This window comes from Burkholderia sp. Bp9031 (genome assembly GCF_003857965.1).
Classification (GTDB): domain Bacteria; phylum Pseudomonadota; class Gammaproteobacteria; order Burkholderiales; family Burkholderiaceae; genus Burkholderia; species Burkholderia ambifaria_A.
The window spans coordinates 1-56,685 of the sequence record NZ_QTPW01000035.1; the positions used below are offsets into that span (position 1 = coordinate 1).

Sequence of the window (56,685 nt, forward strand, 5' to 3'; positions counted from 1 at the left end):
CATCAAGGACCCGACGCAGAACATCGTGTGGGTCACGCCGGAAGGCGGCGGCGGGCCGAATTACCCGAACATGTAACCTGCCGGAAAACGCCGCCTCGCACGGCGTTTTCTTCGTCCGTTCGACAGCCGGCTTGCCCTGCCCGCCATCCGGCGTGCGATTCACGCAGGGCACGCCGGCCGCGTCAGCGCGCCGCGATCCGCCGACGGAAGTGCTCGGTACCGGACACGATCTTGTCGAGCACGGCGTCGAGCGCCCAGAAGCGCTCGCGCACGTCGTAGTCGATCGCGCGGCAACGAATCGACGCGAACGTGCCGATCCGCTGGTGATAGATCTTCGCAAGCGCCGGGTAGCCCAGCGCTTCCGACACCGCCGACACCACCAGGAACGTCGACAACTCATCGGCGAGTGCCGGATCCGAGCCGCCCTGCGTGCGCAACCAGCGATACAGATCCGGATGAAAGTTGGTGAACACGCCGTTGAAGCCGGCCGAGCCCGCCTTCATCGCATCCCACGCGATCGCGGCGTTCGCATTCAGGATCTTCAGCGGCGATCCCTCGGCGAGCGCAACGCGCCGCTTCACCGTCTCCAGGTCGCAACTCACGTCCTTGAGCATCACGAAGCGGCCGGTGTCGATGCACGCACGCAGTTCGTCATCGGACAGCAATCGGCGGTAAGGCGCCGGGCATTCGTACAAGCCGAGCGGCAAATCCGACGGAAGTCGCGCAAGCAGCTTGTGAAGATGGTCGAGAAACGCGGCGCTGCCCTTGCGCTGCGGGTCGAGGCGGTTGGTCACGAGCACGACGCCCTGCGCCCCCGATTCCGCCGCCGCGCACAACTCGGCGGCCTGCGCATCCAGATCTTCGCTGATGTGGCCGGACGCGACGACGGGCACGCGCCCGGCCACGCGTTCGACCACGAAACGCGCGAGCTCTGCCCGTTCGGCCAGACTCAGGAACTGCATCTCGCTCGATTGCGCGACCGCGAACAGCGCATCCGAGCCGTGCGCCAGATACCATTCGATGAGTCGCTCGAGCCCCGCGTAATCGATCGCGCCGGCGTCGTCGAACGGTGTCAGCATCACCGGTACGATCCCCTCGATGGTCGCGGTCGACTGCTGATGGTGTTGCATCTGTTTTCTCCTTGCTTCAGTAAATGCGCGATGTAGACGCGGTGCTCAGGCCGGCAGCGCGCCGGGCGCGGCACTCGAGGCCTGTTCGGGAATCGGCTTGCGAACCAGCAGCAGGTAGGCGATCGCACCGGCGAACGCGATTGCCGCCGCCGTCAGCAGCGCCGGCACGAACGACCACTTCTGCGCGATGACGCCCGTCAGGATCGGCGCGAGCGCCCCGCCGATGAAACCGCCGAAATTCTGGATCGCGCCGAGCGATGCGACGCGGCTAGGCGGCGCGGCCGCCGTCGCGAGCGCCCACGAACATGCCGATGCCGCATTGGCGAGAAAGATTACGACCGAAATGCACGCGAGCGCGACGGTGTTGCTCTGCACGAGTGCGGCCGGAATCGTGAACGCGACCATCCCGAGCATCGCGACGACCACCGCGTTGCGTCGGCTCACGACCGGCGAGCGGCTGCGGCGCGTGACCAGGTCCGACAGCCAGCCGGCGACCAGCGAGCCGACGAATCCGCACAGGAACGGCACCGACGCCGCAAATCCGGTGCGAATGAGGCTCATGTGACGCTCCATCGTCAGATACCCCGGCAGCCAGGTCAGGTAGACCCAGTTCAGATACACGGAACCGAAGAATCCGATCAGCATGCCCCAGGTCGTGCCGTGCGAGAACAGGCTGCGCCAGTCGGCGAAGGTCAGTTTCGGCGTGGCGACGGCCGGCTGCGCACCGGCATCGAGATACGCGCGTTCCGCCGCAGTCAGCTGCGCACGCGCGGGATCGCGGTACAGTGCAAACCAGATGACGGCGACGATGAGGCCGAGCGCCCCCGTCGCGACGAACGCCCAGCGCCAGTCGAGCGAGGCGACGAGCACCGACAGCAGCAACGGTGCGAGTGCGGTGCCGAGCGGCGATGCCGCGTTGAAGATCCCGGTCGGCGTCCCGCGTGCACGCAGCGGAAACCAGTTGCTCACCACCCGCGCCGCCGACGGGAACTGCGGCGCCTCGCCGATGCCCAGCACGATGCGCGCGACGATGAACCAGCCGAAGGTGGCGACGATGCCGCCCGCCGCCTGCGCAAGCGACCAGACGATCAGCCCGACGCCGAGCAGCCGGCGCGGTCCGATACGATCGACGAGTCCGCCGACCGGGAACTGGCACAGCGCATAGCTCCACGAAAATGCCGACAGCAGCAAGCCCATCTCGGAAAGCGACAGACCGAGATCGTTCCGGATGGCCGAACTCGCGACGGCCAGCGTGCCGCGGTCGAGATAGTTGACGATCCCGCTCACCATCAGCAGCGCGAGCGCGATACGTTGTCCGCGCCGGATGCGTGGCGGCGCAGTCGGAACAGCATGATTCTCGTTCATTGCGTTTGTCTCCATTGTCCTGAATGGTTGCCGGGCTCCGGCCCTTTCCGTCGTCGCGGAATCTATACGGCCGCACGCTCCACTTCTTCGCGTGTCGGAATCGAGGTCTGCGCGCCGTAGCGCGTCACGCTGATCGCGGCCGCACGCTGGCCGAACGCAATTGCGTCGTCCATCGATGCACCGCTCGCCCGCGCCGCGGCGAACCCGCCGACGAAGGTGTCGCCGGCCGCCGTCGTATCGACGGCGACCACCGCCATGGCCCGGTGGCTGCCGTGTCCTGCACTCCCGCGCCAGCAGACGCCGCGCGCGCCAAGCGTGACCAGCACGTTGCCGACGCCCTTCGCGCACAGCGCATCGGCGGCGCGTACCGCCGATGCGTCGTCAGCGACCGCGATGCCGGTCAGCGACTCCGCTTCCGTTTCATTGACGACGAGGTAGTCGATTCGGGCCAGCAATGCGTCGAACAGCGGCCGGGCAGGCGCCGGATTGAGCAGCACGGGCGTCCGATGTGCGATCGCACTGCCGATGGCGCGCGCAACGGTCTCGATCGGCACCTCGAGCTGGCACACCATCAGTGCCGCGCCGGCAATCACGTCGCGCGACGCGTCGATCAATGCGGCATCGAGGCATGCATTCGCGCCGGGCACGACGACGATGCTGTTCGCCCCGTGTGCGTCGACCGTGATCGTGGCGACCCCGGTTACCTCGCCGTCGATCCGGTGCAGGTGCGTCACGTCGATGCGCTCCGCCGCGAGCGCGTCATGCAGGCGTGCCCCGAATGCGTCGTTGCCGACGCAGCCGATCATCGCGACGGATGCACCGAGGCGCGCGGCGGCCACCGCCTGGTTCGCCCCCTTGCCGCCGTGGACGGTCTGGAACGAGCTGCCGAGCAGCGTTTCTCCCGGTACGGGCAGACGCGGCGCGCGCGTGACGAGATCGACGTTGACGCTACCGACGACGGCGATTCGGGGTGGCTTTCCGTGATTCATCATCGAATGTAACCGCTTACATTTGCAGCAAACAAAATGGCCGGAAAGGCCGACGTCGACGAAAACTTCGCAATGCGGTTGGAACCTGTGTCTGACATAATACGGATTGGCATCAAGATAGCGCTTACATTCTCACAGGCGAGACCGGGAATGCAAGCGGGACCACGATGAATCGAGGGTAAACGATGGCGTTTTTGAGAACGTGCGCAGTCTGCGCGGCAGCCGCGGCCAGGGGCAACCGATGAGCACGCCTCCATCCAGCGGCGGCACGGCACGCGCGCGGCGCGGCAGCGGCCGGTCGGTGCTTGGCGATGTCGCGAAACTCGCCGGCGTGTCGACCGCGACCGTTTCGCGCGTGTACAACGATCCCGGCAAGGTGTCGGCTGACGTACAGCAGCGCGTGCGCGATGCCGCACGCGCGCTGAACTGGATTCCGAACGCCGCCGGCCGCGCACTCGCGTCGACGCGCACCCACATCACGGGGGCGATCATCCCGACGCTCGACGACCAGGTGTTCGCGTCGCAGGTAGCGGGAATGCAGGCGATCATGGCCGAACACGGCATCACCCTCTTTCTGGGCTGCTCGAATTACGACCCGGCGCAAGCGCTGGCGCAGGTGCGCGCGATGCTGTCGCGCGGCGTGGAAGCCGTGTCGCTGGTCGGTGAAGCGTATCCGCCGGAAGTATTCGAGCTGCTCGGCCAGCACCGCGTGCCGTATGTCGTGACCTACGCGTATCGCGACGGCAGCCCGCACTGCTGCATCGGCTTCGACAACCGCGCGGCATTCGCGCAGCTCACCACGCACCTGCTCGACCTCGGTCATCGCGATTTCGCGATCATCATGCAGCCTAGCGCGGACAACGACCGCGTGCAGGCCCGCCTGCGCGGCATTCACGACACGCTTGCCGCGCGCGGGCTCGCGGTCCGTCCGGTACACCAGCACGAGGGCGCGGCCACGATCGCGTTCGGGCGGGCGAGCCTGCGCGCGATTGCCGACAGCGGAACGACGCGCCCGACGGCCGTGATTTGCGGCAACGATGCGCTCGCGCTCGGCGCGCTGCTCGAGGCGCAGGCGCTGGGCATCGAGGTGCCGTCGCAGTTGTCGATCACCGGATTCGACGACGTCGCGCTGGCTCGCGAAATCCGGCCGTCACTCACGACCATGTGGGTCGACACCGCTGCGATCGGGCGCAAAGCCGCCCACGCGCTGCTCGACGCACTCGAGAACGGCGAAGCCGGGCCCGGTTGCGCGGTACTGCCCGAACTGCGGGTGCGTGAGTCGGCCGCGCCGCCACAGCCGGCAGCCCAATGAAAACGGGGCGCCCCAGGCGCCCCGTTTCGCATCGTGTCGGTTACCGGCGAATCGCCGGCGCCGTCGTGTCAGGTCGCGCTGCCCGCGATCTTCGGCGTCGGCGTCTCGACGTCGCCGCACTGCGCGCGATGGCGCAACGCATGGTCGATCAGCACCAGTGCGAGCATCGACTCGGCGATCGGCGTCGCGCGAATGCCGACGCACGGGTCGTGGCGGCCAAAGGTTTCGACCGTCGCCTCTTCGCCGGCCTTCGTGATCGAACGGCGCGGCGTGCGGATGCTCGACGTCGGCTTGATCGCGATCGACACGGTGATGTCCTGCCCGGTCGAAATCCCGCCGAGCACGCCCCCCGCATGGTTGCCGACGAAGCCGGCCGGCGTCAGTTCATCGCCGTGCACCGAGCCGCGCTGCGCGACGCTATCGAAGCCCGCGCCGATCTCGACGCCCTTCACCGCGTTGATGCTCATCATCGCCTTCGCGATGTCCGCATCGAGACGGTCGAATACCGGCTCGCCCCAGCCGACCGGCACGCCCGATGCAACGACGTCGATGCGCGCGCCGATCGAGTCGCCGTCCTTGCGCAGCGCGTCCATGTAGGCTTCCAGTTCCGGCACGATCGCCGCGTTCGGCGAGAAGAACGGGTTCTCGCGCACATGCGACCAGTCGACGAACGGCACGTCGATTTCGCCGAGACCGCTCATGTAGCCGCGCACCTCGACGCCGAAACGCTCGCGCAGCCACTTCTTCGCGATCGCGCCCGCCCCGACGATCGGCGCGGTCAGGCGCGCGGACGAACGGCCGCCGCCGCGGTAGTCGCGAATGCCGTACTTCTGCCAGTAGGTGTAGTCGGCATGACCGGGACGGAACGTCTCGACGATGTTGCCGTAGTCCTTGCTGCGCTGGTCGGTGTTGCGGATCAGCAGCGCGATCGGCGTGCCGGTCGTCACGCCTTCGAACACGCCGGACAGGATCTCGACCTCGTCGGCCTCCTGGCGCTGCGTCACGTGCCGCGACGTGCCGGGCTTGCGGCGATCGAGCTCGACCTGGATGTCGGCTTCGGTCAGCCCCATGCCCGGCGGGCAGCCGTCGATCACGCAGCCGATCGCGGGACCGTGCGATTCGCCGAAGGTCGTGACAGTGAAAAGCGTGCCGAGGGTATTGCCGGACATGATGGAACCGCCCAAATAGAAATGGGCAAACCGATGCGCTGCCGGGGCCGCAGGCAGGCCGATCGTTTGCCGGTCGAGAAAAAGGGGTAAACCGCTATTATGCCAGCCGTCCGGGGGCCGCGGGCCGTGTGAACCGTTCAGACCACACGGGCCGGCGAGGAATGCGGCCCGGCGCGGCGGTCGTCACCCGCGCCGTTCGGCCGAACAGGCCGGTTCGCGGCGGCCATCAAGGCCGCGGCACGATGCCGTCGGGCTCGCCCCGCTTATTTGCGCGCGCCGCGCAGTTCGGTCACTGCGGCCTGCAACGCCTCGGGTGTCGCAACCGATGCCGGCATCGGCTCGCCGACCGCGAGCGTCAGCCGGCTCATCACGCCGCGCTTGATGGGCCGCGGCATCCGCGCATCGGCATGACGGGAGAAATAGCTGCCCCACAGCCCGCGCAGCGCCATCGGAATCACGGGCGCCGGCGTGCGGCCCAGGATCTCGGTGATGCCGTGGTGGAACGTGTTGATGTCGCCCGTCTTGGTCAGCTTGCCCTCGGGGAAAATGCACACGAGTTCGCCGTCCTTCAGCGCGGCCTCGCACGCGTCGTACGCACGCGCGAGCATGTCGGGATCCTCGTGGCGTGGCGCAATCGGGATCGCTTTCGCATGCCGGAACACCCAGCTCGCAAAGCGCGTCTTGAAGATCCGGTGATCCATCACGAACCGGATCGGTCGCGGGCTCGCGGCAGCCAGCACGAGCGCATCGACGTAGCTCACGTGGTTGCACACGAGCACGGCCGCGCCCTCTTCCGGGATCCGCTCCGCATGCACGAGGCGAATCCGGTAGAACGTGTGCACGAGCACCCACGCGACGAAGCGCAGCAGGAACTCGGGAACGAGCAGGTAGATGTACGTCGCGACGACGACGTTCAGCAGCGCGGTGACGAGGAACAGGCCCGGAATGTCGACACCGGCCTTGGTGAGCCCCATCGCCATCAGCGCCGACAGGATCATGAACAGCGCGTTCAGGATGTTGTTCGCGGCGATGATCCGCGCACGGTGGGTCGGCGCGCTGCGGCTCTGGATCAGCGCATACAGCGGCACGCTGTAGAAACCGCCGAACATCGCGAGCAGGAACAGGTCGGCCAGGATGCGCCAGTGGCGCGCGCCGGCCAGGAACTCGCCGACCGACAGCAGATGTCCGGGCGACGGCAGCGAGCGGCTCGCGAAATACAGCTCGATCGCGAACACGCTGATGCCGATCGAGCCGAGCGGCACGAGGCCGATCTCGACGCGCCGCTGCGACAGCCGCTCGCACAGCAGCGAGCCGAGGCCGATCCCGACCGAGAACGTCGCGAGCAGGACCGTGACGACGTCGGGGCTCGCGGACAGCACGTCCTTCGCGAAATTAAAGAACGACGTGAGGAACGTCGCGCCGACGAACCACAGCCACGAGATGCCGAGCAGGCTCAGGAACACGGTGCGGTTCTGCCGCGCGAGCCCGAGGTTGCGCCACGTCTCGCTGAACGGGTTCCAGTTGATCACGAGATCGGGCTGCGGCGCCGGCGTTGGCGGCACACGCTGCGCGACGAGCCGCCCCGCGAGCGCGATGACGACGACGCTGACGGCGAGCACGCGCTCGCCGCTGCCTTCGATGCCCGCGGCCGCGCCGCCGATGATCGTCCCGATCAGGATCGCGATGAACGTGCCCATCTCGACGAGGCCGTTGCCGCCCACCAGCTCATGGTCGCCGAGGTGCTGCGGCAGGTACGAATACTTGACGGGGCCGAACAGCGTCGAATGCATCCCCATCATGAACGTGCACAAATACAGCAACGTCGCGCTGTGCGTGACGAAACCGGCCGCGCCGACCAGCATCAGCGCGATCTCGAAGGTCTTCACGAAGCGCGTGAGCGTCGCCTTGTCGTATTTGTCGGCGATCTGGCCGGACGTGGCCGAGAACAGCACGAACGGCAAGATGAAGATCGCGGAAATCAGGAACGCGGCCGTCTTCGCATCGACGCCGGAGAAGCGCGCGGTGTGATAGGTGACGAGCGACGTGAAACCGATCTTGAACACGTTGTCGTTCAGCGCACCCAGGAACTGGGTCGTGAAGAACGGCGCGAAACGACGCTGACGCAACAGCTCGAACTGCGACGCGTGGGCGCGTCGTTCGCCGCGCGACGCGGAAGAGACTTGCGTGTGATCGCTCATGCGGAATACGCGCGCATCGTCTGGGCGAAGCTGCGCGGGCCTTGTGTTGTTGTCGAAAAAACGGCGGCGCAGGCTGAACCTGCACCGCCGTGCGCCGAATGGCAGCGCCCGCGCGTCATGGCACCGGGCGCGACGTGTTTCACGACTTGTGCGCTTCGGCTTCCGATTCGGATTCCGGCCAGTCGCGGATGTACGCCTTCAGCATCCGGTTCTCGAAGCTCTGCGCCTCGACGACCGTCTTCGCGACGTCGTAGAACGAGATGACGCCCATCAGCACCTTCTTGTCGAGCACCGGCATGTAGCGCGCATGGCGCTCGAGCATCATCCGGCGCACCTCGTTGACGTCGGTTTCCGGCGTGCACGTGAGCGGCTCGTCCATCACCTTGCGCACCTGCACGTCGCCGATCGCGCCGCCGTTGACATGCAGGCGCAGGATGATCTCGCGAAACGTCAGCATCCCGACGAGATCGCCGTACTCCATCACGACGAGCGAACCGATATCGTGTTCGGCCATCGTATCGACCGCTTCGCGCAGCGGCTTATCGGGCGTCACCGTAAACAACGTGTTGCCCTTCACTTTCAGAATATCGCTGACGCGCATCGTAGTCCCCTCATGCTTGAATGCAAAATCTCTTTCGATCCTATCGGAAAGCCTGCCAAAAGGAAAGCGCAGGCCCCGCGCGGCGCGGCCGCCCCCGCTTGCGGACACGGGCCGCCCGCCGCACAATGACTGCATGGACGGCGGCCCGAGGAGACGGCCATGGCGCATACGCATTCGGAGCAATTCGCCAGCTTCGCTGATTTCTATCCGTACTACCTGAACGAACACCAGAACCTGATGTCGCGGCGGCTGCATTTCATCGGCTCGCTCGGCGTGATCGGCTGCGTCGCGATGGCGATCGCGACGGGCTACTGGCTGTGGCTGCCGGCAGCGGTCGTGTGCGGCTACGGATTCGCGTGGGTCGGACACTTCTTCTTCGAGAAGAACCGCCCCGCCACGTTCCGGCACCCGATCTACAGCCTGATGGGCGATTGGGTGATGTTCAAGGACATCTGCACCGGCAAGATTCCGCTCTAACACCCGCCCGGCACCGCGTCACGCCGTTTTCGGCGGCCGCGCGTGCGGGTCGGGCGCCCCATCGGGCACCGGTCCGGGCTCGGTCGCCGCCGGCTGCGCCCCCGCCAGCCGGTGCGCGGCGATCAGCGACGCGAGCGATACATCGAACCGGTCGTTCGACAATACCTCGAGCAATGCCGCGCCTTCGACGTGGCTGCGGCGCCGCTGCAGCTGGTACGTCAGTTCCGTGCGGTCGATCACCAGCACGTCGAACAGTTGCGCCAGCGTCAGTTGCTCCGGGTTCGCCAGCAGGATGTAGCTCGGCGCGAGTTCGCCGCCATCCAGCCGCGCGATCCATTCCCGTTCCTCCATCGTCAGCAGCAGCCGCTGCGCGGTTTCCATGTCGCAGCGCAGCATGGTCGCGAGCCGGATTGCCGTATAGCCCGCCTTGCCGACTGCGCGCGCCTCGGCCAGCCGCGCGAGCAATTCGAGCGCGTCGAGCAGATCGCTGCCCGGATAGTGGATGCGATGGAACTGGCCGACGCGGATCGCGGGCAGCGCGGACGCCACCATCGCGCCGAGCAGCGCGACGAACCAGCTCAGGTACACCCACAGCAGGAACACCGGCAGCGCCGCGAACGCGCCGTAGACGGCCGTATAGGTCGGAATGCGCCGCACGTAATAGCCGAAGCCGCGCTTCGCGAGCTCGAACGCGATGGCGGCGAACAGCCCGCCGATCACCGCGTCGCGCCACGCGACCGTGCAGTTCGGCAGGTACACGTACAGCAGCGTGAACGCGAGCACGGTCAGCGGCAGCGACGCGAGCGCGAGCAGCCACTCGACGATCGACGTCGACGGCGCGGCGCCGGTGAACGCCAGCGATTGCGTAAACAGGTACGACGAGATCGACAGGCTCACGCCGAACAGCAGCGGACCGAGCGTGATCAGCGCCCAGTACGCGAGCACGCGCTGCGCGAACGGCCGCGGCTTGCGCACCCGCCAGATCAGGTTGAATGCGGATTCGATCGTCATCATCGTCATCACCGACGTGACGACCAGCACGATCAGGCCGGCCGTCGTCAGCCCCTTGGCCTTCGACGCGAACTGGTTCAGGTACTTGAAGATCTGGACGTTGAACTGCGCGGGCATCAGGTGATCCGCGAGGAAGCCCTGCAGCGAGATCTGGAACGACGCGAACATCGGGAACGCGGTGAACAGCGCGAACGCGACCGTCACGAGCGGCACGAGTGCCAGCATCGTCGTGAACGTGAGGCTGCCCGCCACTTGCGGGATGCGATCCTCGGCGCTGCGCCGGGCCGCGAACTGCGCGAGGCGCTTGATAGTGTCGAGATCGACGCTCAACTTCGGCAAACGGTTTCTCCTTCTCGATGCCGCGCGCCCGACGGCGCGCCGCCGCCGCGCTGCGCGACGACTTCAGCCCCTATAATAGCCGCTCGATCCAGCAGGGGCCGACTGCACCGGGCATGCGCGCGGCCGCACGCGGCCCCGTCGCCCATGAAAGACATCCTCGTCCTCTATTACAGCCGTCACGGCGCCACGCGCGATCTCGCGCTCGCGATCGCGAACGGCATCGACAGCGTGCCCGGCATGCAGGCGCGCATCCGCACCGTGCCGCCCGTCTCTACAGTCTGCGAAGCCACCGCCCCCGACATCCCCGCCGACGGCCCGCCGTATGCGGAGCTGCGCGATCTCGAGGAATGCGCCGGCCTCGCGCTCGGCTCGCCGACCCGTTTCGGCAACATGGCCGCCTCGCTCAAGTATTTCCTCGACGGCACGACCCCGCAATGGCTGTCCGGCGCGCTGACCGGCAAGCCGGCGAGCGTGTTCACGTCGACCGGCAGCCTGCACGGCGGCCAGGAATCAACGCTGCTGTCGATGATGCTGCCGCTGCTGCATCACGGGATGATGATCGTCGGGATCCCGTATACGGAATCCGCGCTCAGCACGACGCGCACCGGCGGCACGCCTTACGGCGCATCACACGTGTCGCCGCACGACCGCAGCGCGCCCGCAGGGCTGTCGGCTGACGAAAAGGCGCTCGCGGCCGCGCTCGGCGTGCGGCTCGCCCGCGCGGCGGCGGCGCTGTCCGCCGCCCACGCTACCGGGGCCGCATGAACGCGCCCGCCCGCCCCACCGTCGCCGCCCGGCCGCACTACGCGCGGGCCGCCGCCGCGTGCCTGGTCGCGCTGATCGCGCTGTCGCTCGCATGGGAGCTGTGGCTCGCGCCGCTGCGCCCGGGCGGCTCGGCGCTGATGCTCAAGGCCGTGCCGCTGGCGCTCGCGCTGCCCGGCGTCTGGCGGCGTAACATCTATACGATGCAGTGGGCGAGCATGCTGATCCTCGTCTATTTCGCCGAAGGCATCGTGCGCGGCATGTCGGACCGCGGGCTGTCCGCGACGCTCGGCTGGTGCGAGACCGCGCTCGCCGTCGGCTTCTTCGTGGCCGCGCTTGCCTACGTCGCGCCGTTCAAGCGCGCGGCGAAGAAGCAGCGCGCTGCGTCCTGACCCTTACGCGACCGAACGTGATGATTTCTCCCGACGCCTTCGTATCCGCCTGCCGCGACGCGATCGGCGCAGCCTGCGTGCTGACCGATCCGCACGACACCGAACCGTTCCTGACCGACTGGCGCCGCCGCTACAAGGGCAACGCGTGCGCGGTGCTGAAACCGGCCGATACAGCGGAAGTCGCCGCGCTCGTGCGACTTGCGAACACGCATGGCGTCTCGCTCGTGCCGCAGGGCGGCAACACGGGCCTGGCCGGCGGCGCGACGCCCGACGCGAGCGGTGCCCAGGCCGTGCTGAGCCTCGCGCGCCTGAACCGCGTGCGCGCGCTCGATCCGCACAACAACACGATCACGGTCGAAGCCGGCGTGATCCTCGCCGACGTGCAGGCGCGCGCCCGCGAAGGCGGCCGGCTGTTCGCGCTGAGCCTCGCCGCCGAAGGCAGCTGCACGATCGGCGGCAACCTGTCGACCAACGCCGGCGGCACCGCGGTGCTGCGCTACGGCAACGCACGCGAGCTGTGCCTCGGGCTCGAGGTCGTGACGCCGCAGGGCGAGATCTGGGACGGCCTGCGCGGGCTGCGCAAGGACAATACCGGCTACGACCTGCGCGACCTGTTCATCGGCGCGGAGGGCACGCTCGGGATCATCACGGCCGCCGTGATGAAGCTGCACCCGCTGCCGGCCGCGCAGGTCACCGCGCTGGCCGCGCTCGAGTCGCCGCACGCGGCGCTCGACTTCCTCGCGCTCGCGCAGCGCGCGGCCGGCCCGCTGCTGACCGGCTTCGAGCTGATGTCGGACTTCTGCATGCAGCTCGTCGGCAAGCACTATCCGCAGCTGCGCTACCCGTTCGACCGCACGCATGCACAGACGGTGCTGCTCGAGCTGTCGGACAACGAGAGCGAAACGCATGCGCGCGCGCTGTTCGAGAAGCTGATGGAAGAGGCGTTCGAGGCCGGGCTCGTGGTCGACGCGGTGGTCGCGGAAAATCTCGCGCAATCGCGCGCGTTCTGGGACCTGCGCGAACACATTCCGCTCGCGCAGGCCGACGAGGGACTCAACATCAAGCACGACATCGCGGTGCCGATCTCGTCGATCGCGCGCTTCATCGACGAAACCGACGCGGCGATCCAGCAGGCCGCGCCGGGTGCGCGGATGGTCACGTTCGGCCATCTCGGCGACGGCAACCTGCACTACAACGTGCAGACGCCCGAAGGCGGCGATCCGAAGGCGTTCCTCGCGGCATTCCAGAAGCCGATCAACCGCATCGTCTACGACAACGTGCACCGCCACCACGGCACGATCAGCGCGGAACACGGGATCGGCCAGTTGAAGATCGACGACGCGCAGCGCTACAAGTCGCCCGTCGAAACGGCGCTCATGCGCACGCTGAAAACCGCGTTCGACCCGCGCGGGCTGATGAATCCCGGCAAGGTCCTGCGCTGAAGCCCCCACCCCGGAGCGATGTCCATGAGAGTTCGCGTCCTGTCCGACCTGCATCTCGAAAGCAACCAGCCCGACACGATCGCGCATGCCGACGCGGATCTCGTCGTGCTGGCCGGTGACATCCACAATCACGCGGAAGGCCTGCGCTGGGCTGCCGAGACGTTCGATCCGGGCGTGCCGGTGGTCTACGTGCCGGGCAACCACGAGTACTACGACGGGGAATTCGGCGCGCTCGAAACCGCGATGCGCGACGCCGCGCATGCGATCGACAACGTGCATTACCTGAACAACGGCGTGTACGTCGATCCGGCACAGCGCTTTCGCGTGCTGGGCACGACACTGTGGAGCGATTTCTCGCTGTTCGGGTCGGACGATGCGAGCGTCGCGCACGCGATCGAGGCCGGCATGCGCGTGATGCTCGATTTCAAGGGATTGATCCAGGTGACGTGGCCGCACGACGCGGCACTGCATGCCGCGCAGACGCCGGAGCGGGATTTCACGCCGGCCGACGCGATCGCGCTGCACCGGCAAAGCCGCGCGTGGCTGGAGGCGCGGCTCGCGACGCCGTTCGCAGGCCGCACGATCGTCGTCACCCATCATGCGCCGCACCTGCGCTCGCTGGCGGAGCGTTATGCGGAAGACCTGGCGTCTGCGGGATTCGTCACGGACATGGCGGAACTCGTGCGGCCGCCCGTGGACCTGTGGATCCACGGCCATACGCATACTTCATTCGACTACGTGACCGACAGCGGCACGCACGTGGTGTGCAACCCGCGCGGCTATATCCACCGGCGCACCGGTGAGCTGGAAAATCCCGCGTTTGCGTGGGACAGAGTGGTCGAACTCGGCTGAACGCCGAGCCAGCAAGCCATCGGGCCGCGCGATGCGGCCCTCCCCGTTCTGAACAGCTGTCCGATCAGCGATCGGTACGGCGCGATCCGTTCGACGGCGCGCGCACCCGCACCGGCACCGGCTTCATCCGCGCCTTCATCGCGCGCAGCAGATCGCGCGTCGCCGCGGCGGCAGCGGCCGCGCCAAGCAGAATTCCAAGGCCGATCATCAGTTGCGTATCCATTACGACTCCGGGTGTGGGCAGATCCAAATCTTCTCTATGTTTCAACAGTATCAAACTGTCTGCCGTCCGTTGGTAAAAAAATGTTGCGTGAACGACAAATCTCGTCAGATTGCGCGCGGCCGCGCCGTCATGTCGCAGCCGTGAGCTGCGCGAGCGCGGCTTCGTCGGCTGCGAGCGTGGCCGGCAACTCGTCGCGCAGGAAATCGACCCAGGTGCGAATTTTCGCGTCGAGGTACTGGCGCGATGGATACAGCGCATAGATGTTCATCACGTGCGACCGGTATTCGTGCATCACGCGCACGATGTGTCCGCTGCGCAGCCCGCCGATCGCCGAATAGAGCGGCAAGCCGCCGATCCCCATCCCTTCCCGCACGGCCACCGCGAGCGCCTCGGCGACGTTCACGCGGAACGGCGGCGCCGTGATCGGAATCACCTCGTCGCCACGCGGCCCCGACAGCGACCACTCGTCGAAGTGAAAACCCGGCGCGACCATCCCGAGACAGACGTGCTGCTCGAGATCCGCGGGCGTCTGCGGCACGCCGTGCGCGTCGACATAGCCCGGCGACGCGCACACGACGCTGTAGCTCTCGCCAAGCCGCTGCGACACGAGCCCCGAATCGGGCAGGTCGCGGCCAACGACGATCGCGACGTCGTACCCCTCGTCGAGCAGGTCGGGCATCCGCTGCGCGAGCGTCAGCTCGACGTGTACGTCCGGATAGCGCTGCCGATAGCGCGCGATGGCCGGCACCAGGTAGTGCTGCCCGAGGCTCGTGAAGCAGTGGACCTTCAGCTTGCCCGACGGGCGCGCGTGCGCATCGCCCGCTTCGGCTTCGGCCTGGTCGACGTACGCGAGGATCTGCTCACAGCGCTGCAGGTAGCGCTCGCCCGCTTCGGTCAGCGCGATCCGGCGTGTCGTCCGGTTCAGGAGGCGCGTGCGCAGGTGCGACTCGAGGTCCGACACGGCGCGCGACGCATAGGCGGTCGTCGAATTCATCTGCTGGGCGGCCGCGGTAAAGCTCCCCGCGTCGACCACACGGACGAATACCCGCATGTTTTGTAACGTATCCATCCCATTACCCGTTTGAATCCGGATGGATTGTTGCACAGGGGCGAACAAATATTATCTCAGGATTCGTAAAAATGACTTGCACCGTTGTCCATTTATTCAGGAATCACTGAAAAATATAATCGCATCCGACTCATCTATATCCGAAAGGGAGAAAATCGTGCGGTCTCCGGCAACAAAAGGGACGCTGGCACTGGCGGTTCTTGCAGTCTCATTAATAATGGCCGGATGCGCGAGCATGGGCGACAACAAGCCGCAGTCCGCCCGCATCGAAGCGAACGCGCTCGACGCGGGCGCTGCCATTCGCGCGGCCGACCGCGATGCCGGCTGGCCCGCGTCCGACTGGTGGCGCGCATACCGCGATCCGCAGCTCGACGCATGGATCGCCAACGCCCAGGCCGGCAACCCGACCCTCGCGGCAGCCGAGGCCCGCGTGCGCGAAGCGCAGGCGATGGCGCGCGTGGCCCGTTCGGCGGAATTGCCGCAGATCAACGGCAACCTGTCGCTGATGCGCCAGCACTGGCCCGACAACGTGTTCTACGGTCCTGGCCCGCTCGCGAACGCCGATACCTGGAACAACACCGGCACCCTCGGCCTGTCGTACCACCTCGATTTGTGGGGCAAGGACAAGAACGCGACCGAGCGTGCGCTCGACACCGCGCATGCGACCGCGGCCGACGCCCGGGCGGCGAAGCTCGAGCTCGAGGTCAACGTCGTGCGCGCGTATGTCGGCATGTCGATGAACTACGCGCTGCTCGACCTCGCGCACGAAACGTTCGAACGCCAGCGCTCACTGGCCGATCTCGCGCACAAGCGCCTGCAGGCCGGGCTCGGCACGCAGCTCGAAGTCAGCCAGGCCGAATCGACGCTGCCCGACTACGAGCGCCAGATCGACAGCTACGAAGAAGCCATCCAGCTCGCGCGCCACCAGCTCGCCGCGCTCGCGGGCAAGGGCCCGGGCGCCGGCGACGCGATCAAGCGGCCGGGCCTGTCGCTCGACGCGCCGGCCGGCCTGCCGTCCGCGCTGCCGGCCGACCTGCTCGGCCGCCGCCCGGACGTCGTCGCGGCCCGCTGGATGGTCGATGCGCAGGCCCGCGGCATCGATGTCGCGAAAGCCGCGTTCTACCCGAACATCGACCTGCTCGCGACGGTCGGCGGCTTCGGCGTGACCGCGCCGTTCACCGACTTCCTGCGCGCGATGAACGGCGGCTGGACGGCCGGCCCCGCGCTGTCGCTGCCGATCTTCGAAGGCGGCCGCCTGCGCGCGCAACTCGGTGCGGCCGACGCCGGCTACGACCAGGCGGTCGAGCGCTACAACCAGACGGTCGTCAGTGCGCTGAAGGACATCGCCGACCAGGTCGTGCGGATCCGCTCGCTCGATACGCAGAAGAAGGACGCCGCGCGCTCGGTGGCCGCCAACGACCGCAGTTACCAGCTGTCGCGCGAAGGCTTCCGCCGCGGGCTGACCGATTACGTGAATGTGCTGGTCGCACAACAGCAGCTGCTGCGCGCCCAGGAGACGGCGGCCCGCATCGACGCGGAACGCCTCGCCGCGCACGCGCAGCTGATGGCCGCGCTCGGCGGCGGCGTCGAAACGGGCGAGGACGGACGGGGCGGCCATCCGTCGCACGACGAATCCGCCGCGGGTGCCGCCGCGCCGACCGCCGCATCGGGTGCGAAACCCGTCGCGGCCGTCGCCCGGCCCGCGCAGGTCGCGACGGCCGGTGCGACCGCCGCGCCGGCCGCACGGTAACGCGGAGCGACCGTCATGCCAGCCTCCTCCCCCGCTTCCACGCACGCCGGCGGCCCGCTCGCGGCCTGGTACGCCGCGTTCGGCGACTGGGCCCGCAGCGACGGCGCCGCGTGGCTCTATCTGTTCAAGGCCCTGCTCGCCGCATTCATCGCGACCGGCGTATCGATGCGGCTCGACCTGCCGGCGCCGAAGACGGCAATGACCACGGTGTTCATCGTGATGCAGCCGCAAAGCGGCGCCGTGCTCGCGAAGAGCTTCTACCGGGTCGCCGGCACGATCTTCGGGCTGATCGCGACGCTCACGTTCGTCGGGCTGTTCCCGCAGCAGCCGCAGCTGTTCCTGCTCGCGGTCGCGCTGTGGATCGCACTGTGCACGGCCGGCGCCGCGCGCAACCGCAACTTCCGCAGCTACGGCTTCCTGCTCGCCGGCTATACGACCGCGCTGATCGGCCTGCCCGCGTCGCAGCATCCGGACGGCGCGTTCATGAGCGCGATGACGCGCGTGTCCGAGGTCATCATCGGGATCGTGTCGGCCGGCGTCGTCAGCGCGCTCGTGTTTCCGCAGTACACGGGCGAGCAGATGCGCACGACAGTGCGCACGCGCTTCGGCAGCTTCGTCGACTACGTCGCGGCAGCCCTGTCGGGCAAGCTCGACCGCGCGCACATCGAGACGATCCATACGCGCTTCGTCGCCGACGTGGTCGGTTTCGAAGCCGCGCGCAGCATGGCCGTGTTCGAGGATCCGGACACGCGGATGCGCAGCGGCCGCCTCGCGCGGCTGAACAGCGAATTCATGAGCGTGTCGAGCCGCTTCCACGCGCTGCACCAGCTGATGAACCGGCTGCGTGCGGCCGGCGCACAGGCCGCGATCGATGCGATCGAGCCGTACTTCCGCGAGATCGCGCCGCTCCTGACCCGCAATGGCGAACCCGTGCGCACGGCGGCCGACGCGGCGCGCGCGGCCGAACAGCTGCTTGCATGGCGCGACGCGCTGCCGCGCCGCATCCGCGCGACCCGCGCGGCGCTCGAAACGCAGCCGGATTTTCCGCTGCTCGATTTCGACACGGCCGCCGAGCTGCTGTACCGCTTCATCACCGACCTGCACGAATACGCGGCGACCTACGCGTCGCTGTCGACCGCGACGCACGAGCGCGAACGCTGGATCGAGCGCTACGAGCCGCGCACCAACGCGACGGCGATGGTGATCGCGGCGATTCGCACCGCGACCGTGATCCTCGTGCTCGGCTGGTTCTGGATCGCGACCGCGTGGCCGAGCGGCGTGACGATGACGCTGACGGCGGCGGCCACCTGCGCGCTCGCGTCGTCGACGCCGCGCCCGACCGCGATGTCCGCGCAAATGGGCATGGGGACCGCGCTGGCCGTCTGCACCGGTTTCCTGCTGATGTTCGGCATCTACCCGCACATCGACGGCTTCCCGCTGCTGTGCGTGGCCCTCGCGCCGCTGCTCTCGATCGGCATCTACATGACGTTGAAGCCGAAGCTCGCGGGCTACGGGATGGGCTACCTGATCTTCTTCTGTTTCCTCGCCGGCCCGGACAGCGTCACGCACTACGACCCGACGAGCTTCATGAACGATGCGCTCGCGCTGGTGCTGTCGATGCTGGTCTCGGCGATCGCGTTCGCGGTGCTGTTCCCGCCGACCGCGCCGTGGCTGAAGAAGCGGCTGTTCGCCGACCTGCGCCACCAGGTGGTCGCGGCATGCCACGCACGGCTGGCCGGGCTGCGCACGCGCTTCGAGAGCGGCGCGCGCGACCTGATGTACCAGGCGCATACGCTGTCGACCGACCAGCCCGACGTGCAGCGCGACGCGCTGCGCTGGATGTTCGCGGTGCTGGAAACGGGCAACGCGGCGCTCGACCTGCGCGCCGAGCTGGCGACGCTGTCGTCCGACCCGCGCTATGCGCCGACGACGCCGTGGCGACGCACGATCGAGACGATGCGCACCGCGCTGTCCGCGCTGTTCAGCAAGCCGAACGCGGAGCGCTTCGACGCAACGCTCGCCGCGGTCAACGCCGCGATCGACGCGACCCGGCAGACGCTCGAGGCGTTCACGCCGTCGCGTGAGGAGCGCCACCGGCTGCAGCGCATCCTGAGCCATCTGCATTTCGTACGCACGGCGCTGCTCGATCCGGAATCGCCGCTCGAGCCGCTCAACCGCAACCGCCCCGTGCGTCCCCAACAAGGAGCCTCGTCATGATGCCGCGTGAAATCGCCATTCTCGATGCCTACATGCCCACGGTGGTCCTGATGTTCGTCCTGGGCGCGCTGGCGACCTGGGCCGTCGACCGCCTGCTCGCCTATACGGGCCTCTACCGTCTCGTCTGGCACCCGTCGCTGTTCCGCGCGTGCCTTCTCGTCTGCATTTGCGGCGGACTGAGTCTTGCCGTTTACCGTTGATTCCGAACCATCATGATTCTCAGAAAACTCTTCGGCTTCGTCGCGACCGCCGTCATCCTCCTCGTCGCGATCCTGATCGGGCGCTCGCTGTGGGTGCACTACATGGACGATCCGTGGACGCGCGACGGGCGCGTGCGGGCCGAGATCGTCAACGTCGCGCCGGACGTGTCGGGTGCGATCGTCGAGCTGCCCGTGCATGACAACCAGCTCGTGAAAAAGGGCGACCTGATCATGCAGATCGACCCGTCGCACTACCAGATTGCGGTCGAGCAGGCACAGGCGGCCGTCGCCGCCCGCCGCGCGGAACTGCAGATGCGCCGCGACGACGCGGCCCGTCGCGCCGACCTCGACGCGCTCGTCGTGTCGAAGGAAAACCGCGAGAACGCGGCGCACAGCGCGTCGAGCGCCGACGCGCAGTACCAGCAGGCGATCGCCGCGCTCGACGCCGCCAAGCTCAATCTCGAACGCACGCGCGTGGTCGCGCCGGTGGACGGCTACATCACGAACCTGCAGACGTTCAAGGGCAACTACGCGGTGGCCGGCCAGGCGAAGCTCGCGATCGTCGACAGCCATTCGTTCTGGGTCTACGGCTACTTCGAGGAAACCAAGCTGCCGCGCGTGAAGATCGGCGCACCGGCCGAGATGCGGCTGATGAGCGGCGGCGTGATGAAGGGCCACGTCGAGAGCATCTCGCGCGGCATCTACGATCGCGACAATCCGCAAAGCCGCGACCTCGTCGCGGACGTGAACCCGACCTTCAACTGGGTGCGCCTCGCACAGCGCGTGCCGGTGCGCATCAAGATCGATGAAGTGCCGGCCGACGTGGTGCTGTCGGCGGGCACGACCTGCACGGTCATCATCGACCCGGACAAGCAGAAGAAGTCGTAACCGCCAGCGGCCGGGCGCTTACGCCGCGACGCGAAAGCGTCCGACCAGCGCCTTGAGCGCCTGCGCCTGCTCGTCGAGCGCATTCGCTGCGGCGGCCGCCTGTTCGACGAGCGCCGCGTTCTGCTGGGTGCCTGCATCCATCTGCGTGACGGCGCGGCCGATCTCGTCGATCCCGGCGCTCTGCTCGTCCGATGCCGCGGAAATCTCGGCGATGATGTCGGTCACGCGCTTGACCGCCCGCACCACGTCGCCCATCGTGCGACCCGCATCGTGCGCGAGCGCCGCGCCGTTCGCGACGCGTTCGACCGATGCGCCGATCAGCGCACGGATCTCCTTCGCCGCGGTTGCCGCGCGCTGCGCGAGCAGCCGCACCTCGCCCGCGACCACCGAAAAACCGCGCCCCTGCTCGCCGGCGCGCGCCGCTTCGACCGCCGCGTTCAACGCGAGAATGTTGGTCTGGAACGCGATTCCCTCGATCGTGCCGATGATGTCGCGAATGTTCTTCGCGCTGTCGTCGATCTCGCTCATCGTCGCGACCACGCGCCCGACGACTTCGCCGCCCGCCTCCGCGACGGCCGATGCATTGGCCGCGAGCGCGCTCGCCTGCCGCGCGTTTTCGGCGTTCTGCCGCACGGTCGACGTGAGTTGCTCCATGCTGGCCGCGGTGCGCTCGAGCGCGACGGCCTGCTGCTCGGTGCGCCGCGACAGGTCGAGGTTGCCGGTCGAAATCTCGCCGGACGCGGCCGCGATCGCCTCCGCACTGACGGCGATCTCGCCGACGGTCGCCGCGAGCCCGGTCTGCATGTCGGACAGCGCACGCACCATGCTGTCGCGGTCGTGCCGGCCGAGTGGAATCGGCCGCGTGAGGTCGCCGCGCGCGATGTCGGCGGCAATCGCCTTCGCCTCCGCGGGCTCGCCGCCGAGCTGTGCCGCGAGGCGGCGCACGACCCGTTCGGCGATCATGACCGCCAGCACGATCAGCGCGGCCGTCATCGCCGCGATCATCGCGAACGACGACGAGAAGATCGTTGCGGACGCATCGAGCGTCGCCTTCGACTTCGCGCCACGCGTCTTCACGAGCATCGCGACGAGCTTCTCGAGCTTGCCGGTCTCGACCAGCAGCGACACGTCCTGCGTGCCGACCTGCCAGTTCATCTGCGACAGGTCGAGCGGCTGCGCACGCACGAGCGCGACGAAATCGCGCAGATGGCCGCTCCACGTGCCGACCGCCATCGAGAACGCGCGCAGTCGCGCGGAATCATCCGCATCGGCCGGATCCGCGTAACGCTGCAGCGTCGCGAGTGCCTGGCCGATCGACGCGAGCCCCGCGCCGACCTCGGCGCCCAGGTCGTCACGCTCCTTCGCGGTGGTTGCGGTCAGCAGCATCTTCTGCGCGCGGCTCGCGCGCAGCACCTCGGCGCGCACCTCCTCCGCCGCGCGGCTCGCGACGTGCCCCTGCTCGTAGACTGACGCGATCGACGCGTTCAGCCTGCTGATCTGCCACAGCGAAAACACGCCGATCGCAAGCGTGCCGGCCAGCAGGATCGCGAACGCTGCGCGCAACGTCGCTTTCACGGTCCACGGCCGGCGTTCGCGCCGGGCTGCGCGCGGACGTCGTGCGGCGAGTCCGGCGGCTGCGCCGGATGCGCTGGTGGCCGCGCCCGGCTGCGGATGCAATGGTGCTGCTTTCATCGATATATCCCCGTATTGATCACGCCGCCGGAAAGGTCGGTTCCGGCGGTCCCCGCGATGGCTGGCCAGGCCGCGCGTCCTGTGCCCGCCCGGCTCGTGGCCGGTGCCGGGCGCGGCGCGCCTCTGTTGTCGTTGCGTCGTTCTACGGCCGCCATCGGCCGACCTTGAGTCGGGACTAACACCGAGCCGGCCCCACGCGGCCCCGTCGACAGGCGGACGCGCCGCCTGCGTTATACCCGGCCAAAAAAAGGGGGAATGACCGAATCGTCACATCAATGTCTGAATCGCGACAAAACTTGGCCTGACATTCTCGATACGCCACATTACACTTCTTTGACGCAACAACGATTCGAACGCGCCGATCCCCATCAAAGCGCGTCCCGCCACCTCAACTCGCTCAGCTCACATGGAAACCAGCCTCGATACGGGCGCCGGCACCGCCGCCGTCCAGCCGTCTGCGCCACCCGCCGCGCGCACCGTCTATCCGGTGCTCGGCGCGATCAGCTTCTCGCACATGCTCAACGACATGATCCAGTCGTTGATCCTCGCGATCTATCCGATGCTCAAGAGCCAGTTCGCGCTGTCGTTCGCGCAGATCGGCCTGATCACGCTGACCTACCAGATCACCGCGTCGCTGCTGCAGCCGCTCGTCGGCCTGTACACGGACAAGCGGCCGAAACCATATTCGCTGCCGGTCGGGATGGGCTTCACGCTCGCGGGGCTGCTGCTGATGTCGGCCGCGCAGAACTTCCCGACGCTGCTGGTGGCCGCGGCCCTGGTCGGCTGCGGCTCGTCGGTGTTCCATCCGGAATCGTCGCGCGTCGCGCGGATGGCGTCGGGCGGCCGGCACGGGCTCGCGCAGTCGCTGTTCCAGGTCGGCGGCAACGCCGGCTCGGCACTCGGGCCGCTGCTCGCCGCGCTGGTGATCATCCCGCATGGCCAGCACAGCATCGCGTGGTTCTCGGCGGCCGCGCTCGTCGCGATGGTCGTGCTCACGCAGATCGGCCACTGGTACAAGAAGCATCCGTCGATGAAGAAGAAGGCGGCGGCGGCCGGTCATCCGACGCTGTCGCAGGGCCGCGTGCTGGCCGCGATCGGCGTGCTGGTGCTGCTGGTGTTCTCGAAGTACTTCTACCTCGCGAGCATCAACAGCTATTTCACGTTCTACCTGATCGACAAGTTCCACCTGTCGGTGCAGGCCGCGCAGATCCACCTGTTCGTGTTCCTCGCGGCCGTGGCGGCCGGTACGCTGATCGGCGGGCCGGTCGGCGACCGGATCGGCCGCAAGTACGTGATCTGGGTGTCGATCCTCGGCGTCGCGCCGTTCACGCTGCTGCTGCCGTATGCGAACCTGTTCTGGACGAGCGTGCTCTCCGTGATCATCGGCGTCGTGCTGGCGTCGGCGTTCGCCGCGATCCTCGTCTATGCGACGGAGCTGATGCCCGGCAAGGTCGGGATGGTCGCGGGCCTGTTCTTCGGCTTCGCGTTCGGCCTGGGCGGCGTGGGCGCCGCCGTGCTCGGCCAGCTCGCGGACGCGACGAGCATCACGTTCGTCTACAAGGTGTGCTCGTTCCTGCCGCTGATCGGCGTGCTGACAGTGCTCCTGCCGAACCTCGAAAGCAGCCGGCGCAAGAAGGCGTGATGAAACGGCCGCGGCATGCGTGCCGCGGCCGGTGGCTCAAGAACGTTACGATCCGTTTCGCCAAACAGCTATCGATGCCGGGACTCTCGCATGCGACGGTCGAATATTCGAGCGCCCAGCCAGACCAGCGCCAACGCGATCACGAAACTGACGCCGAGCATGGTACTGATCAGGATGTCACCCTGGCCGTGAACACCGAGCGTCTCGAACACGTTGAACAGCGGTTCAAACGCTCGCCAACCGGCGCCGCTTTGAAACCAGTCGTCCAGAGGAGAATTCGCCAGGCCGAGATAGACCGGAATCGTCAATGCGACCGCGGCGAGCAGACGAAGAAGCGCTTTCATTGGACGACCACTCGACCGTAGTGCTTCATCCCGGTGCCTGGAATCGTGCCGACGGCCTGCGACTTCAGGAACTTGCGAAGCGCATCGAACTGGGTTTTGTTCGGTAGCGTGATGCAGCCTTCGCTGATGCCCCAGTATCCGACGGGATGCAACCGGAAGTGGCCGCGCCGGATGCCGTTGATCGACGTCCAGTCGTCGATCACACCATCGTTGCGATACAACGCGAACCAATCCGCGCGATGAGTACCGGCAAGCAGATCGGAGCGAAAGTCGTTCAACCACCCCATGCGTCCACCGCTCTGGCGATCCACGATGTAATAAACACCGGCCGGCAACGGCCCGTCGTTGGGAACGGTTGTCGAATTCGGATCATTGACGTATCGACCATTGCCGCTGAACGCGGCGACTACCCCGAAACCCGTGCAATGCAGGACGGACGAGCGTTGACGGTTCAACGAGAAAGTACATTCGACAGGCATTCGGGCCCTCTCGGATCGTTATTTTTTTGATACGACCGCGTGCAACGTGCGATCGTCCTGACTGCCCCAACTTCCCGGGCAGCCGTGAGAGCTTAATCCATCATGGACCCTTCGTCATTGCAGCGCCCAAGCACGGCGCGCCTCCCTACATGATTGCCGCGCCACGCTCCGTCGCATGCAGCGTCAGAAACCGCTTGAGGATGCCGGACGAATAGCTGCTCGCGATCGCCGACAGGAAGTGCGAGAACGACTGCGTCGCGTGGTCGTCGGCCGTGTCGGAGATCGTGCGCACGAGGGCGAACGGCACGTCGTGTTCGGCGCACACCTGCGCGATCGCCGCGCCTTCCATCTCGACCGCGAGCGCGTCCGGCAGCGCGTCGCGCAACGCGACGACTTCCCGCTCGCTCGACACGAAGCGGTCGCCGCTGATGATCAGCCCGCCGTGCAGCGTCGCGCCGGCCAGCCCGAAGCGCTCGGCGAACTGCGCGCCCTCCTCGGCGACGAACAGCGCGCAGGCAGCCTTCAGGCGGGCCGTCAGTTCCGCGTCGGTCGCAAACCGCGTGATGCCGAGCAGCGGCACCTCGTAGCGCGGAAACAGCGGCGACGCATCGAGGTCGTGCTGCAGCAGCGTATCGGCGACGACGACGTCGCCGACGCGTACCGTGCGCGACACGCCGCCCGCGACCCCGGTGAACACGATGCCGGACACGCAGAACACATGGATCAGTGCGCTGACCGTCGCGGCAGCCGCGACCTTGCCGACCCGCGCGAGCGTGACGACGCAGGCCGCGCCGTGCACGGTACCGACGTGGTAATCGCGGCGGCCGAGCGTGATCGTCTTCATCACGCCCTCCGCGCGCATCGCGGCGATCAGGTCGCCGAGTTCCTCGGGCAGCGCGGCGAGAATGCCGAGCGGGCGCGTCGAAACCGTTTCAACCATGTCGATGCTCATCATTCCACCGCTTGCAGTTTCGCGACCGCCAGCGCGAGCCACTTCTCGCCGTGCCGCTTGAACTTCACCTGCGCCTTCGCATCGGCGCCGTTGCCTTCGAGCGCGGTGACCGTACCTTCGCCGAACTTGGTATGGAAGACCTGCTGGCCGACGCGAAAGCCGGTATCGGCCGCGCGCTGCTTGTTCGCGAACGCCGGCAGCGGCGCGGAGACCGCGGCATCGACGACCTGCTCGCGACTGCCGCCGCCCGGTCGCGCGAACCAGTCGCGCCCCCAGCCGGCATTGTCCGAGCGGCCACCCCAGCGCGAGCCCGCCTCGACCTTCGGCGTCAGCCACTTCAGCACGTGCTCAGGCAATTCGTCGAAGAAGCGCGAGCGCACGTTGTAGCGCGTCTGGCCGTGCAGCATCCGGCTCTGCGCGAACGACAGGTAGAGCCGCTCCTTCGCGCGCGTGATCGCGACGTACATCAGCCGGCGCTCTTCCTCGAGGCCGTCCGATTCGAGCACGCTGTTCTCGTGCGGGAACAGCCCTTCCTCGAGGCCGGTGATGAACACGGCCGAGAATTCGAGCCCCTTCGCCGCGTGCACCGTCATCAGCTGCACGGCATCCTGGCCGGCCTGCGCCTGGTTGTCGCCGGCTTCGAGCGATGCGTGCGACAGGAAGCCCGCGAGCGGCGTCATCGTGTCGGGGTTCTGCGCGGGGTCGTCGAGCGGCGCCGGATCGAGCACGTCGACCGACGGATCGTTCGCGTCCACGCCGATTTCCGGCGCCGCGATCGCACCCGCGCGCAGCGGAATCGAGCGGGCCGGCGCGTCGAGCCCGTAGCCTTCCTCGCTGACGAACGCGGTGGCCGCGTTCACGAGTTCCTGCAAGTTCTCGAGGCGATCCTGGCCTTCGCGCTCGCCCTGGTAGAAATCGGCGAGGCCGCTCGCGCGCACGACGTACTCGACCGTCTCCGGCAAGCTCATCTGCTGCGTCTCGGCGCGCATCTTCGCGATCAGCGTCGCGAACGCGCCGAGGCTCGTGCCGGCCTTGCCGGTCACGTAGGGAATCGCGGCGGCCATCGAGCAGTCGTACAGGCGTGCGGCGTCCGCGAGCTGCTCGATCGAGCGCGCGCCGATCCCGCGCGTCGGGAAGTTCACGACGCGCACGAACGCGGTGTCGTCGTTCGGGTTGTCGATCAGGCGCAGGTACGCGAGCGCATGCTTCACTTCCTGGCGCTCGAAGAAGCGCAGGCCGCCGTACACGCGATACGGGATGCCCGACGTCATCAGCGTGTGCTCGATCGCGCGCGACTGCGCGTTGCTGCGATACAGGACCGCGACTTCGCTGCGCGACATGCCGGTGTTGATCAGCGAGCGGATCTCCTCGACGATCCAGCCGGCTTCCTGCGCATCGGTGCTCGCCTCGTACACGCGCACGGGCTCGCCGTGGCCGGCGTCGGTGCGCAGGTTCTTGCCGAGGCGGTGCGCGTTGTTCGAGATCAGCTGGTTCGCCGCATCGAGGATGTTGCCGTGCGAGCGGTAGTTCTGCTCGAGCTTGATCAGGTTGCGCACGCGGAATTCGTCTTCGAAGTCGCGCATGTTGCCGACGTTCGCGCCGCGGAACGCGTAGATCGACTGGTCGTCGTCGCCGACCGCGAAGATCGCGTTCTCGCCGCCCGCGAGCATCTTGAGCCACGCGTACTGCAGCTTGTTGGTGTCCTGGAACTCGTCGACGAGGATGTGCTTGAAGCGCGCCTGGTAGTGCGCGCGCAGCGGCGCGTTGTACGCGAGCAGCTCGTAGCAGCGCAGCAGCAGCTCGGGGAAGTCGACGACGCCCTCGCGCTGGCACTGCTGGTCGTACGCCTGGTACAGCTCGACGAACTTGCGGTTGAAGTTGTCGGACGCGTCGACCTTGTCGGGGCGCAGCCCCTGCTCCTTCGCGTTGTTGATGAAGTACTGGACGTTCTTCGGCGGATATTTCTCGTCGTCGACGTTCGCCGCCTTCATCAGCCGCTTGATCGCCGACAGCTGGTCGGCCGTGTCGAGGATCTGGAAGGTCTGCGGCAGGCCGGCGTCGCGCCAGTGCGTGCGCAGCATCCGGTTGCACAGGCCGTGGAACGTGCCGATCCACATCCCGCGCGTATCGATCGGCATCATCGCCGACAGCCGCGCCATCATCTCGCGCGCGGCCTTGTTCGTGAAGGTGACGGCCAGCACGGTGGCCGGCGATGCGTAGCCCTGCTGGATCAGCCACGCGATGCGCGTGATCAGCACGCGGGTCTTGCCGCTGCCCGCCCCCGCGAGGATCAGCGCCGGTTCGTTCGGCAGCGTGACGGCGGCATATTGTTCAGGATTCAGATTGGCGAGCAGATCGGGCATGGAGCGGCAGCGGACGTGCGAGAAAAATGCGGACCCGCCATTATAAGTCGGTCGCGCGATGCCTTTCCGATCCGTTCGATCACACGCCGCCGCCGCGCTGCGAGCGCGTCGCGACGGGCCCGCGCGGGCAAGGCGATAGCTGGTCGATGTGCATCCATTTATAATTGTCGGATTCGGCATCCAATTCACGCATTTTTCGGCAGATTTCCAACCATGAGCGACAGCACGCTTGCGAAGAGTTTCGAGCCCCACACCATCGAGTCCCAATGGGGGCCGGAGTGGGAAAAACGCGGCTATGCCGCCCCGGCATTCGACCCGACCCGCCCCGATTTCGCGATCCAGCTGCCGCCGCCGAACGTCACCGGCACGCTGCACATGGGCCACGCGTTCAACCAGACGATCATGGACGGCCTCGCGCGCTACCACCGGATGCTCGGCGAGAACACGCTGTGGGTGCCCGGCACCGACCACGCGGGGATCGCGACCCAGATCGTCGTCGAGCGCCAGCTCGATGCGCAGGGCGTGTCGCGCCATGACCTCGGCCGCGAGAAGTTCGTCGAGCGCGTGTGGGAGTGGAAGCAGCAGTCCGGCTCGACGATCACGGGCCAGGTGCGCCGTCTCGGCGCGTCGACCGACTGGTCGCGCGAATATTTCACGATGGACGACAAGATGTCGGCCGCCGTGCGCGACGTGTTCGTCACGCTCTACGAACAGGGCCTGATCTACCGCGGCAAGCGGCTCGTCAACTGGGATCCGGTGCTGCTCACCGCGGTGTCGGATCTCGAGGTCGCGAGCGAGGAGGAAAACGGCCACCTGTGGCACATCCGCTACCCGCTCGTCGACGGTTCGGGCTCGCTGACCGTCGCGACCACCCGCCCCGAGACGATGCTCGGCGACGTCGCGCTGATGGTCCATCCGGAAGACGAGCGCTATGCGCACCTGATCGGCAAGCTCGTCACGCTGCCGCTGACGGGTCGCGAGATCCCGGTGATCGCCGACGACTACGTCGATCGCGAGTTCGGCACGGGCGTCGTGAAGGTCACGCCCGCGCACGACTTCAACGACTACCAGGTCGGCCTGCGCCACAACCTCGCGCCGATCGAGATCCTGACGCTCGACGCGAAGATCAACGACAACGGCCCCGCGCAGTATCGCGGCCTCGACCGCTTCGACGCGCGCAAGGCCATCGTCGCCGACCTCGACGCAGAAGGCTTCCTCGACTCGGTGAAGCCGCACAAGCTGATGGTGCCGCGCGGCGACCGCACGGGCGTCGTGATCGAGCCGATGCTGACCGACCAATGGTTCGTCGCGATGACGAAGCCGGCGCCGGAAGGCACGTTCAACCCGGGCAAGTCGATCACCGAAACGTCGCTCGACGTCGTGCGCAGCGGCCAGATCAAGTTCGTGCCGGAAAACTGGACGACCACCTACTACCAGTGGCTCGAGAACATCCAGGACTGGTGCATCTCGCGCCAGCTGTGGTGGGGCCACCAGATTCCCGCGTGGTACGGCGAGAACGGCGAGGTGTTCGTCGCGCGCAACGAGGAAGAAGCGCGCGCGCAGGCTGCCGCAAAGGGCTATGCCGGCGCGCTCAAGCGCGACGAGGACGTGCTCGACACGTGGTTCTCGTCGGCGCTCGTGCCGTTCTCGTCGCTCGGCTGGCCGAACGAAACGCCTGAACTGCAGCACTTCCTGCCGTCATCGGTGCTCGTCACGGGCTTCGACATCATCTTCTTCTGGGTCGCCCGGATGGTGATGATGACGACGCACTTCACCGGCAAGGTGCCGTTCCATACCGTCTACGTGCACGGCCTCGTGCGCGACGCGGAAGGCCAGAAGATGTCGAAGAGCAAGGGCAACACGCTCGACCCGATCGACATCGTCGACGGCATCGATCTCGAAACGCTGGTCGCGAAGCGCACGACGGGCCTGATGAACCCGAAGCAGGCCGCCACCATCGAGAAGAAGACGCGCAAGGAATTCCCGGACGGCATCGCCGCGTTCGGCACCGACGCGCTGCGCTTCACGATGGCGTCGATGGCGACGCTCGGCCGCAACGTGAACTTCGACCTCGCACGCTGCGAAGGCTATCGCAACTTCTGCAACAAGCTGTGGAACGCGACGCGCTTCGTGCTGATGAACTGCGAAGGCCACGACTGCGGCAGCGACAAGCCGGAAGTGTGCGGCGCGGGCGATTGCGGCCCCGGCGGCTACCTCGACTTCTCGGCGGCCGACCGCTGGATCGTGTCGCTGCTGCAGCGCACCGAGGCCGACATCGCCAAGGGCTTCGCCGATTACCGCTTCGACAACATCGCGACCAGCATCTATAAGTTCGTGTGGGACGAGTACTGCGACTGGTACCTCGAGCTCGCGAAGGTGCAGATCCAGAACGGCACGCCGGAACAGCAGCGCGCGACGCGCCGCACGCTGCTGCGCGTGCTCGAAACGGTGCTGCGCCTCGCGCACCCGATCATCCCGTTCATCACCGAGGCGCTCTGGCAGAAGGTCGCACCGCTCGCGGGCCGCTATCCGCAAGGCAAGGCCGAGGGCGAAGCGTCGCTGATGACGCAGGCGTATCCGGTCGCGAACCTGCAGAAGATCGACGAGGCGTCCGAGCAATGGGCGGCCGACCTGAAGGCGATCGTCGACGCGTGCCGCAACCTGCGCGGCGAGATGAACCTGTCGCCGGCGACCAAGGTGCCGCTGCTCGCAGCGGGCGACGCCGAGCGCCTGCGCTCGTTCGCACCGTACGTTCAGGCCCTCGCGCGCCTGTCCGACGTGCAGATCCTCGCGGACGAAGCGGCCCTCGACAAGGAAGCGCACGGCGCGCCGATCGCGATCGTGGGCCCGAACAAGCTGGTGCTGAAGGTGGAGATCGACGTCGCGGCCGAACGCGAGCGCCTGTCGAAGGAAATCGCGCGCCTCACGGGCGAGATCGCGAAGTGCAATGCGAAGCTCGGCAACGAGGCATTCGTCGCGAAAGCGCCGCCGGCCGTGGTCGAACAGGAGCAGAAGCGCGTCGCCGATTTCCAGAGCACGCTGGAAAAACTGCGCGCCCAGCTCGATCGCTTGCCTGCGTAACAAACCGTAAGGTCGTTTGCGTTCACTATAATCGGAACGTGAACATAGACCATCTGACAAGTCGATTACAGGAATAAAGGTTCGATCATGTTGAAAGTCACCAAGGCGGTATTTCCCGTTGCCGGTCTCGGCACGCGGTTCCTCCCGGCAACGAAGGCGAGCCCGAAGGAAATGCTGCCGGTCGTCGACAAGCCGCTGATCCAGTACGCGGTCGAGGAAGCGATCGCCGCGGGCATCACCGAGATGATCTTCGTGACCGGGCGCAGCAAGCGCGCGATCGAGGATCACTTCGACAAGTCGTACGAAGTCGAGGCCGAACTCGAGGCGCGCGGCAAGGAAAAGCTGCTCGAGCTCGTGCGCAGCATCAAGCCGAGCCATGTCGACTGCTTCTACGTGCGTCAGCCGGAAGCGCTCGGCCTCGGCCATGCGGTGCTGTGCGCGGAAAAGCTCGTGGCCGACAACCCGTTCGCGGTGATCCTCGCCGACGACCTGCTCGACGGCAACCCGCCCGTGATGAAGCAGATGGTCGACGTGTTCGACCACTATCACAGCTCGGTGATCGGCGTGGAAGAGATCCCGCCGTCGGAGACGAAGTCGTACGGGATCGTCGACGGCAAGGAGTGGGAAGAGTCGATCGTCAAGATGTCGGCGATCGTCGAGAAGCCTGAGCCGGAAGTCGCGCCGTCGAACCTTGGCGTGGTCGGCCGCTACATCCTGAAGCCGCGGATCTTCCAACACCTGCGCGCGCTGAAGCCGGGTGCGGGCGGCGAGCTGCAGCTCACCGACGCAATCCAGGCGCTGCTCGCCGACGAACAGGTGCTGGCCTACAAGTACCAGGGCACGCGCTACGACTGCGGCAGCAAGCTCGGCTACCTGAAGGCGACGGTCGAATTCGCACTGCGCCACCCGGAAGTCGGCACCGAGTTCGACGCGTACCTGCGCGCGCGCGGCAACGCGCAACCGGCCGCCTGAACGCGGCACGGGCCGGCCTCGCCTTCCCGGCGGGCCCGCCCTCACCTCACGGCCGGCGCGTCAGCGCGTAGCGGCCGACTTCACCGAGACGACGCCCGGCATTGCGCCCGCGTCGTCTTTTTTCGTCTTCACGAGCCAGCCATCGCCCTGCTCGAACGGCAGCTTCGCAAGCGCGCTCTTCACGAGCGTCGACGCGGCCTGCTGCGTGCCCGCATCGCGATCGCGCAGCGACGCCGATACGCGATAGACGTCGGCGCCCGAGCTCGCGTCGACGAAACGCAACGTCAGCACGTGGCGGTACACCTTGCCCGCGAACGGCAGCGCGAACGGCGCCGGCCCGTCGACGGTCACGCACGCGCTGCTCGCGGCGCCGCATTGGTCGGCCGTCGCCGCGACCGACGCCGGCTGCGTCGCATAGGCGATCGACAGCCGGTAGCGCGCGGCCTTCCCGGGTTGTGCGTCGAAGCCGCGGTGCGCGAGCTCGTCGCGCACGAGCGTCTCGATCTGCCGGTACTCGGCATCATCGGCCTGAGCGGCCGTGCGGACGAAATCGTAGCCGTGCGCACCGGATGCGAACGCATTCGGCTGCCCGAGCGCGCTCACGCCGGTCGTGACGCCAGCGCAACCCGTCAACAGCAACGCCGCCAGCGCGGTCGCTGCCCATTCCTTTCTCATGACTTCCCCCAAATGCCTGCCGTCGTGCCCGGCCCTGTCAGGCGGACGGCTCGTCGATCGCGGGCAGCGACACCGTCACCGCGGTGCCGATACCCACTTCGCTGTCGACCGTCACGCTGCCGCCGTGGCGCGTGACGACCGTCTTCACGAACGCCATGCCGAGCCCGGAACCCGAGATTTCGGGCCGCTCGCCGGCATGGAACCGCTTGAAACGCTCGAACAGATGCCGCTGATCTTCCGGCGCGATGCCGTACCCCTGATCGCGAATCGTACAGAACATCCGCTTCGATGCATGCTCGATCGTCAGCGTACACGCGATCACGGTGTCGGACGGACTGTATTTGACCGCATTGTTCAACAGGTTGACGAACGCACGCGTGATCAGCGAGCGGTCGGCGCGCATCCAGCCCATGTCGGTGCCGACGTCGGTGTCGATGCGGATGCGCTTCGCCTGCGCCTGCGGCCAGACTTCGTCGCTCGCGTCGATCAGCACGTCGACGAGGCTCGTCGGTTCGAGCTGGTACGTCTGCGACTCCGCGCGCGCCAGTTGCACGAACTCGTCGGCAAGCAGCAGCGCACGGTGCGCATACCGCTCGATCCGCGCAAGCAGCCCGCGCATCGCGTCGGTTTCGACGCGTTCGCGCTCGATCTCGACGAGCGCGAGAATCGACGACTGCGGCGAGCGCATGTCGTGCGACAGCAGGTGCAGCGCCTCCTCGCGCTGCCGCTCGGCCGCATGGAGCTCGGTCACGTCGACGAGGCCGGCGATCCAGCCCGTCACGCGGCCCTGCGCATTCGTACATGCCGCGTAGCGTAACAGATGGTCGAGCCCGTCGCGGTCGCGCACCTCGATGCCGCGCGCCATCGCGTCGTATTCAGCCTCGAGCGTCGGGTCGAGCGCGGCCGGCCAATGCTCGCGGATCGCGACGTCGTGTTCGACGTTGCCGTCGACGGTCTTCATGAAGGTCAGCTCGCCGAGCGCGGCGCGCAGCGGCCGCCCTTCCGGCAACGGCAGCGCGAGCCGCGACCCGTAGCGCTTCGCCGCATGGTTCGCGATCAGCACGGTCCCGGCCAGGTCGGTGACGAAGATCGGCTCCGGCATGCTGTCGAGGCTGTCCCACACGAAGCGCTTCATGTCCTGCACGCGCTGCGCGGCCTGCGCCATCAGCGCCATCTGCCGTTCGAGCGCGTCGCCGCCGACGCTGCGCGTGCGCGGCGCCTCGGGCAGCAGGTGCGGCTCGTCGGCCAGCCGCTGCAGCTCGCGGCGCAGATACGACATCGTCATTTCCAGGCGGCGCCAGTTCCAGATCGGGTACACGGCGATCAGCCCGAAGATCGCGGGCGCGGGCGACAGCCATACGCGCGCCCCGAACAGCAGCGCCAGGCTCGCGACGACGGCCAGCGCGGCCAGGCTCAGCGTCAGCAGCAGCGCGCGCCACGGCGACAGCATCAGGAAGCCGCCCAGCAGCACGGCGAGCGGCAGCAGCGACGCGGCGAAGAGCCCGACGCGCGACGCGGGCAGGATCGCGCTGCCGGTCGTCAGCATGTCCAGCACGTTCGCATGGATGTACACGCCGGCGAGCGGGCCGAAATCGCCCGACACCGGCGTCGCGAAGCGGTCGTAGAGGCCGGATGCGGTCACGCCGACGACGACGATCTTGCCGCGCAGCGCGTCCGGCTTCACGCGCCCTGCGAGCACGTCGTCGAACGACAGCGTCGGATACGCGGGCGTGTTGCGACTGAACGGAATCAGGTAGCGGCCCTCGCCCGTCGCGTCGCGCGACAGGTCGTGCGCATCCGCGCCGGGCGCACCGCCGGCCGGATGCAGCCGCCCGGCCTGGATCGCACGATAGACGGGGACCATCAGCTGCGGCCAGCGCACACGCCCGTCGCTTTCGAACAGCGCGACACTGCGCACGATGCCGTCGGGATCGACTTCGAGATTGATGTGGCCGAGCCCCATCGCACGTGCCGACAGCTCGGCCACCGGCGGATCGACGGTGCGCGTGCCGTCTGCCTGCTCGGGGCTCAGCAGGACAGGCAGGAAGGTCGGCACATGGGCCATTGCGTCCGCAAACGCGCGATCCTCGGGCGATTGCTCGGTAAACAGCACGTCGTAGACGACCGCGGCCGGCTGCGCACGCACCAGCGCGTCGAGCAGCCGCGCATGCACGCTGCGCGGCCATGGCCAGCGGCCGAGTGCGGACACGCTCTGGTTGTCGATGTCGACGACGACGATGTCGGGCGACAGCGGCAGGCTGCGCAGCATCAGCAACCGATCGTAGATCAGCCCGTCGACGCTCGTCGACAGCCGGCCGAGCGCGCACGCGAGGATCACCGCGATCCCGAGGCAGCCGATCGCGATCCACTCGATCAGGAAGCGGCGGCCGAGGCGCCGCCGCGGAGAAACGGAGTCGGTTTTCATGCGCCGCGAGTCAGCGCGACAACGTGAACGCGCTGACCGGACTCGTCTTCTGATAGAACTTGCCGCCTTCGAACTCCTCGACCGTCACCGCCCAGTAGTAGTCGCCGGGCGGCAGATGCGCAACGGTGATCTTGCGCGCCTGCAGGCCGACCTGATCGACGACGGGCGCGCTCAGGTCCTTCGAGCGCGACAGCACGAACCGATAGTGCGCATCCTTGCCCGAGCCGTTCGGCGACCAGCGGAATTCGTAGCCGCCGGCGCCGGGTGACGCGGTCGCGTCGAGCCCCATCTGGCGCCGCTCGAACGCATAGGTGCGCGGCAAGCCTTCGAGGCCGTTAGCGTCGATCGCGGCGACCCGCACGAAGTACGTGCCGTTCGGCACGTCGCGGAACACCGCACGCGGCGTATCGGTATGCGTTTCCCGGAACAGGTCGAGCATCCCCGCGTCGTGCGCGAGTTGCAGGCGGTACGCATGCGCATCGGTGAGCGGCGCGATGTCGAACGCGACGTCGGGCTCGTCCTGCACCTTGTCCGGGTGCGCGAGCGCCGGTGCGGGCAGCAGCTGGACGGGTGCGCCGACTGCGCCGGACGACGTCGCGATGCTGCCGAAGTTCGCATGCACGAGCGTCGGGTCGGCCGGCTGCCGCTTGCCCGCGACGCCGACGGTGCCGTCGAGCACTTCGACGCGCGTCGCCGCGTTGCCGGCCGCGTCGTAGTTCACGCGAAACCGCGTGCCGCGCACGCCAGCCACGACCGATGGCGAACGGATCTGGAAACGGTCGTCGCGCTTCTTCAGATGCGTGACTTCGCTGTCGACCGAGCCGCGCGTGAGTTCGAACTCGCGATCGAGCGTGCCGGTCAGCACGGTGCGGCGCAGCGTCTTCAGGTCGAGCTGGCTGTCGGGGGGCAGGCTCATGTGCGTGCCGTCGACGAGTTCGAGCGTCACGAAGCCGTTCGCGCCGGTGCGCACGCGGTCGCCCTCGCCGAGCGCCGCATCGTTCGCGAGCGGCGCGTAGGCGTCGCCGGACGCGCGCTCGGCCGTGCCCTGCACCGCGACGACGCGCGCGGTCAGTTTTTCCTTGCGCAGCCGCGCGACCGGCAGCTTCAGCGCGATACCGGGCTGCAGATGCTTCGGAGCCGGCACGCCGTTGATCTGCTGCAGCAGTTGCCAGTCGTCCGGACCCTGCAGATAGCGCGCGGCGACGTCGTACAGCGTGTCGCCGGCGTGCGTACGGTAGACGACCATCTTGCCCGCGGCAGCCGGCGGCTGCGCAGCGGCCTGCTGTGCCGCGAACGCAAATGCGACCGCGCACGCCGCGAGCAGTGCCGCCGCGGGCCGCGTGATTCGCGTGGTCACTCCGGTTCTCCCTGGCCGACCCGCTCGAGCCGGTAGCCGTAGCCGTAGATCGGCGCAAGGCGATAGCCGTTTTCCGGCCGCAGACCGAGCTTCGTGCGCAGCATCGAGACGTGCGTGTCCATCGTGCGCGACGGGATGTCCGTCGCCTGCTTCCACACGAGATCGAGAATGTGCGCACGCGACAGCGGCCGGTCGAGGTGCTGGAACAGCAGCAGCGCGAGCTCGAATTCCTTCTGCGTGAGGCTCACGGCCTTGTCGCCGACGTACGCCTGCTTCAGGTTCACGTCGAAGCGGAACTGGTCGAACTCGCGAACGGTGGCTTCGGCGTTGACCGGATAAGCACGGCGCAGTAGCGAGCCGATGCGCGCGCGCAGGATCGGGCCCGACACGGGCTTGACCACGTAATCGTCGGCGCCGGCGTTGAGGATCTGCGTGATCCCCGCCTCGTCGTCGCGGCTCGTCATGAAGATGATCGGCAGGCTGTGCTCGGTCTGGTTCGCACGCACCCACTTGAGCACTTCCTCGCCGGACATGTCAGGCACGTTCCAGTCGAGCACGAGCAGGTCGAACGTCTCGCGCTGCAGACGCTTCTTCAGGGCCTTGCCTTCCTTGAACGCATAGCACGTGTGGCCGGCGGCCGTCAGCGTTTGACTGACGAAATCCGTCTGGGCCGGATCGTCATCCAGTACAGCAATTCTCATAGCACCCCGCAAATCGAAATCGATTCGTCCAGTTCAGCTCCCCGCGCGTACCCCGCCGCGCAACACGTGCGCGGCTTTCGACACCGGCCGGCGAGCCGTCGTTTGCCGAGCGCGCAACCTGCGCGGCACGGCGCCCCGGCGAAATATCTCAAAAACGGGGCACGGACGAACCGGCGATTTCATCATAGTAGTATGAAATTCGCCAAGAAATTGCGCGGACTACGGTCCTTTGTTCGAATAATCCTTCTCTTCGCGCGATCGCGTGCCTAGTCCGCGCCCGCCATGCCGGCCACCGGCCCGGCAAAATCGTCAGTCGACATGCGCCGCAACCGCGCGACGAGCGCCCGCTCGGGCTGCCGCAGCGCGGGCTGCCTCAGCATCCGCTCCAACTGGCCGCGCACGCGCTCCCACGCCGGCGCCGCATAGTCGGGCTGACTCGCCGCCCACGCCTGTGCGAGATCGAACACGCGCTCGATCGTCGCACCGCAATACGTGAGGCCCGCGCGGTCGTCCTGCGCGGCGTCGCGCAGCCGTTCGTCGAGCGATTCGGCCAGCCACGGCATCTCGGCCGCCGCCGAATCGGCATACGCCTCCAGCGCGGCACGCGCGTGGCGATCCTGTTGCGGGTCGAGCTCGATCCGGCTCGACCCCGTCGCGCACGCGGGCGCGAAGCGTTCCGCTGCGGACGGACTTCGAATGGTCCCTGGTCTGAAGGACATGCTCTCCCCGTTTCTGCGACGGCAGCGTCAGGCAGCCCCCCGTGCCCGCCTCGCATGACGTACCGTGGCCGGCGCATCCATCCGGGACGGACGACCGGCCGGGCCAGTATAAGCAGCCGGCCGTGCGACGAGGTTTAAGAATTGTCAGAGGCGGCGGAGGCGCGGCCCGCCCGGGTGCTGCGAGAGGCGCGTGATGCGTGCCGTCAGCGGCGGCGCATCAGGAACACGAACGTCTTGTCCTGGGTCGTCACTTCGACGATCTCGTTGCCCGTCTGCTTCGCGAACGCGGCGAAATCGCGCTGCGAGCCGGGATCGGTCGCGAGCACCTTGAGGATCTGCCCGCTCTCCATATCGGCGAGCGCTTTCTTGGCGCGCAGGATCGGCAACGGGCAATTGAGCCCGCGCGCGTCCACTTCCTTGTGAATCTGCATCGGCTGTCGACCTTCGAATGACGCGCCACACGGGCGCTGGAGGAAGCGGCGATTTTACCGCAGCGCGACTGCGGCTGCCCGGGCGGCCGGCCATGCGACGCGGCACGCCCGCGCTCGTCCCGCCAAGCGCGCGTCAGGCGCCGGAGAAACCGCCCGCGAGCCGCTCGCGCAGGTGCCGCACAAGCGCGCGCACCGCGCTCGGCACGACCGGGCTGTACGGCCGGATCGCGAAGATGTGGTCGCCGAATGCGCCCGACGGCCGCCAGCCGTCGAGCAGCGCGACGAGCCGGCCGGCGTCGAGATCGCGCTGCGCGCTGAAATCCGGCAGCAGCGCGATGCCGAGCCCGCCGAGCGCGGCCTCGCGCATCGCCTCGCTGTTGTTGGCCGCGAAACTGCCGCGCACCGGCACGCTCACGCGCTGGCGGCGCCGGCCGTCCGGCTCGAAGCTCCAGGCGGCCGGCTCGTTGTCGCGCAGGTAGCACAGGCAGCTGTGGTCGACGAGTTCGCTCGGGTGGCGCGGCGCGCCGCGCGCGTCGAGGTAGTCGCGGCTCGCGACCAGCAACGAACGCGTGTCGCACAATTTCCACGCGACGTGGGTCTGCGGCGCGGTCGTCGTATGGCGGATCGCGAGGTCGAAACCCTCCTGCGTCAGCGAATGCAGCCGGTCGGACAGGTCGAGCTCGATGTGCACGCCCGGATGCTGCCGCAGGAAATCGGGCAGGTGCGGCACCACCTGCTGGCGCCCGAGCGCGACGGGCGCCGTCACGCGCAGTAGCCCGCGCGGTTCGCCGGCCAGGTCCTTCACCCGTGCGAAGTGCTGGCCGATCGACTCGAACGCGTCGCGCGTGCTGTCGACGAGCGTCTGCCCCGCATCGGTGAGCCGCACGCTGCGTGTGGTGCGCCGCACGAGCGGCACGCCGGCCGCCTTCTCGAGATCGGCGATGCGCTGGCTCATCGCGGCCTTGCTGATGCCGAGCCGCTGCGCGGCGGCCGTGAAACTGCCGGCCGCGGCCAGCACCGTCAGCGAATGGATATGCGGCCAGAGCGCCTGGACATTTTGCTGATTCATCCACTGATTATTCAGAATTCTGAACAGTGAATCAAGCTACGCGGCCTTCTCCCGCCCCGCCGCTTTGCCTAGACTAGGTTCCGTCCACCCCCATCCCCAGGAGACACGATGAACCCGGTTCCCGCCTACACGTCCGACGCCGACATCGGCCACTACATCGACGGCGCGTCCGTTGCCGGCCGCAGCGGCCGCTTCCAGGACGTCCTCAATCCCGCGCTCGGCCGCGCGGTGCGCCGCGTCGCGCTCGCCGACGGCGACGAAGTGCAGCAGGCCGTCGCCTCCGCCCACGCCGCGTTCCCGGCCTGGGCCGCGACGCCGCCGATCCGCCGCGCACGCGTGCTGCACCGCTTCCTGCAGCTGATGAACGAGCACCGCGACACGCTCGCGGCGATCATCACGGCCGAGCACGGCAAGGTGTTCTCCGACGCGCAGGGCGAAGTCGCGCGCGGCATCGACATCATCGAATTCGCATGCGGCGTGCCGCAATTGCTGAAGGGCGACTTCACCGACCAGGTCAGCACCGGCATCGACAACTGGACGATGCGCCAGCCGCTCGGCGTCGTCGCGGGCATCACGCCGTTCAACTTCCCGTGCATGGTGCCGTGCTGGATGTTCCCGGTCGCGCTCGCGACGGGCAACACGTTCGTGCTGAAGCCGAGCGAACGCGACCCATCGGCTGCGCTGTTCATCGCCGACCTGCTCACGCAGGCCGGCCTGCCCGCCGGCGTGTTCAACGTCGTGCAGGGCGACAAGGGCGCGGTCGACGCGCTGCTCGACCATCCGGACGTGCAGGCCGTCAGCTTCGTCGGCTCGACGCCGATCGCGGCCTACGTGCAGCAGCGCGCGGTGCAGTCGGGCAAGCGCGTGCAGGCGCTCGGCGGCGCGAAGAACCACCTCGTCGTGATGCCCGACGCGAACATCGAGCAGGCGGTCGATGCGCTGATCGGCGCCGCGTACGGCTCGGCCGGCGAACGCTGCATGGCGATCAGCATTGCGGTGCTGGTCGGCGACGTCGCGGACAAGATCGTGCCGGCGGTGGCCGAGCGCGCGCGCAAGCTGGTGATCGGCGACGGAATGTCACCGGAAGTCGAGATGGGCCCGATCGTCACCGGCGAGGCGCTCAAGCGCATCGAAGGCTATATCGAGCAAGGCGTCAGCGAAGGCGCGCAGCTCGTGGTGGACGGCCGCGGGCTGCGTGTGCCGGGTCGCGAGGAAGGCTTCTTCACCGGCGGCACGCTGTTCGATCACGTGAGCCCCGACATGCGCATCTACAAGGAAGAAATCTTCGGGCCGGTGCTCGGCTGCGTGCGCGTGAAGGACTTCGGCGAAGCGGTCGACCTGATCAACGCGCACGAGTTCGGCAACGGCGTCGCATGCTTCACGAGCGACGGCGGCATCGCGCGCGAATTCGCGCGGCGCATCCAGGTCGGCATGGTCGGCATCAACGTGCCGATTCCGGTGCCGATGGCATGGCACGGCTTCGGCGGCTGGAAGAAGAGCCTGTTCGGCGACATGCATGCGTACGGCGAGGAAGGCGTGCGCTTCTACACGCGTCAGAAGTCGGTGATGCAGCGCTGGTCGTCGAGCATCGGCAAGGGCGCCGAGTTCGCGATGCCGACCGCGAAGTAAGCGTCGTCGACGCGCCGCCCGCCGGTCGATTCCGCGCGCGGCGGCCAAATGCAAGGCCGGCGTCAGCCGGCCTTCGTGCCGTGCGCGCCGTCCGAGGTCGGCAGGTACGACAGCTCGAGCCGGTACGCGAGCGCGACGAACAGGCTCTGCGCGAGGCCCATCGTCGCGGTCAGCGCGCGGAACCCGAACGTCTCGCTGTCCTGCACCATCAGCGTCACCTCGGCCTCCCGCGCGAGCGGGCTCATCCGGCTGTCGGTGATCGCGATCAGGCGCGCGCCGCGCTGCACGGCCTGCTGCGCGACCTGCACCGTCTCTTCCGCATACGGCATGAACGAGATCACGATCATCACGTCGCCCTCGCGCACCGAGCGGATCTGCCCGAGATGCATGCTGCCGAGCGCGCTGAACAGGCCGATGCGCTTGTCGGTGTGCTGCAGCGCATAGTCGAGATACACGGCGATCGGAAACGCGCGCCGCGAGCCGGCGATCCAGATCGCCTGCGTGTCGGCGAGCAGGTCGACGGCCTGCGCGAGCGCCTGCGGATCGAGCGTCTGCCGCAGCTGCTGCATCCCGGCAATGCTGCCCTTGATGAATTCGTCGGCGATCTGCTCGGGTTGCAGGCTCGACGAGCCCGATTCGATCACGTCGCGCAATCGCAGGTTGTACGCGCGGCCCGGCGCGATCTGCTGGGCCAGGCCCTCGCGGAACAGACGCTGCATCTCGGAGAAGCCGGAGAAGCCGAAATGCTTCGCGAACCGCACGACGGCCGACGGCTGGACGCCGCACGCCTCCGCGAGCGACTGGATGCCTTCCAGGCCAAGCTGGTCCCGATGCGTTTCCACGTGACGCGCAATCACCTTCAGGCGATTGCTGAGGCCGTCGTATTCCTGCGTCAGATGCTGCAGGAACTGCTCGACGGTGGCGGGAGGTTTCTCGGATGAACTCATCGGATAGCGCGAAGTTGACGGCCCCGGTGCGCGCGCAGCTGACGGCCGCGGCCCGGGACTCCCCTGAATACATGCATGAAGGGCGAATTTAATCACGTTTGCGGCACGGCCCGTGCCGCATGCTCGCTCCCACGCGCTCGATCATCACCTGCACACGCTCCATGTGCTGCTGGAAACAATTTTCCAACGTGCTCGCGGCGTCGTAAAGATTAGGGCGTCTACCAAGGCCGGCGCCCGATGCGGTACGCCGGCCGGCAACGCTCAACGATAGTCGACCCACACGCCGCCCGCGTCGGCGGAACGCACGCAATTCTCGACCCACCGCACGCCTTCGACGCCCGCGTGAACGTCCGGAAAGCGGATGTCCTTCAACGCTTGTGCGTCGCCGCGATCGGCTGCGTCCATCGCGAGCGCGAAGCGCGCATACAGGTTCGACCACGCATCGAACAGCCCTTCCGGGTGCCCGGCGCCGATGCGATCCTCGCGCAATGCGTGCGAATGCAGATAGCCCATCCCGCGATCGAGCACTTGCGCGGGCTGCCCCTGGATTTCGTAGCGCAACTGATTCGGATGCTCGTCCCACCATTCGACGCTCGCCTTCGAGCCGATCACGCGCACCTTCTGCCCGTGCATCGAGCCGGCGTTCACCGCGCTCGACCACACGTAGCCGATCGCGCCCGTGTCGTATTCCATGATCGTGAACGCGTTGTCCTCGAGCGGCGCGCGGCTCTTCACGAAGCTCTGCCGCGAGCACATCAGCCGGCGGATCTTCAGCGCGGGCGCCATCACTTCCGAGATGTACAGCGGGTGCGTGCCGATGTCGCCGAGCACGTAGCTGGGGCCCGCGAACTTGGGGTCGACGCGCCAGCGTGCGGCCGCGCTGGCGGCTTCGACACCCTCGCTGTGAAAGCCGTGCGCGAACTGCATCTGCACGATGCGGATCTCGCCGAGATCGCCGCGCGCGATCATCTCGCGCGCCTGCTCGATCATCTGGTGTCCGGAATAGCCGTACGCGACGCCGACGATGCGGTTCTTCTCGACCGACAGCCGCTGCAGTGTCTCGGCCTCCTCGGTCGTGAAGCACAGCGGCTTCTCGCAGACCACGTGCAGCCCCGCGTTCAGCGCCGCGCGGCAGATCTCGAAGTGCGTATTGTTCGGCGTCGCGATCGACACCGCGCGGATGCCGTCGGCGCGCTTCGCCTCGGCGTCGAACATCGTCCGGTAGTCAGGGTAGCAGCGCTCGGCGTCGACACCGAGCTTCACGCCGAACTGCCGGCCGCGCTCGGCATCGATATCGAACGCGCCGGCAACCAGCTGGAAGCTGCCGTCGCGCACCGCGGCCGACCGGTGGCTGTAGCCGATCTGGCTGCCGAGGCCACCGCCGACCATGCCCCAGGGAATCGAATGTCCGAGCAGAATCTGTCCGTCGATCATGATTGTCGTGTTCCTGTCCGTGTTCAGGTGTTCAGAGGTTCAGAGGTTCAGAGGTTCAGAGGTTCAGAGGTTCAGAGGTTCAGAGGTTCAGGCAGTCGATCGTTCACGCGAATCCGGCCGACGCGGGACCAGCGCGCAGATCTCGCGCGTCTGGCGCAGCGGGTTCGGCAGGTTCTCCGGCGACACCAGATCGTCGAAGATCGTGCCGGCAGTGATGCCCAGGCGCTGCCGGTCGAGCTCAGCGCTCACCACGTCGAGTTCGAGCGGGAGGTAGCCGCGGGGGCCCGAGCTCGATGCCCGACGAATAGCCGGCCTGCGCGGCGTCGGCGCGCACCTGCCGCCACGGCGGCTGGTGCGGGTTGCTCATGTCATCGACGCCCCGGCAGCGAGGTGCGCGACCAATCCGCATCGTCATGTCGGTCAGTCCGGCACGAAGGCGGCACACGGCCGCGCGCGTAGCCGCATGGCCGCAGGTCAGCCGCGATAGAACGCCGGACGCTCGGCCATCGCGATCGGCTCGACCGCCCCGCTTTGCTGCGCGCGCACGCACGCGTCGGCCGCGACCGCCGCCGCGTAGCCGTCCCACGCGGACGGGCCGGTCAGCGCGCCCTGCCGCACGCCGTCGATGAATGCCTGCAGCTCGACGTCGTACGACGCAATGAAGCGCTCCTTCCAGTCGGTCATGATCTCGACCGATTGCCGCGCCGCATGCTTGAGCCCGACGGCCGGCGGGTCGGGCAGCTTCGCGATGCCGTTCTCGCCGACCACCTCGCACTGGATGTCGTAGCCATACTGGCAGTTGACGAAGATCTCGACGTCGATGCGCACGCCGCTCGCGGTTTCGAGCAGCACGATCTGCGGATCGGCGAGATGCGCGCTCGCATGGCGCGTCTTCTTCGGGTAGACGACCTGTGCGCTCGCGTAGTCCTCGCCGAGCAGCCAGCGCAGCACGTCGAGCTCGTGGATCAGCGTGTCGGTGATCGCCATGTCGGTCGTGTAGCGCTCACCGACCGACTGGTTGCGGTGTGCGCAATGCAGCATCAGCGGCGCGCCGATCTCGCCGCTGTCGATCACGCGCTTCAGCGCGCGATAGCCTTCGTCGTACGGCCGCATGAAGCCGACCTGCACGAGCCGGCGGCCGTGCGCGACCTCGGCCTCGACGATCCGCATGCAGCCTTCGGCGGTCACCGCGAGCGGCTTCTCGCAGAACACCGGCTTGCCGTGCGCGATCGCGTCAAGCACGAACGCTTCATGCGTCGGCCCCCACGACGTGACGAGCACGGCCTGCACGTCCGCGGCCGCGACCACGTCGTGGCCGTCGGCGTAGATTTCCGCGTCGAGCCCGTACGTCGTCACTGCATCGCGCGCCTGCTGCGGATCGATGTCGTTGACGGCCACCACGCGTGCACCGGACAGCGTGCGCGTGAGCCTGCGAATATGGTCCTGGCCGATCGCGCCGCAGCCGATCACGCCGATTTGCAAGGTCATCCGGATATCTCCAGTCTGTCGTTCATCAACGGCGCGGCCCGTGCCGCGCCGGTCTGCAATGGGTCAGGCAACGGGGCGACCGCGGGCCAACAGCGGGTCAGCGCGCCGCGTGCTCGAAATGGCGCTCGACGTAGCGCCGGACAGCTTGATCCGGTCGTAGCCGAGCTCGGCGAACGCGTGCGGCAGCCGGTCGAGCGGCAGGTCGCGAATCATGCAGGGATCCAGAGCAATCTTCATCTTCTTCCCGGTCGCTGTCGGCATCGATCGCAGCCGCTCAGCGGCGCGACTTCTTGTTGCGGTACTGGTCGGCGATCACGGCCGCGACGATGATGGCGCCCTTGACCATCTCCTGGTAGTACGCGTCGATCCGGATGAACGTGAAGCCGGACGTCATCACGCCGAGGATCAGCACGCCGATCACGGTGCCCGTCACGCGTCCGAGGCCGCCCGACAGCGACGTGCCGCCGATCACGACGGCCGCGATCGCGTCGAGCTCGTACATCACGCCCATGCCCGACTGGCCGGAGATCGCACGCGCGGCCGTCACGGTGCCGGCGATGCCGCTCAGGAGGCCCGCGATCGCATAGACGAACACCAGGTGGCGCGTCACGTTGATGCCCGACACGACGGCCGCATGGCGGTTCGCGCCGATCGCATACGTGTATTTGCCGAAGCGCGTGTAGCGCAGCACGACGTGGAAGATCGCGGCCACCACGACGAAGATGATCACCGGGTTCGCGCCCGCGCCGATCGCCGCGAACTGGTCGGTCAGCATCGACACCGGCATCCCGTTGGTGAACCACTTCGCGAAGCCGCGCGCGGCCACCATCGTGCCGAGCGTCGCGATGAACGGCGGGATGCCGGTCAGCGCGATCAGCGAGCCGTTCAGCAGGCCGACCAGCAGCCCGACGCATACGCCCGCCAGCACCGGCCAGATGATCGGCAGGTCGGTCAGGTGCGGGAACACCGCGCGCGGAAAATCGGACACCTGCGCAAGGCTGGCCGACACGACGGCCGCCGCGGCGACGACCGACCCCGATGACAGATCGATCCCGCTGGTGATGATCACGAGGTTCACGCCGACCGCGATGATGCCGATCACGGCCATCTGCAGCACGATGATCTCGAGCCGTTCCGCGTTGAACAGGAAGCTCTGCCCGACGACGATCCAGCCGATCACCTCGAAGAACAGGCTGATGCCCACCAGCACCAGGAAGATGCTCAGTTCGGGCGGCCACTTCGCGTGCCGCGTCTTGATCGTCAGGGACTGCGCGTCCGCGACCGGATTCAGGTTGCCCATTTCAGTTGTCTCCATGCTTGTTGCGGCTCAGCGCGAGGCCAGGTCCATGATGCGGACCTGGTCGGCGTCCTTGCGTTCGACGATGCCGGTCATCCGGCCTTCGTGCATCACCATCACGCGATCGCTCATGCCGAGCACCTCCGGCATCTCCGACGAGATCATCAGTACCGCGACGCCCTTGCCGGCGAGCGCGCTGACGAGCCGGTGGATCTCGGCCTTCGCGCCGACGTCGATCCCGCGCGTCGGCTCGTCGAGGATCAGGATGCGCGGCTGGGTCAGGAGCCAGCGGCCGATCAGCACCTTCTGCTGGTTGCCGCCCGACAGGTTCTGGATCTCCTCGTGCAGCCCGGGCGTCTTCACGCGCAGCATCCGGCTCATTTCCTCGCAGTCGCGCTTCAGCTGCGCCTGCCGCACGAAATTGAACTTCACGTAGCGGTTGCTGAGCACGGCCGCTTCCATGTTCGCGAGCAGGTCGAGATTCAGGAAGCAGCCGGTGTCCTTGCGGTCCTCGGTGAGGAAGGCCATCCCGTGCTTCATCGCCTGCGCGGGCGTCGTGATGCGCACCGGCTTGCCGTCGATCCGGATCTCGCCGGCGGTGGCCGGCACGACGCCGAACAGCGCCTCCGCGACGTTCGAGCGCCCCGAGCCGACGAGGCCGGCCACGCCGAGAATCTCGCCCGCGCGCAGCTCGAAGCTGACGTCGCGGAACACGCCGTCGACGCCGAGGTTCTTCACGGCCAGCACGACCTCGCCGATCGGCACTTCTTCCTTCGGGAACATCTGCGTGATCTCGCGGCCGACCATCATCCGGATGATGTCGTCGCGCGTGACGTCGGTCGACGCGTGCGTGCCGATGTACTTGCCGTCGCGGAACACCGAGAACTCGTCGGCGATCTCGAACAGCTCGTTCATCTTGTGCGTGATGTAGACGATGCCCTTGCCCTGCTCGCGCAGCTGGCGAATGATCCGGAACAGGTGCGTGACCTCTTTCTCGGTCAGCGCGGAAGTCGGCTCGTCCATGATCAGCACGTCGGAGTCGAACGACACGGCCTTCGCGATCTCGACCATCTGGCGGCTCGCGACCGTCAGCGTGCGCACGTCGGCTTCCGGGTCGATGTCGATCGACAGCCGCTCGAACAGCGCGGCGGTGCGGCGGCGCAGCTCGGCATGATCGATCAGGCCGAAGCGGTTCTTCGGTTCGCGGCGGATCCAGATGTTCTCCGCGACCGTCATGTACGGCATCAGGTTGAGTTCCTGGTGGATCATCGCGATCCCGCGATCGAGCGCGTCGAGCGGGCCGTTCAGCACGACGGGCTCGCCGTTGATCAGGATCTCGCCCTGGTCGGGCGTGTAGACGCCGGCGATGATCTTCATCAGCGTCGACTTGCCGGCGCCGTTCTCGCCCATCAGCGCATGCACGGTGCCGCGGCGCACGCGGAACTGCACGCCGTCGAGCGCGACGACGCCGGGAAACGACTTGCCGACGCCGCGCACCTCGAGCAGGCAATCGGCGGCGGGCGCACCGGGCGAACCGGGTGCGGCGCGCGAGGCGGCCGGCGCGCTTTCGCTGGCCATCGAGCGCGCCATCCTGGCTGTAAACATGGACGTTCCTCGAAAGTCACACGCGAGCCCGGACGCGCCGGGCTCGCGCAGTTCAGCGGTAAAACCGGTCAGTGCTTCGCGTACTGGTTCATGTTCTCCGGCGTGACGAGCTCGAACGGCACGTTCACGTAGCGGTCGACAGGCTGCTTCTTCGCGAGCTTGAGCGCGGCCGCGACGGCCTGCTGCCCCTGCCCGGCCGCGTTCTGGTAGACGGACACCTTCAGCTCGCCGCTCTTCATCGCCGCGAGCCCGTCCGGCGTCGCGTCGATGCCCGCGACAACCGTCTTCGGCGTCAGCTTGCGCGCGGCCTTCAGCGCGTTGATCGCGCCGATCGCCATTTCGTCGTTGTTCGACACGATCGCGTCGAACTTGGTCCCGGAGCTCAGCCAGTTCATCGTGATGTCCTGGCCCTGCGTGCGGCTCCACTTGCCTTCGCGCTTGTCGACGATCTTCATGCCGGAACAGTCCTTGGTCGCGATCACGTCCTCGATGTCCTTGGTACGCGCGCGCGCCGACTCGTTGGACAGCTCGCCCATCAGCACGAGGATGTCGCCCTTGCCGTCGAGCAGCTTGCACACCTGGCGCGCCTGCAGCGTGCCCGATTGCTTCTCGTCGGACGCGACGACCGCGACGCCGGCCGGCAGCTTGTCGAAGTCGACCGGCTTGCGGTTCACGTAGACGAGCGGGATCTTCGCGGCGGTCACCATCTTCGTGATCTTCGGCGTCGCGTCGGTGTCCACCGCATTCACGATGATCGCGTCGACCTTCTGCGCGATCATGTTCTGGACCTGGCTCAACTGCTTGCCGACGTCGTTGCCGCCGTCCTCGATCTGCACGGTCGCGCCGTCCTTCTTTGCCGCGTCGCCGATGCTGTTGCGCAGGATCGTCAGGAACGTGTCGTCGAACGATGCCATCGTCACGCCGATCTTCTCGGCATGCGCGAGCGGCATGGCCAGGATCGCGGCGGCCGCGGCGGCCATCAGCTTGGTCTTCATGATCACTCTGTCTCCTCTCATCTCCGGGGGCGGAAAGCGGCGCGTTGCGCGCCGTCGGGCCGAGTCCGATCCGGACTCAAGCATCCGGATGAAACTGTAGATCACTTCCTCGAAAATTTGGAAATTTATTTCTACGTTATTTCACCTAGGGAACTGGATTTCCAAAAAGTCTAGACTCCGTTCCGTAGCCCGATTCCTCGCGGCAGGTATTCCCGTGTCGTGCCGCACACGTGACGGAGCGCCGTCGCAGGATCGGTCCCCCAATCTGCCGGCAGGGTCGCACGCCGGCCGCGAGCGTGATACGTGATATGAGCCCGTTGAACTTTCCGACTGACCGCCCCATCGATCTCGCCTGCCTCGGCCGCGTCGCCGTGGATCTTTACGCGCAGCAGTACGGCAGCCGCCTGGAGGACGCACGCAGCTTCCAGATGTATCTCGGCGGCTCGTCGGGCAACGTCGCGTTCGGCGTCGCCCGGCTCGGGCTGAAAACCGCGATGATCTCGCGCGTCGGCGACGAGCAGATGGGCCGCTTCGTGCGCGAGACGCTCGAGCGCGAAGGCTGCGACACGAGCCAGCTGCAGACCGATCCGGAACGGCTGACCGCGCTGGTGCTGCTCGGGCTGAAGGATCGCGACACGTTCCCGCTGCTGTTCGTGCGCGAGAACTGCGCGGACATGGCCGTGCGCGCCGACGAGATCCGCGAGGACTTCATCGCCGGCTGCCGCGCGCTCGCGATCACCGGCACCCATCTTTCGACACCCGGCACCCGCGAAGCGTCGCTGACGGCATTGGCGTATGCGCGCCGCCACGGCGTCGTGCGGATCCTCGACATCGACTACCGGCCCGTGCTGTGGGGGCTGACCGCGCGCGGCGCCGGCGAGAACCGCTATGTGCCGGATGCGCACGTCACGCGGCAGTTGCAGCAGGTGCTCGGCGAATTCGACCTGCTGGTCGGCACCGAAGAGGAGTTCCTGATCGCGGGCGGCGTGCCGCACGACCTGATCGCATCGCTGCAGGCCGTGCGCCGCGCGAGCAGCGCGGTGCTGGTGGTCAAGCGCGGCGCGCTCGGCTGCTGCGTGATCGAGGGCGACATCCCCGCCCGCATCGACGATGCACCGACCTTCCACGGCGAACGCGTCGACGTGCTGAACGTGCTCGGCGCGGGCGACGCGTTCCTGTCGGGCCTGCTGTCCGGGCTGCTACGCGGGCGCGACTGGGCCGAATCGACGCGCATCGCGAATGCGTGCGGCGCGATCGTCGTGTCGCGCCACGCGTGCTCGGCCGCGATGCCGACGCCCGCCGAACTCGCGCACTGGTTCGGCGGCAGCCGCAACCCGCAGGTGGACGCCGATCGCACGCTGGCACACCTGCATCGCGTGACGGTGCCGCGTCGCGCATGGGACGACCTGTGCGTGATGGCGTTCGACCATCGCAGCCAGTTCTACGAACTCGCGGTGCAGGCCGGCGCGGACGAAGCGCGGATCAAGACGTTGAAGCGCCTGCTCGTGCGCGCGGCCGAACAGGTCGAGCGCGATCGTCATATCGAAGGTCATGTCGGCGTGCTGATCGACGGCGGCGCATACGGCAGCGACGCGCTCGCATCGGCCACCGGCCGCGGCTGGTGGGTCGGCCGCCCGGTCGAGCTGCCCGGCTCGCGGCCGCTGTGCTTCGACGACACGCGCTCGGTCGGCTCGTCGCTCACGCACTGGCCGACCGAACAGGTCGTGAAGTGCCTGGTCCACTACCACCCGGACGACGACGTCGACCTGCGCGTCGCGCAGGAGCAGCGCGTGCTGGAGCTGTGGGAAGCCACGCGCGCGAGCGGCAACGAACTGCTGCTGGAAATCATTCCGCCGCGCGCGGTCACGCCAGCCGGCACCGAGGACGACGCGGTGCTGCGTACGGTCGCGCGCTTCTACAACCTCGGCGTGATGCCCGAGTGGTGGAAGCTCGCGCCGATGAGCGCCGACGGCTGGGCGCGGCTCGAGGCGCTCGTGGCCGAGCGCGACCGCCATTGCCGCGGCGCGGTGATCCTCGGGCTGAACCAGCCGCTGCAATACCTCGTCGACAGCTTCCGCTCGGCGACCAACCCGATCGTCAAGGGCTTCATGGTCGGGCGCACGCTGTGGGCCGACGCGTCGCTGCACTGGCTTGCCGGCCGGATCGACGACCAGGCGCTGATCGACGAAGTGGCCGGCAATTTCGCGCAGCTGGTCGACGCGTGGCTCGGCCGCCGTGCCGCCGCGCGCGCCGCCGCAGCCGCCTGATGCCGATGCCCGTGATGACCACCCGACTCTTCATGATCGACAAACGATGACCACCACCGTGAGACTGACCGTCAGCCAGGCGCTCGTGCGCTACCTGGCCGCCCTGCGCGCCGAAGTCGTCCAGCCGGACGGCCGCACCGAGATCCTGCCGTACTGCGGCGGCGTGTTCGCGATCTTCGGCCACGGCAACGTCGCCGGGCTCGGCGAGGCGCTGCACGCCGAGAAGGACCGTCTGCCGACGCTGCGCGCGCATAACGAGCAAGGGATGGCGAATGCGGCCGTCGCGTTCGCGAAAGCGAATTTCCGCCAGCGGATGATGGCCGCGACGTCGAGCATCGGCCCCGGCGCGACCAACATGCTGACCTCCGCCGCGCTCGCGCACGTCGGCCGGCTGCCGCTGTTGCTGCTGCCCGGCGACGTGTTCGTATCGCGGCTGCCCGACCCGGTGCTGCAGCAGGTCGAGGATTTCGAGCAGGGCGACGTCAGCGCGAACGACTGCTTCCGGCCGGTGACGCGCTACTTCGACCGGATCACGTCGCCCGAGCAGTTGCTCGTCGCGCTGCCGCGCGCGATCCAGGTGATGACCGATCCCGCCCAGTGCGGGCCCGTGTGTCTCGCGCTGCCGCAGGACGTGCAGACCTTCGCATACGACTGGCCCGAGGATTTCTTCGCGCCGCCGGTGATCCGGATGCGCCGGCCGCCGGCCGACGCGCTCGAGCTCGCGGAAGCGCTCGACGTGCTGAAGGCTGCGAAGAAACCGCTGATCGTCGCCGGCGGCGGCGTGCTGTACAGCCAGGCGTGGGACGCGCTGCGCGCGTTCGCGGATACGCACGGCGTGCCGGTCACCGAATCGCAGGCCGGCAAGGGCAGCCTCGCGTGGGACCACCCGCTGAACCTCGGCTCGATCGGCGTGACGGGCTCGCCCGCCGCGAACCGTGCGGCCGCGCAGGCCGACGTGGTGCTCGCGGTCGGCACGCGCCTGCAGGACTTCACGACCGGCTCGCACGCGCTGTTCGGCCATGCGACGCTGCTGAGCCTGAACGTGCAGCCGTTCGACGCGGGCAAGAAGCGCGGCCGGCAATTGATCGCCGATGCGCGCACGGGGCTCGGCCAGTTGTCGGCCGCGCTCGCGGGCTGGCAAGCGGAGGCGGCGTGGACCGCCGCAAACCGCGACCAGGCCGCCGCGTGGCATGCGCGCGTGACCGAACTGACCACCCGCGTGCCGAAGGACACGCTGCCGTACGACGCGGAAGTGATCGGCGCGGTGCGCGACTCCGCGGCCGACGCGGGGCGCGACAGCGCGCGCGACGATCTCGTCGTGTGCGCGGCCGGCACGCTGCCGGCGGAGCTGCACAAGCTGTGGCGCAGCGGCATGCCGGGCAACTATCACATGGACTATGCGTACTCGTGCATGGGCTACGAGGTCGCGGGCGGCCTCGGCGCGAAACTCGCGCGGCCCGAGCGCGAAGTGATCGTGATCGTCGGCGACGGCTCGTACATGATGCTCAACGCGGAGCTCGCGACGTCCGTGATGCTCGGCCGCAAGATCATCGTCGTGATCCTCGACAACCGCGGCTACGGCTGCATCGAGCGGCTGCAACTGAATTGCGGCGGCGCGAGCTTCAACAACATGCTCGACGACTGCGTGCCCGAAGGCGGCGAACGCTCGACGATCGACTTCGCGATGCATGCGCGCGCGATGGGCGCCGAAGCCGTGCACGTGCGCGACGTGGGCGAATTGCGCCGCGAAATGAAGCGTGCGCGCGCGGCGAAGACGAGCCAGGTGCTCGTGATCGACACGACGCACGCGCGCACGACCGCGGACGGCGGCGCATGGTGGGAAGTCGCGGTGCCGCAGGTGTCCGCGCGCGCCGGCGTCGAACGCGCGCACCAGACGTATCTCGACGAGAAAACCCGGCAGCGGCGCTGATTCGTTTCCCTGCCCCGCCCCGCGAAAACAACATTCGAACCAAGGAAGCACGTCATGAGCTGGAACGTTCGCATCGGTATCAATCCCCTGTCGTGGATGAACGACGACCTGCCGTCGCTCGGCGGCGAGACGCCGCTCGAGACGGCGCTGAAGGAAGGCGCCGAGATCGGCTATGCGGGCTTCGAGCTCGGCAACAAGTTCCCGAAGACCGGCCCCGAGCTGAAGGCGAAGCTCGCCGAGTTCGGGCTCGTGTGCGTGTCGGGCTGGTATTCGGGCTTCCTCGCGGAAGTCGCGCCGGGCATGAGCGATGCCGACGCGCTCGCCGCCGAGATCGAGCGCTGCCGCGCGCACATGACGAAGCTGCAGATCAACGACGTGAAGGTCGTGGTGTACGGCGAATGCGCGGGCACGATCCAGGGCAGCATCGACACGCCGGTCGCGAAGCGGCCGCGCTTCGTCGACGATGAATCCTGGCGGCGCTACGCGGCACGCCTCGACGCATTCGGCGCACACCTGCTCGAGGCCTACGGGATCAAGCTCGCCTACCATCACCACATGGGCGCGTACGTCGAATCGCCGGACGACGTCGACCGCCTGATGGCGCTGACCGATCCCGCGAAGGTATTCCTGCTGTTCGACACGGGCCATGCGTACTTCGGCGGCGCGGCCGATCCGGTCGCACTGCTGAAGAAGCACGTGGCACGCGTCGTGCACGTGCATTGCAAGGACGTGCGCCCGCAGGTCGTCACGCAGGCGCGCAACGGCGGCTGGAGCTTCCTGAACGGCGTGATCAACGGCACCTTCACGGTGCCGGGCGACGGTGCGCTCGATTACGAAGCGACGCTGCGCACGCTGAAGGACGCCGGCTACGAAGGCTGGCTCGTCGTCGAGGCCGAGCAGGACCCGGCCGTCGCGCCGAGCTATCAGTATGCGAAGAAGGGCTACGAGTCGCTGCGCGCGATCGTCGACCGATTGAGCGCGTGAGCCCTGTCATCTCATCGAGGACCCTCACCCCATGACGATTTCTCCCCTGCTGGTCAAGGCATCCGCCGACCGCGAAATCTGCAACGTGACGCCCGAGTCGGCCGGCTGGAAACACGTCGGCTTTCGCGCGCTGCGCCTGAAGGCCGGCGACACCGAAACGCTCGACACCGGCGCGCGCGAACTGTGCGTCGTCGTGCTCACCGGCACGCTGCGTGCCGTAGTCGACGGCGAAACCTACGACGCGCTCGGCAAGCGCGACAGCGTGTTCGAGGAAGTATCGCCGGACGCGCTGTATGTGCCGGGCGGCGAGACCGTCACGCTGGTCGCGACGCGCGACGCGGAAGTCGCGCTGTGCACCGCGCCTTACGCGAGCGGCGACAAGCGCGTGCAGCGCCTCGACGGCGAACGGATGCGCCGCGCGGTGCGCGGACAAGGCACCAACACGCGCTACGTGTGCGACATCTTGATGGGCGACAACTCGGCTGCCGACCGGTTGCTCGTCGTCGAAGTGATCACGCCCGCGAGCCATTCGAGCAGCTATCCGCCGCACAAGCACGATCGCGATGCGGCGCCCGACGAAACGTCGCTCGAGGAAACCTATTACCACCGGATCGATCCGCCGCAGGGCTTCGCGTTCCAGCGCGTGTACACGGACGATCGCAGCCTCGACGAAGCGTGCGCGGTCGAGAACCACGACGTCGTGATGGTGCCGCGCGGCTACCACCCGGTCGTCGCGCCGCACGGCTACAACCTGTATTACCTGAACGTGATGGCCGGGCCGAGCCGCGCGTGGGCGTTCAAGAACGATCCCGCGCACGAATGGATGCTCGACGCGGCGCCCAAGCGCTGACGGTTTGATGCGCTGAACGATCGACGGCCGGCGCGCGACGCAGCACGCGCGCGCACGAGCCGGACTTGCGACGACACGGAGCCGCCATGGCAATCCCCTTCCCGCGCTTCGCACCCACGCCCTTCCGCGACCCAGCGTCGGCGCCGATGCTGCCGCGCTTCGATGCCGACGTCGCGCGCCGGCTCGGCGACATCGCGGTCAATCTCGCATCGCGCCGCGGGCTGCCGATCGCGGTCGGCATCGCCGGTGAAACCGCACCGCTGTTCTATTGCGCGCTCGACGGCAGCCGCGCGGACGACAGCGACGCGATCCGCCGCCGGCAGAACACGGTGTTCCGTTTCGGCGCCAGCTCGCTCGAGGTCGGCGCGCGCTTTCGCCGCGCCGGATGGTCGTTGCAGTCGCAGGGATTGTCGGACGCCGACTATGCGCTCGACGGCGGCGGCGTGCCGTTGCGGCTTGCCGGCGGCGGGATCGTCGGCGCGATGACGATCGCAGGGCTCGACGACGAGCGCGACCACGCGCTCGTCGTCGAGAGCCTGCGCTGGCATGTGGGCGCGAACGCGCTCGCGATGATCGCGTAGCGGCGCGCGCCGACTCGCCCGGTCAGTGCAGCCCGCCGCTCGCGACGAGGCGCTCGCCGGTCATCCAGCGTGCATCGTCCGACGCGAGGAACACGGCGACCGACGCGATGTCGTCCGGCTCGCCGAGGCGGCCGAGCGGCGTCTCGCTGCGCACCTGCCGGTCGAGGTCCGAGCCGATGATGCCCGCGCTGTGCGTGCCTTCGGTCACGATCATCCCCGGGTTGATCGCGTTCACGCGAATCTTGCGCGGGCCGAGCTCGAGCGCGAGCACGCCCGTGATCGCGTCGACGGCGCCCTTGGTGCCGCTGTACACGGCACTCGCGGGCGGCGTGATGCTCGTCACCACCGAGCTGATGTTGATGATGCTCGCGCCTTCGCCGAGATGCTTGACGGCCGCCTGCGTCGTCAGCAGCACGCCGAACACGTTCGTATCGAACTGTCGGCGATAGTGCTCTTCGGTGATCGCTTCGATCGGCGCGAATTCGTAGACGCCGGAATTGTTGACCAGCACGTCGAGCCGGCCATAGGTCTCGATCGCGGTATCGACGATGCGCTGCGCGTCCGCTGCCTTCGACACGTCGCCGCCGACCGCGACCGCGCGGCCGCCCGCTTCGACGATCGCGCTCACGACGGCGTCGGCGCCGGCCTTGCTGCTCGCATAGTTGACGACGACCGACGCGCCCTCGGCGGCCAGCGCCTTCGCGATCGCGGCGCCGATCCCCTTGGAACCGCCCGTGACGATCGCTACCTTGCCTGCCAGCTTGCTCATGATTGGATTCCTCAGTTGGATGACTTTCGATGGATGGATGCCGGTGGCACGTTTCGCGGCATACCGACCTTGCTGGCAATCTTCGCGGTTCGCGCGACGGCGATAAAGCGGCTCGCCACGAATTGACTGGCGGGGTTTGCCGAACAATCGGCGCGCGGGCGATCAGCCGGCGCTCAGCCATGCGCGGGCAACGTCGCCTCCGACCCCTTCAAGCGCGCCGTCGTAGACGATCCGCCCGCGCCCCATCACCGCGACGCGCTGCGCGAGCCGCGGCGCGAGCTGCAGCCGCTGTTCGATCAGCAGGATCGCGACGCCGTCGGCCTGCAGCGCGGCGAGACAGGCGCCGACCTCGTCGACCGCGAGCGGCGCGAGCCCTTCGGCCGGTTCGTCGACGATCAGCACGCGCGGCCGGCCGGCGAGCGCGCGCACCAGCGCGAGCACCTGCTGTTCGCCGCCGGACAGCCGCCCGGCCTTCACGTCCGCCCGCGCGGCCAGCAGCGGAAAACGCTCGAGCAGCCGCTCGAGCGCCACGCGTTCGGCCGCGCCGCGCGCACCGCGCAGCCCGAGCCGCAGGTTGTCGCGCACGCTCAACAGCGGAAACACGTCGCGGCTTTCGGCGAC

Annotated in this window: 49 protein-coding genes and 2 pseudogenes (1 of these 51 only partly in view); 20 read left to right on the forward strand and 31 right to left on the reverse strand. The window is 67.8% G+C overall.

The window, feature by feature from the left end; genetic code table 11:
* The coding region (locus tag DIE15_RS38220) for a 4Fe-4S dicluster domain-containing protein (protein ID WP_133168007.1) at positions 1 to 76 on the forward strand (76 nt) is incomplete at its 5' end.
* A 106-nt stretch (positions 77 to 182) separates the two neighbouring features.
* Here the strand turns inward: DIE15_RS38220 and DIE15_RS31060 are convergent.
* The 3 genes from DIE15_RS31060 to rbsK all read right to left on the reverse strand — a co-directional run bounded on the left by DIE15_RS31060 (position 183) and on the right by rbsK (position 3,487).
* Positions 183 to 1,130 (reverse strand): dihydrodipicolinate synthase family protein, encoded by a 948-nt coding sequence (locus tag DIE15_RS31060; RefSeq protein WP_057924287.1) that lies wholly within the window; start codon positions 1,128 to 1,130, stop codon positions 183 to 185.
* Between the two features lie 45 nt (positions 1,131 to 1,175).
* Positions 1,176 to 2,495 (reverse strand): MFS transporter, encoded by a 1,320-nt coding sequence (locus DIE15_RS31065; RefSeq protein WP_057924286.1) that lies wholly within the window; start codon positions 2,493 to 2,495, stop codon positions 1,176 to 1,178.
* A gap of 62 nt (positions 2,496 to 2,557) precedes the next feature.
* Entirely contained in the window at positions 2,558 to 3,487 is a 930-nt protein-coding gene (gene rbsK / locus DIE15_RS31070) for a ribokinase (protein ID WP_057924285.1), read from the reverse strand.
* 238 nt (positions 3,488 to 3,725) lie between these two features.
* Between rbsK and DIE15_RS31075 the strand changes: the two genes are divergently transcribed.
* Complete coding sequence (locus DIE15_RS31075; protein WP_124835148.1) at positions 3,726 to 4,796, forward strand: LacI family DNA-binding transcriptional regulator; 1,071 nt, start codon at positions 3,726 to 3,728, stop codon at positions 4,794 to 4,796.
* Positions 4,797 to 4,864: 68 nt separating this feature from the next.
* Here DIE15_RS31075 and aroC read toward each other — a convergent pair whose 3' ends face one another.
* The 3 genes from aroC to DIE15_RS31090 form a co-directional block, all read right to left on the reverse strand.
* Positions 4,865 to 5,965, reverse strand: coding sequence for a chorismate synthase (aroC, locus tag DIE15_RS31080; RefSeq protein ID WP_057924284.1), 1,101 nt, complete (start codon positions 5,963 to 5,965; stop codon positions 4,865 to 4,867).
* A gap of 263 nt (positions 5,966 to 6,228) precedes the next feature.
* Positions 6,229 to 8,163, reverse strand: a complete 1,935-nt coding sequence (locus DIE15_RS31085; protein WP_057924283.1) for an MFS transporter — start codon at positions 8,161 to 8,163, stop codon at positions 6,229 to 6,231.
* A 139-nt stretch (positions 8,164 to 8,302) separates the two neighbouring features.
* Positions 8,303 to 8,764, reverse strand: coding sequence for a CBS domain-containing protein (locus DIE15_RS31090; RefSeq protein WP_057924282.1), 462 nt, complete (start codon positions 8,762 to 8,764; stop codon positions 8,303 to 8,305).
* A 159-nt stretch (positions 8,765 to 8,923) separates the two neighbouring features.
* Here DIE15_RS31090 and DIE15_RS31095 point away from each other — a divergent pair, with 159 nt between their 5' ends.
* Positions 8,924 to 9,241, forward strand: coding sequence for an Mpo1-like protein (locus tag DIE15_RS31095; protein WP_124835149.1), 318 nt, complete (start codon positions 8,924 to 8,926; stop codon positions 9,239 to 9,241).
* A gap of 18 nt (positions 9,242 to 9,259) precedes the next feature.
* Here DIE15_RS31095 and DIE15_RS31100 read toward each other — a convergent pair whose 3' ends face one another.
* Entirely contained in the window at positions 9,260 to 10,591 is a 1,332-nt protein-coding gene (locus DIE15_RS31100) for a YihY family inner membrane protein (protein ID WP_057924280.1), read from the reverse strand.
* Positions 10,592 to 10,735: 144 nt separating this feature from the next.
* On the opposite strand from DIE15_RS31100, the gene wrbA reads away from it, so the two are divergent.
* The 4 genes from wrbA to DIE15_RS31120 are packed head-to-tail and all read left to right on the forward strand — an operon-like array spanning position 10,736 to position 14,039.
* On the forward strand, positions 10,736 to 11,356 hold the full coding sequence (gene wrbA, locus DIE15_RS31105) for an NAD(P)H:quinone oxidoreductase (RefSeq protein WP_124835150.1): 621 nt from the start codon (positions 10,736 to 10,738) through the stop codon (positions 11,354 to 11,356).
* Entirely contained in the window at positions 11,353 to 11,745 is a 393-nt protein-coding gene (locus DIE15_RS31110; RefSeq protein WP_124835151.1) for a DUF2069 domain-containing protein, read from the forward strand. The genes wrbA and DIE15_RS31110 overlap by 4 nt, the downstream gene beginning before the upstream one ends.
* 20 nt (positions 11,746 to 11,765) lie before the next feature.
* The gene (locus tag DIE15_RS31115; RefSeq protein WP_124835196.1) at positions 11,766 to 13,187 is read left to right on the forward strand and encodes an FAD-binding oxidoreductase; all 1,422 of its coding nucleotides are present in this window, start codon (positions 11,766 to 11,768) and stop codon (positions 13,185 to 13,187) included.
* Positions 13,188 to 13,211: 24 nt separating this feature from the next.
* Positions 13,212 to 14,039 carry a metallophosphoesterase gene (locus DIE15_RS31120; protein WP_057924276.1) on the forward strand — a complete coding sequence of 276 codons (828 nt, stop codon included), beginning with the start codon at positions 13,212 to 13,214 and terminating at the stop codon, positions 14,037 to 14,039.
* A 64-nt stretch (positions 14,040 to 14,103) separates the two neighbouring features.
* Here DIE15_RS31120 and DIE15_RS37230 read toward each other — a convergent pair whose 3' ends face one another.
* Positions 14,104 to 14,262: a hypothetical protein gene (locus DIE15_RS37230; protein ID WP_162840544.1), complete on the reverse strand. Its 159-nt coding sequence runs from the start codon at positions 14,260 to 14,262 to the stop codon at positions 14,104 to 14,106.
* Between the two features lie 127 nt (positions 14,263 to 14,389).
* Complete coding sequence (locus DIE15_RS31125) at positions 14,390 to 15,331, reverse strand: LysR family transcriptional regulator (RefSeq protein WP_124835152.1); 942 nt, start codon at positions 15,329 to 15,331, stop codon at positions 14,390 to 14,392.
* A gap of 157 nt (positions 15,332 to 15,488) precedes the next feature.
* On the opposite strand from DIE15_RS31125, the gene DIE15_RS31135 reads away from it, so the two are divergent.
* From DIE15_RS31135 to DIE15_RS31150, 4 genes are read left to right on the forward strand one after another with little or no spacing between them, the layout of a single operon-like run.
* On the forward strand, positions 15,489 to 17,081 hold the full coding sequence (locus DIE15_RS31135) for an efflux transporter outer membrane subunit (RefSeq protein ID WP_124835153.1): 1,593 nt from the start codon (positions 15,489 to 15,491) through the stop codon (positions 17,079 to 17,081).
* A 15-nt stretch (positions 17,082 to 17,096) separates the two neighbouring features.
* Complete coding sequence (locus DIE15_RS31140; protein ID WP_124835154.1) at positions 17,097 to 19,298, forward strand: FUSC family protein; 2,202 nt, start codon at positions 17,097 to 17,099, stop codon at positions 19,296 to 19,298.
* Entirely contained in the window at positions 19,295 to 19,498 is a 204-nt protein-coding gene (locus DIE15_RS31145; RefSeq protein ID WP_011351756.1) for a DUF1656 domain-containing protein, read from the forward strand. The genes DIE15_RS31140 and DIE15_RS31145 overlap by 4 nt, the downstream gene beginning before the upstream one ends.
* A 12-nt stretch (positions 19,499 to 19,510) precedes the next feature.
* Complete coding sequence (locus DIE15_RS31150; protein WP_057924273.1) at positions 19,511 to 20,386, forward strand: HlyD family secretion protein; 876 nt, start codon at positions 19,511 to 19,513, stop codon at positions 20,384 to 20,386.
* Positions 20,387 to 20,404: 18 nt separating this feature from the next.
* Here the strand turns inward: DIE15_RS31150 and DIE15_RS31155 are convergent, their stop codons facing one another.
* On the reverse strand, positions 20,405 to 22,078 hold the full coding sequence (locus tag DIE15_RS31155) for a methyl-accepting chemotaxis protein (protein WP_124835155.1): 1,674 nt from the start codon (positions 22,076 to 22,078) through the stop codon (positions 20,405 to 20,407).
* Positions 22,079 to 22,484: 406 nt separating this feature from the next.
* On the opposite strand from DIE15_RS31155, the gene DIE15_RS31160 reads away from it, so the two are divergent.
* A complete protein-coding gene (locus DIE15_RS31160; protein ID WP_124835156.1) occupies positions 22,485 to 23,720 on the forward strand; it encodes an MFS transporter in 1,236 nt (411 codons plus the stop codon).
* A gap of 68 nt (positions 23,721 to 23,788) precedes the next feature.
* Here the strand turns inward: DIE15_RS31160 and DIE15_RS31165 are convergent, their stop codons facing one another.
* The 4 genes from DIE15_RS31165 to DIE15_RS31180 all read right to left on the reverse strand — a co-directional run bounded on the left by DIE15_RS31165 (position 23,789) and on the right by DIE15_RS31180 (position 27,858).
* Complete coding sequence (locus DIE15_RS31165) at positions 23,789 to 24,064, reverse strand: hypothetical protein (protein ID WP_057924270.1); 276 nt, start codon at positions 24,062 to 24,064, stop codon at positions 23,789 to 23,791.
* Positions 24,061 to 24,543 carry a DUF2778 domain-containing protein gene (locus DIE15_RS31170; RefSeq protein WP_124835157.1) on the reverse strand — a complete coding sequence of 161 codons (483 nt, stop codon included), beginning with the start codon at positions 24,541 to 24,543 and terminating at the stop codon, positions 24,061 to 24,063. The genes DIE15_RS31165 and DIE15_RS31170 overlap by 4 nt, the downstream gene beginning before the upstream one ends.
* A 145-nt stretch (positions 24,544 to 24,688) precedes the next feature.
* On the reverse strand, positions 24,689 to 25,498 hold the full coding sequence (locus tag DIE15_RS31175) for a 5'-methylthioadenosine/adenosylhomocysteine nucleosidase (RefSeq protein WP_057924268.1): 810 nt from the start codon (positions 25,496 to 25,498) through the stop codon (positions 24,689 to 24,691).
* On the reverse strand, positions 25,495 to 27,858 hold the full coding sequence (locus DIE15_RS31180; protein ID WP_057924267.1) for a UvrD-helicase domain-containing protein: 2,364 nt from the start codon (positions 27,856 to 27,858) through the stop codon (positions 25,495 to 25,497). The genes DIE15_RS31175 and DIE15_RS31180 overlap by 4 nt, the downstream gene beginning before the upstream one ends.
* 213 nt (positions 27,859 to 28,071) lie before the next feature.
* Here DIE15_RS31180 and DIE15_RS31185 point away from each other — a divergent pair, with 213 nt between their 5' ends.
* Complete coding sequence (locus DIE15_RS31185) at positions 28,072 to 30,939, forward strand: valine--tRNA ligase (RefSeq protein ID WP_124835158.1); 2,868 nt, start codon at positions 28,072 to 28,074, stop codon at positions 30,937 to 30,939.
* Positions 30,940 to 31,026: 87 nt separating this feature from the next.
* The gene (gene galU / locus DIE15_RS31190) at positions 31,027 to 31,911 is read left to right on the forward strand and encodes a UTP--glucose-1-phosphate uridylyltransferase GalU (RefSeq protein WP_057924265.1); all 885 of its coding nucleotides are present in this window, start codon (positions 31,027 to 31,029) and stop codon (positions 31,909 to 31,911) included.
* A gap of 60 nt (positions 31,912 to 31,971) precedes the next feature.
* Here the strand turns inward: galU and DIE15_RS31195 are convergent, their stop codons facing one another.
* The 7 genes from DIE15_RS31195 to DIE15_RS31225 all read right to left on the reverse strand — a co-directional run bounded on the left by DIE15_RS31195 (position 31,972) and on the right by DIE15_RS31225 (position 39,288).
* Positions 31,972 to 32,586, reverse strand: a complete 615-nt coding sequence (locus DIE15_RS31195) for a DUF4136 domain-containing protein (protein WP_057924264.1) — start codon at positions 32,584 to 32,586, stop codon at positions 31,972 to 31,974.
* Between the two features lie 37 nt (positions 32,587 to 32,623).
* Positions 32,624 to 35,011, reverse strand: coding sequence for a CHASE2 domain-containing protein (locus tag DIE15_RS31200; protein ID WP_124835159.1), 2,388 nt, complete (start codon positions 35,009 to 35,011; stop codon positions 32,624 to 32,626).
* Positions 35,012 to 35,021: 10 nt separating this feature from the next.
* Complete coding sequence (locus DIE15_RS31205) at positions 35,022 to 36,368, reverse strand: FecR domain-containing protein (protein WP_124835160.1); 1,347 nt, start codon at positions 36,366 to 36,368, stop codon at positions 35,022 to 35,024.
* Entirely contained in the window at positions 36,365 to 37,069 is a 705-nt protein-coding gene (locus tag DIE15_RS31210) for a response regulator transcription factor (protein WP_057924261.1), read from the reverse strand. Before DIE15_RS31210 ends, DIE15_RS31205 begins: the two co-directional genes overlap by 4 nt.
* Before the next feature lie 266 nt (positions 37,070 to 37,335).
* Positions 37,336 to 37,788, reverse strand: a complete 453-nt coding sequence (locus tag DIE15_RS31215; RefSeq protein WP_057924260.1) for a hypothetical protein — start codon at positions 37,786 to 37,788, stop codon at positions 37,336 to 37,338.
* Between the two features lie 203 nt (positions 37,789 to 37,991).
* Positions 37,992 to 38,219 carry a sulfurtransferase TusA family protein gene (locus DIE15_RS31220; protein WP_006753156.1) on the reverse strand — a complete coding sequence of 76 codons (228 nt, stop codon included), beginning with the start codon at positions 38,217 to 38,219 and terminating at the stop codon, positions 37,992 to 37,994.
* A gap of 133 nt (positions 38,220 to 38,352) precedes the next feature.
* Positions 38,353 to 39,288, reverse strand: a complete 936-nt coding sequence (locus tag DIE15_RS31225) for a LysR family transcriptional regulator (protein WP_006759565.1) — start codon at positions 39,286 to 39,288, stop codon at positions 38,353 to 38,355.
* Between the two features lie 108 nt (positions 39,289 to 39,396).
* Here DIE15_RS31225 and DIE15_RS31230 point away from each other — a divergent pair, with 108 nt between their 5' ends.
* Positions 39,397 to 40,917, forward strand: a complete 1,521-nt coding sequence (locus DIE15_RS31230) for a CoA-acylating methylmalonate-semialdehyde dehydrogenase (RefSeq protein ID WP_124835161.1) — start codon at positions 39,397 to 39,399, stop codon at positions 40,915 to 40,917.
* Positions 40,918 to 40,979: 62 nt separating this feature from the next.
* On the opposite strand, the gene DIE15_RS31235 is transcribed toward DIE15_RS31230, so the two are convergent.
* The 8 genes and pseudogenes from DIE15_RS31235 to DIE15_RS31270 form a co-directional block, all read right to left on the reverse strand.
* Positions 40,980 to 41,864 (reverse strand): MurR/RpiR family transcriptional regulator, encoded by an 885-nt coding sequence (locus tag DIE15_RS31235; RefSeq protein WP_057924258.1) that lies wholly within the window; start codon positions 41,862 to 41,864, stop codon positions 40,980 to 40,982.
* Positions 41,865 to 42,125: 261 nt separating this feature from the next.
* Complete coding sequence (locus DIE15_RS31240; protein WP_124835162.1) at positions 42,126 to 43,298, reverse strand: Gfo/Idh/MocA family protein; 1,173 nt, start codon at positions 43,296 to 43,298, stop codon at positions 42,126 to 42,128.
* A 114-nt stretch (positions 43,299 to 43,412) separates the two neighbouring features.
* Positions 43,413 to 43,713 (reverse strand): annotated as a pseudogene (locus tag DIE15_RS31245) (AP endonuclease); the annotation flags it as partial.
* A 59-nt stretch (positions 43,714 to 43,772) separates the two neighbouring features.
* The gene (locus DIE15_RS31250) at positions 43,773 to 44,786 is read right to left on the reverse strand and encodes a Gfo/Idh/MocA family protein (RefSeq protein WP_057924256.1); all 1,014 of its coding nucleotides are present in this window, start codon (positions 44,784 to 44,786) and stop codon (positions 43,773 to 43,775) included.
* A gap of 138 nt (positions 44,787 to 44,924) precedes the next feature.
* Positions 44,925 to 45,023, reverse strand: a pseudogene (locus DIE15_RS31255) (sugar phosphate isomerase/epimerase); the annotation flags it as partial.
* A 37-nt stretch (positions 45,024 to 45,060) separates the two neighbouring features.
* Positions 45,061 to 46,086 (reverse strand): ABC transporter permease, encoded by a 1,026-nt coding sequence (locus DIE15_RS31260; protein ID WP_057924255.1) that lies wholly within the window; start codon positions 46,084 to 46,086, stop codon positions 45,061 to 45,063.
* A gap of 27 nt (positions 46,087 to 46,113) precedes the next feature.
* Entirely contained in the window at positions 46,114 to 47,688 is a 1,575-nt protein-coding gene (locus DIE15_RS31265; RefSeq protein WP_124835163.1) for a sugar ABC transporter ATP-binding protein, read from the reverse strand.
* A 68-nt stretch (positions 47,689 to 47,756) separates the two neighbouring features.
* Positions 47,757 to 48,683: a sugar ABC transporter substrate-binding protein gene (locus tag DIE15_RS31270; RefSeq protein WP_124835164.1), complete on the reverse strand. Its 927-nt coding sequence runs from the start codon at positions 48,681 to 48,683 to the stop codon at positions 47,757 to 47,759.
* Positions 48,684 to 48,991: 308 nt separating this feature from the next.
* Here DIE15_RS31270 and iolC point away from each other — a divergent pair, with 308 nt between their 5' ends.
* From iolC to DIE15_RS31295, 5 genes are all read left to right on the forward strand, one after another.
* Positions 48,992 to 50,950 carry a bifunctional 5-dehydro-2-deoxygluconokinase/5-dehydro-2-deoxyphosphogluconate aldolase gene (gene iolC / locus DIE15_RS31275; protein WP_124835165.1) on the forward strand — a complete coding sequence of 653 codons (1,959 nt, stop codon included), beginning with the start codon at positions 48,992 to 48,994 and terminating at the stop codon, positions 50,948 to 50,950.
* 46 nt (positions 50,951 to 50,996) lie between these two features.
* Entirely contained in the window at positions 50,997 to 52,880 is a 1,884-nt protein-coding gene (gene iolD, locus DIE15_RS31280; protein WP_124835166.1) for a 3D-(3,5/4)-trihydroxycyclohexane-1,2-dione acylhydrolase (decyclizing), read from the forward strand.
* A gap of 54 nt (positions 52,881 to 52,934) precedes the next feature.
* Positions 52,935 to 53,864: a myo-inosose-2 dehydratase gene (iolE, locus tag DIE15_RS31285; RefSeq protein ID WP_124835167.1), complete on the forward strand. Its 930-nt coding sequence runs from the start codon at positions 52,935 to 52,937 to the stop codon at positions 53,862 to 53,864.
* A gap of 31 nt (positions 53,865 to 53,895) precedes the next feature.
* On the forward strand, positions 53,896 to 54,714 hold the full coding sequence (gene iolB, locus DIE15_RS31290; protein ID WP_124835168.1) for a 5-deoxy-glucuronate isomerase: 819 nt from the start codon (positions 53,896 to 53,898) through the stop codon (positions 54,712 to 54,714).
* 86 nt (positions 54,715 to 54,800) lie between these two features.
* A complete protein-coding gene (locus DIE15_RS31295; protein ID WP_057924249.1) occupies positions 54,801 to 55,295 on the forward strand; it encodes a heme-degrading domain-containing protein in 495 nt (164 codons plus the stop codon).
* Positions 55,296 to 55,317: 22 nt separating this feature from the next.
* Here DIE15_RS31295 and DIE15_RS31300 read toward each other — a convergent pair whose 3' ends face one another.
* Both DIE15_RS31300 and DIE15_RS31305 read right to left on the reverse strand, forming a co-directional pair.
* A complete protein-coding gene (locus DIE15_RS31300; RefSeq protein WP_124835170.1) occupies positions 55,318 to 56,064 on the reverse strand; it encodes a glucose 1-dehydrogenase in 747 nt (248 codons plus the stop codon).
* Positions 56,065 to 56,226: 162 nt separating this feature from the next.
* A protein-coding gene (locus DIE15_RS31305) for an ABC transporter ATP-binding protein (protein ID WP_124835172.1) crosses the window boundary here: on the reverse strand, positions 56,227 to 56,685 show its 3' portion. Its footprint extends 246 nt past the window's final position; 459 of the gene's 705 nt are visible here — the last part of the coding sequence; the start codon falls outside the window, past its right edge; its stop codon occupies positions 56,227 to 56,229.

Excerpts from the sequence above, each read along its gene's own strand:
- DIE15_RS31060 (WP_057924287.1), bottom strand. The coding sequence starts at position 1,130 with ATGCAACACCATCAGCAGTCGACCGCGACCATCGAGGGGATCGTACCG.
- DIE15_RS31065 (WP_057924286.1), bottom strand. The coding sequence starts at position 2,495 with ATGAACGAGAATCATGCTGTTCCGACTGCGCCGCCACGCATCCGGCGC.
- rbsK (WP_057924285.1), bottom strand. The coding sequence starts at position 3,487 with ATGATGAATCACGGAAAGCCACCCCGAATCGCCGTCGTCGGTAGCGTC.
- DIE15_RS31075 (WP_124835148.1), top strand. The coding sequence starts at position 3,726 with ATGAGCACGCCTCCATCCAGCGGCGGCACGGCACGCGCGCGGCGCGGC.
- aroC (WP_057924284.1), bottom strand. The coding sequence starts at position 5,965 with ATGTCCGGCAATACCCTCGGCACGCTTTTCACTGTCACGACCTTCGGC.
- DIE15_RS31085 (WP_057924283.1), bottom strand. The coding sequence starts at position 8,163 with ATGAGCGATCACACGCAAGTCTCTTCCGCGTCGCGCGGCGAACGACGC.
- DIE15_RS31090 (WP_057924282.1), bottom strand. The coding sequence starts at position 8,764 with ATGCGCGTCAGCGATATTCTGAAAGTGAAGGGCAACACGTTGTTTACG.
- DIE15_RS31095 (WP_124835149.1), top strand. The coding sequence starts at position 8,924 with ATGGCGCATACGCATTCGGAGCAATTCGCCAGCTTCGCTGATTTCTAT.
- wrbA (WP_124835150.1), top strand. The coding sequence starts at position 10,736 with ATGAAAGACATCCTCGTCCTCTATTACAGCCGTCACGGCGCCACGCGC.
- DIE15_RS31110 (WP_124835151.1), top strand. The coding sequence starts at position 11,353 with ATGAACGCGCCCGCCCGCCCCACCGTCGCCGCCCGGCCGCACTACGCG.
- DIE15_RS31115 (WP_124835196.1), top strand. The coding sequence starts at position 11,766 with ATGATTTCTCCCGACGCCTTCGTATCCGCCTGCCGCGACGCGATCGGC.
- DIE15_RS31120 (WP_057924276.1), top strand. The coding sequence starts at position 13,212 with ATGAGAGTTCGCGTCCTGTCCGACCTGCATCTCGAAAGCAACCAGCCC.
- DIE15_RS37230 (WP_162840544.1), bottom strand. The coding sequence starts at position 14,262 with ATGGATACGCAACTGATGATCGGCCTTGGAATTCTGCTTGGCGCGGCC.
- DIE15_RS31125 (WP_124835152.1), bottom strand. The coding sequence starts at position 15,331 with ATGGATACGTTACAAAACATGCGGGTATTCGTCCGTGTGGTCGACGCG.
- DIE15_RS31140 (WP_124835154.1), top strand. The coding sequence starts at position 17,097 with ATGCCAGCCTCCTCCCCCGCTTCCACGCACGCCGGCGGCCCGCTCGCG.
- DIE15_RS31145 (WP_011351756.1), top strand. The coding sequence starts at position 19,295 with ATGATGCCGCGTGAAATCGCCATTCTCGATGCCTACATGCCCACGGTG.
- DIE15_RS31150 (WP_057924273.1), top strand. The coding sequence starts at position 19,511 with ATGATTCTCAGAAAACTCTTCGGCTTCGTCGCGACCGCCGTCATCCTC.
- DIE15_RS31155 (WP_124835155.1), bottom strand. The coding sequence starts at position 22,078 with ATGAAAGCAGCACCATTGCATCCGCAGCCGGGCGCGGCCACCAGCGCA.
- DIE15_RS31160 (WP_124835156.1), top strand. The coding sequence starts at position 22,485 with ATGGAAACCAGCCTCGATACGGGCGCCGGCACCGCCGCCGTCCAGCCG.
- DIE15_RS31165 (WP_057924270.1), bottom strand. The coding sequence starts at position 24,064 with ATGAAAGCGCTTCTTCGTCTGCTCGCCGCGGTCGCATTGACGATTCCG.
- DIE15_RS31170 (WP_124835157.1), bottom strand. The coding sequence starts at position 24,543 with ATGCCTGTCGAATGTACTTTCTCGTTGAACCGTCAACGCTCGTCCGTC.
- DIE15_RS31175 (WP_057924268.1), bottom strand. The coding sequence starts at position 25,498 with ATGATGAGCATCGACATGGTTGAAACGGTTTCGACGCGCCCGCTCGGC.
- DIE15_RS31180 (WP_057924267.1), bottom strand. The coding sequence starts at position 27,858 with ATGCCCGATCTGCTCGCCAATCTGAATCCTGAACAATATGCCGCCGTC.
- DIE15_RS31185 (WP_124835158.1), top strand. The coding sequence starts at position 28,072 with ATGAGCGACAGCACGCTTGCGAAGAGTTTCGAGCCCCACACCATCGAG.
- galU (WP_057924265.1), top strand. The coding sequence starts at position 31,027 with ATGTTGAAAGTCACCAAGGCGGTATTTCCCGTTGCCGGTCTCGGCACG.
- DIE15_RS31195 (WP_057924264.1), bottom strand. The coding sequence starts at position 32,586 with ATGAGAAAGGAATGGGCAGCGACCGCGCTGGCGGCGTTGCTGTTGACG.
- DIE15_RS31200 (WP_124835159.1), bottom strand. The coding sequence starts at position 35,011 with ATGAAAACCGACTCCGTTTCTCCGCGGCGGCGCCTCGGCCGCCGCTTC.
- DIE15_RS31210 (WP_057924261.1), bottom strand. The coding sequence starts at position 37,069 with ATGAGAATTGCTGTACTGGATGACGATCCGGCCCAGACGGATTTCGTC.
- DIE15_RS31215 (WP_057924260.1), bottom strand. The coding sequence starts at position 37,788 with ATGTCCTTCAGACCAGGGACCATTCGAAGTCCGTCCGCAGCGGAACGC.
- DIE15_RS31220 (WP_006753156.1), bottom strand. The coding sequence starts at position 38,219 with ATGCAGATTCACAAGGAAGTGGACGCGCGCGGGCTCAATTGCCCGTTG.
- DIE15_RS31225 (WP_006759565.1), bottom strand. The coding sequence starts at position 39,288 with ATGAATCAGCAAAATGTCCAGGCGCTCTGGCCGCATATCCATTCGCTG.
- DIE15_RS31230 (WP_124835161.1), top strand. The coding sequence starts at position 39,397 with ATGAACCCGGTTCCCGCCTACACGTCCGACGCCGACATCGGCCACTAC.
- DIE15_RS31235 (WP_057924258.1), bottom strand. The coding sequence starts at position 41,864 with ATGAGTTCATCCGAGAAACCTCCCGCCACCGTCGAGCAGTTCCTGCAG.
- DIE15_RS31240 (WP_124835162.1), bottom strand. The coding sequence starts at position 43,298 with ATGATCGACGGACAGATTCTGCTCGGACATTCGATTCCCTGGGGCATG.
- DIE15_RS31250 (WP_057924256.1), bottom strand. The coding sequence starts at position 44,786 with ATGACCTTGCAAATCGGCGTGATCGGCTGCGGCGCGATCGGCCAGGAC.
- DIE15_RS31260 (WP_057924255.1), bottom strand. The coding sequence starts at position 46,086 with ATGGGCAACCTGAATCCGGTCGCGGACGCGCAGTCCCTGACGATCAAG.
- DIE15_RS31265 (WP_124835163.1), bottom strand. The coding sequence starts at position 47,688 with ATGTTTACAGCCAGGATGGCGCGCTCGATGGCCAGCGAAAGCGCGCCG.
- DIE15_RS31270 (WP_124835164.1), bottom strand. The coding sequence starts at position 48,683 with ATGAAGACCAAGCTGATGGCCGCCGCGGCCGCCGCGATCCTGGCCATG.
- iolC (WP_124835165.1), top strand. The coding sequence starts at position 48,992 with ATGAGCCCGTTGAACTTTCCGACTGACCGCCCCATCGATCTCGCCTGC.
- iolD (WP_124835166.1), top strand. The coding sequence starts at position 50,997 with ATGACCACCACCGTGAGACTGACCGTCAGCCAGGCGCTCGTGCGCTAC.
- iolE (WP_124835167.1), top strand. The coding sequence starts at position 52,935 with ATGAGCTGGAACGTTCGCATCGGTATCAATCCCCTGTCGTGGATGAAC.
- iolB (WP_124835168.1), top strand. The coding sequence starts at position 53,896 with ATGACGATTTCTCCCCTGCTGGTCAAGGCATCCGCCGACCGCGAAATC.
- DIE15_RS31295 (WP_057924249.1), top strand. The coding sequence starts at position 54,801 with ATGGCAATCCCCTTCCCGCGCTTCGCACCCACGCCCTTCCGCGACCCA.
- DIE15_RS31300 (WP_124835170.1), bottom strand. The coding sequence starts at position 56,064 with ATGAGCAAGCTGGCAGGCAAGGTAGCGATCGTCACGGGCGGTTCCAAG.